Raw genomic sequence first — 57671 nt, 5'->3', positions numbered from 1 at the left:
TCGAGATTCGACCGGTCAAGGTGACTCATCCGTTTGATCCAGAGCCAACAGCGCCTTCGCGTCATGTCTGGTTCAGGGCCAACGGGCAGCTGCCGGAAAACCCTGCGCTACATCGATACCTGCTGGCCTATGCCTCGGACTTCAACCTGCTCCCGACGTCCTTGTTGCCTCATGGCATCAGCTATTGGAATAAGGAGATGCAGGTCGCCAGCCTTGATCACGCGATCTGGTTCCATCAGCCGCTACGGGTGGACGAGTGGCTGCTGTATTCCATGGACAGCCCATGGGCCGGGGGGGCGCGTGGATTGTGCCGTGGCAGCATATACAACCGAGCGGGTCAGCTTGTCGCCTCGGTTGCCCAGGAAGGGTTGATCCGCAAGCGCGTCTAAAAACAGTCGATATCTTGAAAAGGGCGGACGGGTTCCGCCCTTTTTTATGACACATCAATGAAATTTCCTGTACGACCAGTCTTTTGGCGTCAGAAAAGGTTGTCATTTTGCGCTCCGCTGACTACTGTATAAATAAACAGTAAATAAGAGGAGGGCGTACCGATGTCTCCAGCAGACGATCTTTCCCAATCCCTGGCTATGGCAGACTCAGGCACACTGATGCAGCGCTACCGAGCGCTGGAGCTTGAGCACCGCTATCACCTGAGTGTCATCAAGGATTTGCGCTACCACATCACAGCGTTACAGAGGGAAAACGATCGGCTGAGGCGTCAGCTGAACCAGGTCGACGTGCGATGACAAGGCTGCCCTTGGCAACTAGCGATGCTTCAGCAAGTCTGGTTAAGGCATGTCCGGTCGTACTGCGTCATAAAAGCGAACTGCAGATACTGGCGTTCGAGCATCCTCTGGCAGGGCTTCAGTTGATCAAAGGGTCTCTCGAGCCGGATGAACTACCTGCTGAGGCTGCGTTGCGGGAGCTATGGAAAGAATCAGGTATCCAAGTGCCCGAATGGCCTGTGGATCTAGGAACATGGGTCTCTGGCTATCAGGAGCAGGTATGGTCGATGCACCTGTGCGAAAGCGCGTACGAGTTACCTGAGGGCTGGGTCCATCGCACCACCGACGGAGGCGGATTGGAGTTTCGCTTTTTTTGGTACCCGCTTGGTCGAGCCGCATCGTCCCAGTGGCACTGGGTATTTCGGGAAGCCCTGAAGGTCATTCACGACCGTGTTAGACGGATGGGTTGAGAAGAGGGTCCACTCCCTGGATAAGGGAGTGGACAGCAAGGCAGGGTTACAGAATGAAGCGGGAGACGCGTTCGTTCAAATCACTGGCGTGGCTTTGCAGTGAGCGGGATTGATGCTCCGCCTGCACTGAGCTTTCAGCCAGGGTATCACCCAAGGATTTAATGGTTACGACGTTACGGGTAATTTCTTCCGTCACGGAGGTCTGCTCTTCAGCCGCCGCTGCAATCTGCATCGACATGTCCGAGATCAGCGAGGCCGACTGGGTGATCTGCTCCAGCGCCACGTACGCCTGATCGGCATCCGCCACGCTGCGTTCAGCCAGATGACGACTGTTGTCCATCCGGCTGACCGCATCCTGTGTTACACGCAACAGATTGCTGATTGTCGTCTGGATTTCCTGGGTAGACGCCTGGGTGCGTTGCGACAGAGTCCGCACTTCGTCAGCCACCACCGCAAAGCCGCGACCCTGCTCGCCCGCCCGCGCCGCTTCGATCGCTGCGTTCAGAGCCAGAAGGTTGGTCTGCTCAGCGATACTCTGGATGCTGGTCAAGACATTGGAAATGGACTGGGAGTGCTGGCTGAGCTCAGTGATGACCTGAGTCGCTTCCGCCACTTCCTGGGCCAGATCGGTAATGGAGGTCTGGGTCTTGCGAACCAGCTCCAGGCCTTGCTGACTGCTTTCGGTAGAATGCTGCGCCGATTGCGCCGTACGTTCGGCATTGCCCGCAATTTCCTGGGTAGCCGAAGCCATTTCGGTGACCGCCGTCGCGACCAGTGTCAGCTCCTGCTGGAGACGCCCCAGATCAGCGACCGACAATGTGCTGTTGTTTAGCACCGTCGTGGACTCCTGGCCGATTTCCACCGCCTGATGGCGAATATGCGTAACCAGTTCATGCAGACTGGCCACAAACTGGTTGAAGTGCAGGGCCAGATGGCCCACCTCGTCCTGGCTCTGTTGAGGGATGCGCTTGGTCAGGTCGCCATTGCCATGGGCGATTACCTGAAGTCCCTGGGAGACCACACCCAGCGGGCGTAGCAGCCAGGCGCACAGCATGTTGATGGTGATCAGCGACAGAACCAGGATGGCGCCGAATGCGCCTAGGCTCGCCCACAGCTGCTGATAGAGCGGGGCGGTCAGAACAGCGTCGTCCAGCGTCATGATGAGAATCTCTCCATCATGATCGATCGGGACAGCGTACAAACGCTCACCGTTATGGTCCAGCAAGTGCTGCGTACCCTTGCTGGCAGCCAGTGACGCCAGGGTGGCAGGGGTGAGCTCCGTCATCAGGTCGCTGACCTTCTTGTCGAGCAGGTCCGTGTCCGTGTGGCCCAGAATGGTGCCGTCCTTGTCTACAAAGAAGGCCGAGCCATTGCCAGGAAGCTTGATCTGTTTCAGCTGCTCAAGAATCTCGGCCATGCTGACGTCAGCGCCCACCACCCCAAGCGTATTTCCGCTCTGCTGCAGAGCGCGGCCCAGGGACAGCACGTGGCTTCCAGTGGCCGCTGCAATAGTCGGTGTCGAGATGTAGATGTTGTTTGGCGCGACCAGCGCCTGCTGGTACCACTTCCATTTGCGAGGGTCATTATTGTCTGGCGGCAGGGTTACACCGTTGGCGTTCACCTGGCTGCCATCGGCCCGAGCAAAAAAGACGTTGTCGAAACCGCCGGAAATTTTGGCCTGATCAAGAATTGACAACATGTCAGCCGGGTCGTCAGTGGCCTTCACAGCCTGGAGCACTACCTCCTTGCTTTGCAGCCAGTAACGCACGTTGGCGCTGAACGTCCTGCTGGCATTACTAACCTGTTCCGCAATGTGGGTCTCCAGGCTTTTCTGACTGTTCCAGAAGTTCATACCGGTCAGGCTGGCACCCACCAGCAGTACCGCAGTACTGGTGGATAGAGCAATCTTTTTACGCAAAGACCATTTCATAAAGACATCAAACCGACAGAGACAAATACGACACGGCAACCAATTGCCGCGGACTGATAGGAGGCTATCGGCCCGGTTCGATAAATCTGGAGCGCTATGCTCGTCCAGGTAGTAGTGGCCGATGATCGGTTGTACAGAGAGGCGCGTACATGACAGGGCACCACCAACGGTGCGGGCTGGATATGGCGACTCGCTCGTCTTCTTGGTTTACGAGAACGCTGCGTCTGCTTGAGGATTTGACGTTGCCAGATGTCTGCATCGCAGGCGAAGCCGACAGCCTATCTGTCAGGTTCAGCCTGCTTGAAGCAGCCAGCTATGCTTTAAGTAGTACATTGCCCTGATGGAGTAACAGTATGGCTTTAGAAACCGACAGCGATCCGTTTGATCAACGCCAGCAATTGACTCTGGCGGCCGAAGCCCTAGGTTGGAAGGTAATCGATTGGGCGCAGGACATACCCATCGTCAGGGATGAAAACGGCGAGAGCTTCCAGTGGCTGCCCCATATCGACGATGGTGAGTCACGTCGACTTCAGATACGCCTGGGGATTCACCTGTCCTACAACCCCCACGAGAAAACCATGTGCGTCAGTTGTCCCTTGTGGGACGTAGAGGACCTTACCTTGGATTGCGAGGAGGCGGACGCTTTGGAAATGGCGCGCTACATGGTAGTGCTCTTCGCGGCGCTGTCCACCGGTGTGGAGATAAGCAGTCTGGATGCTGCGCAGGGGCTGTTGGGCTATTGACCTGAACACGTCTGGAAATAGATGTCTCATTGAGAGAAGGGGGGCAAAGGAGCATGCGCCGCTTGCATACCCTCCTGTTTCGGTCCTGCCTGCCAGGGCCGGCTCTTTCAAAACCCTCGCTTCATGCAAAAACTTGCAAACATCTCTCGCTCTCTCTGCTCTGAAAAGTTTGATATATCTATGCGCCGTGCAAGGAGACAGGCGTCCTGAACCGTGGCGCTTGCTTGTAGAGCCATCCTTGTTTGAACGCTATGGCTCGCCGTTTGGCTTCATCTACCCGTGAAGTCGTTGACGGGCAACTCTATTATTCAGTTTGAGAGACATGAACTCAGAATCTGCATATCCAGCTGTTTCAAAAACAAACCGCGGATATCCTCGTAAAAGACCCAGCTCTACGGCTTGGTTTGCCACACTTTCCACCTTGTTCGGTATCTTGTTGGTTGTCACGATCGCAATGCCCAACTAATGCCAGGCCGTCCTGCCGTTATTGAGTCTGATGCGTCGCATCCATAGCCTATAAAGAGGGATGGAAAACACGTATCAGACCTGTTTATTACGAAACCTCAATAAATAAGCCCGTGCCAGAAGGGCGGTAGAAACCGTCCTTCTGGCACGGCTGCGTCAATTATTGGTAGGTTTATTTTGACGGAATACCAATACCAGCCCTATAAGGATGGCCACCATTCCCATACCACCTTGTACGTCGACCCGGTGACCAAGAATCAGGTAATCCAACAGCGTTGTCACAAGTGGCACCAGATAAAACAGACTGGTTACGTTTACCAGATTGCCGGTTTGTACGAGTCGATAAAACAGGAGTTGTGCAAGAACGGAGATGACGACGGCCATCCAGAGAACGGATGTCACAAGCTCCGAGGACAGCTCAAACCTGATGGGCTGGAAGGGGACGAAAAGCAGGCAGAGTACCAGGCTGATACCGACCTGCAACGGCAAGACGTCCGCTGGGGGCTGACTCAGGCCTTTCTGCAGAATGGCACCAATCGACATGCATAAGAGCGCTGCCAGCGCATACAGAATTCCACTCAAGGACAGATGTGTCATCGCCAGGCTGCGGTAGACGAGCAGAGACAGTCCACCCAAGGCCAACAGCAGGCCCGCCAGCCGACGGGGTGATAATCGTCTTTCAACCAGCACCAGGGTGAGAATGGGTTGTACACCCAGAAGGGTAGCCAGGACTCCCGGCGTAACGCCTTTATCCAGAGCCAACAGATAACAAATGCTATAGCCGCCGATAAGCAGCGCTCCGGTGAGGGCTACCCGGCTGCGAGAGCCCGGCGATGGCAACCAGCGCCGCCGCCAGAGCCCCATTAGCAAGAGCACTGTAAACGCAATGAGGAAGCGTAACAGCAGGAACGCGAATGCAGGAGCGTGGGTAACACCCACGTGAGCGAATAACGCGCCGCTGCTCCAGAGCAGCACGAACAACCCTGTGGCGCTATTGGCCACAAGCAGGGTTCTTAATGAACCTAACATTGTCATTTCACCTGTCAGTACGAAAAGCAGGCTCCAGCCAACGGCCTGTGGTAGGCAGTTCCAATCAAGACTGGAGAAAGAAAACGGCTGTAATCAGCCGAGCGTCATCAGGCAGCGACTACTGCCACGACAACCGGAAGGGATACGACAGGTGGTGCGAGGGAGAAACGCGCATGCAGGCACGCCACGTCCGGTGCGGACGAGGAGGAGAACTGGCCTGTATGCAGATGATTCATGGTAGCGTCAGCCAACAGCTGGCAAATGATTAAGAAACATTAGCGCCTCCGCTGGCAGAGCGCAAGCCATAATCAATCTTCCAGAATAATTTCCTTGATCCGGCTGGCCAGTAACTCCATTGGGAATGGTTTGGTCATGACGTGCATGCCTGCCTCAAGGTTGCCATTTCCCACGGCTGCATTTTCTGCATAGCCGGTGATGAATAGTATCTTGAGATCAGGGCGCGCCTGGCGGGCCGCATCGGCCATCTGCCGCCCATTCATGCCGCCGGGCAGGCCTACGTCCGAAATCAGCAGGTCAAGGTGCATATCGGAGAGCAGTATCTTCAGCCCCGAGGCGCCATCGGCCGCTTCGATGGCGGCATAGCCCAACTCTTCGAGCACTTCGGTGATAAGCAAGCGCACCATCGGCTCATCGTCAACAACCAGAACGGTCTCGCCGGTGCTTGCACGTGGGGCGCGCATCAGTTCAGTCTGCTGAGGCTCTGGTTTGCTCTCTTCCAGATGGCGCGGCAGATAGATCCAGACCGTGGTGCCTTTGCCAGCTTCGGAATAGATGCGTGCTTGCCCGCCGGACTGCTTGGCAAATCCGTAAATCATGGACAGGCCCAAGCCGGTCCCCATGCCGATGGGCTTGGTTGTAAAGAACGGGTCGAATGCCCGCGCTACGATGTCTGGAGTCATGCCAATGCCAGTGTCCATGACTGCTATGGCAACGTATTGCCCAGAGAGCATGTCCTGTTCATGGGCATCACGCTCATCGACCCAGATATTGGCGGTACGGATTGTCAGCTGGCCGCCGTCGGGCATGGCATCCCGTGCATTGATACATAGATTGAGCAGGGCACTTTCCAGTTGGTTCGGATCGCACAGCGTTGACCAGAGATCAGAGGAAAGGCTAGTGGTTACCGTAATCTCCGGGCCTACCGTCCTGTCGATCAAGTCCTGCATGCTTTCGATCAGTGTGTTGGCCTGGGTCGGTTTGGGATCGAGCGTCTGGCGACGGGAGAAGGCCAGCAGCCGGTGGGTCAGGGAGGCCGCGCGGTTGGCGGCCGTCTGGGCGGCGGTAATATACCGATCGATATCCGTAGCACGACCCTGTGCTACACGCATCTGGATCATCTCGAGGCTACCGGAGATGCCTGTCAGCAGATTATTGAAGTCATGAGCGATACCGCCAGTAAGCTGACCTACGGCTTCCATTTTCTGGCTGTGTCGCAATAATTCTTCGGCGCGGTTGAGTGCTTCGCTTTGCTCTTTTTCGGATGAAATATCGCGCACGGTGGCATAAATCTGATCCCCTCGGGCCACGGCATTCCAGGACAACCAGTGATAGGTGCCATTCTTGTGTCGGTAGCGGTTCTCAAAGCGAAAGACCGTGTCGCCCCGTTGCAGCATGTGCAGTGCCTGGGCGGTGCGCTCTACATCGTCCGGGTGGACAAATTCACTGAAGGGCTTGGAATGCATCTCCTGGTCGGACCAGCCAAGCGTTTTGGTCCAGGCCGGGTTAAGGCTTACAAAATAGCCTGCAGCGTTAGTTGTACACACCAGGTCAGGGGTTGTTTGCCAGATCTGGTCGCGCTCACGGGTACGTTCCTCTACGCGACGCTCTAATGTGTCCATCAGATCGTTCAGTCGAATCAGGTTCTTTCTGAGTGCAGCGCACACCGCCACGATGCCAAAGTTAACCAGAATGAACAGGGCGTTGGCTGCCCACTGAAGCAGATCGAGATCGAACGTGAAGGGGGTAGAGACAAACAGGTAGGCCGCTGCAAGGGCAGCAACAACGGTGGCGAACAGACCAGGCCCCAGGCCCAGCGTGAAGCCGATAATCATCAGAAGCGGAATGAACAGCAGGTACGGCAGGCCCAGGACAGGCAGGGCCAGACGAATGCCCGCACTGACAATGACAGCCGCCCCTGCAACAGCATAGCGTAGGGGGGTAGGCCATTCATGGCGTAACACCCACTGTTGCAGGCGATCGAAGAGGGTTTCTTTCTTTTGCTGCAAGGTTCCGGTACCTGATAACGGCTTCAAGCTCAAGTCTATGGCTCGGGCTTACCACGCTAAGGATATAGAACGGATGTTACGGCGTGTGAGGGCACGCTCGTAAATGATCCGCAGTCACTCGTGTTGGACACACCGATTGCGATAAGGTCCCGACTCGTTCAGGTGCATACCTTAGCTTATTTCTGGCAAGTGACAGAACGCCCTATCCAAACTGCAAAACGGTAGGGCATTGGCATATAGCGATTGGTGCCTCATTTTCTTGGGGTCGCGCTCAGGATAGTTCCTTTGGACGCAACCTTTCACCGCTTCTTGAGGATAGTGTCCAGACGGGTTGCCAGCAACTCCATGGAAAAAGGCTTGGTCATGAGATGCATCCCGTCCTCCAGGTTGCCATTGCCTACTACCGCATTTTCCGCATAGCCGGTAATAAACAGAACCTTCAGATCCGTGCGTTGATGGCGGGCGGCATCGGCCATCTGGCGGCCGTTCATGCCCCCTGGCAATCCTACGTCTGAAATCAGCAGATCGATATGTGCAGCGGAGGAAAGGATGGCAAGCCCTGACGCGCCATCAGCCGCTTCGATTGCCCTGTAGCCCAGCTCTTCGAGTACCTCTTTGATGAGCATGCGTACAGTGGGCTCATCATCGACGATGAGTACGGTTTCACCCTTTCTCGTGCGTGGTGCATCCCCTGATCTAACCTGCTCCGCACCGGCCTCGACCGAGCCTGCATAGCGGGGCAGGTAGATTTTCATGGTGGTGCCCTTGCCCGGCTCCGACAAGACACGTACCTGACCGCCGGACTGCTTGGCAAATCCATAGATCATGGACAGACCCAGCCCGGTACCCCTGCCGATAGGCTTGGTTGTAAAGAACGGGTCGAAGATGCGCTCTATGATTTCCGGCGACATGCCTGTGCCCGTGTCGGATACTTCCGTCACGATGTACTGACCCGGATTCATGTCGCGCTCATGGGCGCTGGTCTCATCCAGGTAGCGATTTTCGGTTCGAATGAGTAATCGACCACCATCCGGCATGGCATCTCGTGCATTGATACACAGGTTCAGCAGGGCATTTTCGAGCTGATGGGGATCACAGAGCGTGGGCCAGAGTGCTTCGCTGAGATCGGTCGTGATACACACGGCTGGTCCTACGGTACGTGTGATCAGTTCACGCATGCCTTCGATCAACTGGTTGGCCTGGGTCGGTTTGGGGTCGAGCGTTTGGCGACGGGAAAAGGCCAGCAATCGGTGGGTCAGGGCCGCGGCTCGATTGGCAGAGTCCTGGGCGGCGGTGATGTATTTATTCAGATCGTTCAAGCGTCCCTGGATCAGGCGCGTCTTGAGCAGGTCCAGGCTACCGGAAATCCCGGTGAGCAGGTTGTTGAAGTCATGGGCCAGCCCGCCGGTGAGCTGGCCCACAGCTTCCATTTTCTGGCTATGGCGCAACCGTTCTTCCGTCTGATGCAGGACTTCGGCCTGCGCCTTTATCGTGGTGATATCGCGTGCAATGCTGTGGAACAGCCCATCACGACGCTGGGAGTTCCAGGATAACCAGCGATAGCTGCCATCTTTGTGCCGGTAGCGGTTCTCGAAATTTGACAAGACCTGGCCGTTCGTGAGTAGCCGCTTGGTTTGCACGGTATGTTCCAGGTCGTCTGGGTGGAGAAAATCCTTGTAGGGGCGTGCCTTCAGTTCCTGCTCCGACCAGCCCAGGGTTTCGCTCCAGGCAGGGTTGAGGTTGAGAAAGTAGCCTTCCGGGCTGGCGGTGCAGACCAGATCTGGCGTGGTGCGCCAGATTTGATCGCGCTCGCGGGTACGTTCCTCGACACGTTGCTCAAGCGTTTCGTTCAGCTCCCTCAACTGGCTTTCGCTGGCCTTGAGCCGGTCTTCGGCTGCCTTGCGAGCCGAGAAATCAATGGTCACGGCAATGATAGAGCGGGGATTGCCTTCATCATCGTTCAGACAGGTCAGATTGCTATTGGCCCAGACGATAGTGCCATCGGGGCGGAGGTAGCGCTTGTCGAGGCGAGTCGGCTGTCGGGTGGCCAGGACATGTTGAAGCGCCTCGAACGTCTTGGGCTGGTCTTCAGCCAGGGTAACGGTCTTTGCGGTTGTGCTTAACATCTCTGTGCGAGAGCGACCCAACAGGCGGCAGAGCTCGTCATTGACCCGTAGAAAGCGGCCGTCGAGGCTGATCTCGGACAGGCCTACCGAGGCTTCGTCGAAAATGGAAGCCAGGCGGGTTTCGCTTTCCTTCAGCGCCAGCTCAGCACGGGTGCGCTCGGTAATGTCGCGGCCAATGGAGAGCAGTTTTTCAGGCGTGCCGTCTGCGCCTGGTATGCAGGAAATAGCAATATCCCACCACTTGGGTTTTCCTGTGTGGGTAGGGCAGTAGCCCTGGAAACGTCCTGTCCCTCCGGCACGAGCACTTGCGATGGCGTTGCGTGCCGCCTCCAGATCCGCGTCTTTCCATACCCGGATCCACGGCTTGCCCAGTACGGAAGAGAGATCCGTAATCTCCATGGACTCTATACCGCCGGGGCTCACGAACTGAGTATGTCCTTCGAGATCCATGATCACGATGCAATCCTGACTCGAATTGAGAATCAGGCTGTTCATCTGGCGAGAAATGCGCAGCGCATTCTCGATAGAGTGATTCGCAGTAATGTCCCGCGAAATGGAGAGCAGCTTTTCAGGCCTCCCATGAGAGCCGAGGATAGGCGTGACCTGTACATCCCACCACTTAGGGGTTCCTGCCAGGGTATTGGCCTGCCCGATGAACCGGCCAACCTGACCCGCGCGGGCCAGCGTCATGGCCTCTTTCGCTTCCTGGCTCCCCTTGTCTTGCCAGAAGGTCGGCCAGGGGCAACCCGCAATGGCATTGAAGTCGCTGACTTCCATAGCGTCCTGGCCGTTTGGGCTCATGTAAAGCAGTTTGCCGTCAAGGTCGAGCACCTTGATGCAGTCGTCAGAGGAGGCCAACACGCTGCGCAGGAACTCGGCGTCGGCCTGCTGAGCTTCAATCACTTTTTGCTGCCGGGTCTGATCGCGCAGGATTTTCAGAAAACCCAGGTGGGTTCCATCGGCTGATCGGAGCGGCATCATCTCGCCATTGGCCCAGAACAGGGCGCCGTCCTTCTTCTGGTGCCAACGCTCATCACTGGCGCGACCTTTTTCCAGGGCGCGTTGCATCTCGCATTCGGCGCGCTGCTGGAGTTGGTCCTCTACGGTGAAGAGGCGATTGATAGAGGTCCCTAGTATACTTTCGGCTGTCCAGCCAAAGACCTGCTCTGCACCAGAGTTCCAGTGAGTAATGCGACCGCACTGGTCGGTTGTGATGATCGCAAAATCGACAGCACTGTTCAGAATATCCCGATGGCGCTGGTTCTGTTGGTGAGTCGTTTCGGCAACGGCCTTGAACGCCGTATTTTCGGCTTCGAGTTCGGCGATACGCAGACGCAGATGTTCGTTTTCGATGGTAGTCATGCCGGTATAAAAAGAAGGGCGCGGTACATAAGGTACCTGGCGGTAGGGGCCAATGCATTGCCATGAGTCCGGCAGCGCACAGGCACAGCTTCGCTCACGATCAGGTCACGAATGAACGACGTTGGAAAGGTAGGGATTGGCGAGCGGTCCAGTCTATCCAGCACTCGAGAGACTGTCTATCACGCCGGCTGCCCAACCGTCGGCCTGTCTGGGTAACAGGTATGTAGGCGGGATGATATCGATGGGCTATCGGTGTGTCAGGTGCTAAAAGCCGGACTGTCATTTGTAAGGGTCGACCGGTTGGTTCTACCGCTTGATGACCGTCAGGCTGATCAGGCGAGCCACTACCAGAGTGATGTACATGACGCCTGCAAACTCCTCGAGCATTACCAGACCGCGGGCAAGCGGTGAAATAGGCAGAACATCACCCAGCCCTACGCCGGAAAGCGTGGTAAAGCTCAGGAACAGCAGTTCCATCCAGGTCCGTGGTGCCTCAGGGTTCTGCATGGCGGTAAAGCTGCCTGGCAGAAGCAACTGGCAAACGGTAAAGGCATAGGCAAACCCCCAGGCCAGCAGAGTAAAGGTTGCGCCTACGGCAAACAGCTCATCGGTCGATGCGCGCTGATCTTCCATCATGTAGGCAATCAGGCTGGCGGCTGCGTAAAAGTAAAAGGCGCCTTCCAGCAGGGCGGAGGCAACCGTAACGGCCTGGTTGGGCCAGATCTCGCTGACGATAGCCAAGCACAGAATGAGCGCGGCCAGAATGAAGGCAATCGAGTGGAGCATTGGACTGCGACGGACCATTCGCAGGGCAGCAACCAGCACGATGACGCCAAACGCGCCAAAGACGGCTCGCCCACCCGGCATGTTCTCCATGAAGGGATAGAGCACGATGCCCAATAGCTGGATAAGTAACAGGCTTGCAGACGGGTAGCGAACCAGATACGTAACGAGGGTGACTTTCATTCAGGGCACGGGCAGGATGGAAACGCCGTACAGCGTAACCCGGCAGCGCAAGGCTCACCAGAGCCTTGCGGATAAAGAGCTCGACAAGGCCTATGACTTCTTCTTGAAGGCGTAGAATAGATTGGGCTCGCTGATCACATACAGGTTGCCCTGATCATCCATTGTCATGCCCTCAGCCTGGGGAACATCCTTGGCAAGCCCCTGATTACCACCCCTCAAGCTGAAGGAGCTGACCGGCTTACCGTTGGCGTCCATTTCCACGATCATCTTGGATTCATCAGACAAGGCCAGCAGATGGCCTGTACTCGTATCATAGTGAAGGCTGGACAGGTCGGTCACAAACAAATCCCGGTCGCGCTGTGCGTTGACATGCACGTCGATGTCGATCGGCTGGTCGGGCGAGGCGGTCAAAAAGCCGTTGATCTCGAAGATGCGGACCGGGTCCTTTTCCTTGGCAACAAAAAGGCGCTGCTCCTTGGGGTCGTAGGCCAGGCCCTCGAAGCCTTTGTTGCTGTTATCCGCTGCGCTGAGCGAAAACTGTTTGGCATTAGCTGGGTCGGCAATATCGATCACCTGGGTCTGATCATTGACATGCACTTCGATCAGACGATGGTTACGTTCCTCTGTAATCAGGAGGACGCCGGGACGAATGTATTCGATCGCTTCCGGATCACCGAAACCCCGCAGCGGAATACGACGCAGCACATCACCGGAGAGCGAAAGCTCGATAAGGTGCGAGTCTTTGTTGGTTACTGTAAAAAGCGTCTGGCGGCTGGCGTCGAAGGTCAGCGCTGACATGTCTTCGTCATTACCCAGTGGCTTGGCATCGATTGTGACATGGTAGTCAGGCAACCACAGGGCTTGCCCTTGGGCCTCCTCGGAGCTGAAGCGCTGTTCCAGACGGAACCAGACCTGCTCAAACAGGCGCTGCTGGGCACCTGCGGTTATCGCGGCTGCCACTAGCAAGCAGGCCAAGGCCGTTGCCATCGTTTTGGAGGAGAGAGCGTTCTGCATGTTAGGTCAGGTTCAAAATTCTGGGCGTATAGCCTACGGGGGTTGGGCTTAACTGAAGCTGAATAAGGCAGGTGCGAGTGTTTCCGATTCTTTCACCCATGGTTCGATAGGTGCGCTCTACGGACGATAGATCCTGAGCGCTTTGGGTTTGATAGAAAAGAGAGCGGGTGTGTAGGTGGTCAGCTCTCCATCAGTATTGATAGGCATGGGTTTGCGGGTGTTCAGCCGGATAGCGGTTGTCTGAAACGCCCTGACCTTATCTGCCTTGCCATGGGTGCCCTTGCGCAGGCTGGGCAGCAATGCGATCAGTTCCCACCAATGCTTCACCTCAAGGCTATAGAAATCCAGGCGTCCATCGTCGGCGGTTGCGGATTCTTCCACCGTCATGCCACCACCATAGTGACGGCCATTGCCCACGGATGCCTGGACCGTTCGGACCTTTTCCACCTGTCCGTCATGTTCGATATACAGGGTGAAACGGCGAAAGCGGCGCAGTAGCCGAAAGGCGGTCAGGCCATAGCCGAGACTGCCCCATTTCTTCTTGATATCCGCGGTCAGCTGATCAGCCAGATCGGCACTGAAGCCAATGCTGGCGACGTTGAGAAAGACATGATCGTTGACGACACCTACATCGATGGCTCGCAGCTGCCCCCGCACAATGATGTCGACGGCCTCGAGCGGGTCCTGAGGAATATTCAGTGTCTTGGCCAGGTCGTTGGCAGTGCCGAGCGGCAGGAGGCCGACGGGCAGGCCGGCCTCAATCAGGGCGGGAGCTGCGGCGTTCAACGTGCCGTCGCCGCCGCCGACGATGATCAGGTCGCATCCCTTGGCCTGTCTGATCTTCTCGCTGATGGAAAGGTTTTCCCCTCCGGTAGGTTCGACTACGGTTATTCCGCCCTGGCTGAGCTTTTCAACGATAGGCGTGTAGGATTCACTCCCACGGCGGGCGCGTTTATTGATCAGCAGAAGGGCGCGGCGGGTTTCGGTAGCGGTCATTGCGTCTGAGATCCCCTATGACTTGTTTATCTCTGACACTTCACGTGTAGGTCTGTCCGAGGGATGGAATGCGAGAGTGCCCCGTTCTGACAACTGCCTGCGAGGCGGAGTTGTTTCAAAAGATCAATGAAGCCTTACGTTGCGTGATCATCCGCTCAGACTGACGTTAAAAGCATAACTAGCAGGTAGGACCCGACGGTTTCAGGCGCGAGGGCTGACACGGGCGCTTTTGAGCAGCCGGTAGTCCTGCCACAGGATCACGGCCGCTGCGGCGGCGTACGCAAGGCAGGGTGCCCAATAAGCAGGATTAGCCAGCGCTTCGCTCAGGCACATGACCGCACTGATAGAAGTAAATAGCCACGACGGCACTCGCAGGACACACGCCATTGCGCTGGCCCAGAAGCGATCCCTCAGAAAGCCCAGGGGAACGCAGGCGGCAATCTGCATGACTACCAATACGAAGGTCGCAACAGCAACGGTCAGCACCACCTGATTGTCGGGCGTTTGTGCGTCACGAATAGGGATGAGCAGCGTGCCCAGGCGGGTATGGCTCAAGGCGGTATAAGCCAGGAGCAGCAGGGCGCTGGAGAAAATGATGCGGGCTGGTATCGAGTTCATTGAGCGTCGCGTTACAGGAAAAGGCGCCTATATTACCTGAGCCCGGCGCCTGTTCATGAATACTGTCCAGACAGGTTCAACCCGACGGTGTCTGTTCGGCCAAGGTATGAGTAGCGTCGAGTACTGCCTGCGGTGCCAGATGATGCAGCATATGCCCGGCGCCCTCGATGACACGGAAATCCATCTCCGGCAACTCGGTATGCAGCCTGCCCGAGTGCACATGGGTATGAACCAGCCGATCCTCGCGTCCCGCCATGATGATGGAAGGTACTGTCAGCGTCTTGTAACGCTCCTTGAGTTGTAGCGTTGCGGGAATGATCAGGGCTATTTCGGCTGCGCTGGCATGAAGCTGCACAGGACGAAAGGCCATCCAGGCCGGAAATCGCTTGAAGCGGGCGGGCACTTTGGCGGGCGCAAACATTCGCTTCATCATGAGTGGCCATATGCTGCGATACAGCAGCGGTGAAACGGAGTGGCACATGAGGTCACCCACACCGGGGATGGCCGGCAAAGCCGCCATGGGAATATCAGGGCGAACGGTCGGGTAATAATAGCCGGACAGCAGCACAAGGCCTCGGACAGACTGTGGGAAGTCGAGCCCCAGCGCCATGGCCACCAATGCGCCCCAGGAATGGCCGAGAACGATAGGGCGGTCGATACCCATTGCGGCAAAGGCCCGATTGAACAAATGGGCCTGTTCGAGCGGACCCCAGACGATAGACGACGGGCGCTCGCTGTAGCCATACCCAGGGCGGTCAAAGATGATGACCCGATAGGTACGAGCTGCGCGCTCGACAAGCCCGCTCAACTCGAAGTCAGTACCCATGGTCGTGTTGCCATGCAGAAGCACAAGGGGCTGTCCCTCGCCGTATTCGACGTAATGGATTCGGATACCATCCACCTCGATAAAGGTGCCTGCCGGTGGGTGCTGCTTTTCCGCTTGACAGCTGTAATGGCGGACCAGCATGGCTGATGCCGCGACGGCCAGGGAGCCCCACACAAGCGGGCCGGGGCGGAAGGGTAAAGGCGTGGTTTTACTAGGCGTAACGTGTGCGCTGTCGGTATGCCGGAGATTTTTCATGCCAGGGCTCCCGCTAAAGACAATTTAGAGTAGTCCACGGGAAAGCCGTTCGCGGTAGGGACGAATGGCACGTTTGGCTTTTACCTGAAACCAGCCATCCGCCTGCAGGGGGCGGATGGCTGTAGGTCAATCAGGCTGCGCCCAAGCGCTTGGTCAGCTCGGCCAGTCCCTGGGACAGGTTTTGCAAGTGCACCGCAGCGTCTTGCGTCTTTTCAACCTGGGCCTGGTTGGCGCTGGCAATGGCCGTAATTTCAGTCAGGTTACGAGCAATGTCTTCACTGACTGATGTCTGTTCCTCCGCTGCTGCCGCAATCTGGATGTTCTTGGCGCGCATCGAGTCGACCGAGACCGAGATGGTGTCCAGAATCGCGCCAGCTTCCTTCACCTGTGTGACGCTGCGCTCACTGATGCTCTGACCGTTCTGAATGGCCTTGGCCGCGTTGGCAGTGCCGGTCTGAACGTTGGCAATGATCTGGTTGATCTCGTTGGTCGAGTCGGCTGTGCGACGCGCCAGGTTACGGACCTCATCGGCCACAACCGCAAATCCGCGACCGGCCTCACCCGCGCGGGCGGCTTCGATGGCCGCGTTAAGCGCCAGAAGGTTGGTCTGTTCAGCAATGCCGTGGATGACTTCCATTACCTTGCCGATACGCACGCTGTCTTCTTCGAGCTGATTGATGACAGAGGCCGTACCGGCAATCTCGTCGCTCATGTCGACAATGGTCTTGATGGTGCCCTGCATGACGACGCTACCGCGCTGAACAGCCTGATCGGTTTCGGTAGCAGCAAGGGAGGCTTCGCTTGCGTGACGTGCGACTTCCTGGGCAGTAGCCGACATTTCATGCATGGCCGTTGCCACCTGATCGGTACGGGAGAACTGCTCGTTGCTGCCCTGAGCCATCTGGCTGGCAATGGCGTTCAGGTCGCGGTTGGCAGAGTCCAGGTCCTGGGTGCTCTGCTTGAGGCGCGTGAATGTATCGGACAGGAAGTTACGCAGAATACTGGCGGCTCCCGCCAGTCGACCGAGTTCATCCTGGCGGCTGGATTGGATATTTACGCTGAAGTTGCCATGACTGAGCTGGTTGATATGGCCGATGAGCTCACTGATCGGTACGACCAGGCGGCGATTGACCAGCCACAGGCTGATAACAAGGATGGCGATACCGCCCCCAATCAAGGCAATCAGGCCTGCCAGGAAGGTGGTGTCGGCCTGTGCACTGATTTGGGTGGATAGCTCGTTACTGTGCTTGTGCAGTTTGGTGACAAGATCGGCCATCTGGGCGGTGGCGCTACGGTCGATACCTTCAACAGCCTTGTCGCCTGCCTCCGGGTCAAAGCCGGCAGCCCTGAAGCGCTCGAAACCTGTGCGATAGGCTGTACCCAGCGTCTTGTGCTCGGTCTGCAGGCTTTGAATGGCTTGTGCGATAGAGCTATCTGACCACGGCTGCTTGCTCAGGTCAGACAGCAGTACCTGAACCTTTTGCTCTTCTGCCTGGAAGGCATTCCAATGTTTTTCGCGCTTGGCGTCATCCTTGCCGCGCAAGAGGGCGTTTTTCCATTCCTGAACTTGGGTTTTAAAATTCAGGTTGGCTTCGTCGATCAGCAAAACACTACGTATCTCATTGGCCAGAAGACCTTGATAGCGTTGAACGCTCCCGGAAAGAAATTTGAAGGAAACGATTGAAATAGCCATGAGCAGCAAGAGACTGCCGCAGAGCAGGGCAAGAACTTGAGCACGCAGGGAACGGTTAAGCATCACAGTGTCTCGAGAGAGGGAGGTACTCGTCACTGTGTCGTTGAAATAGCAAAAAACTTAATGCGATAAATATTCTATCGGCTTGATAAATTAATGAATTTTTTGTGACAGGCGTCTGGTTCGAACATTTGCCGTGAACGGCTATCCAACAGAGTAACATTTATTAAAAGATAAGAACGCGAGGTGCATCATGAGTGATGAACTGCTGGCGCCCATTCACGCGATGGATCCAAGCCCGATCAACCCAGGCGGTGGCCAGGAGTCGCCCTGGCCCGATGAGCCAGTAGGGCCTGATGGGATCATTGATCACCCGGATGACGTGACCGATAACCCTGACGTGATTGACCCGGATACTCCGCTTGTCCCCAGTTGACCCATGAAAAGGCTGGGCAGAGAGCCGCTGTCCAGCCTTTCCTTCACCGACTTTCCTACCCGCGACCGTAAACGACCGCTACCATCTTGCGTTGAGCCTGCATGGTCGCCTGGGCCTTGGTGTTCAGGGCCTGGAGACGGGTGTTCAGTTCTTTCTGGATAGCGGGGTCGGATACTTCGATCATGGCACCGTTGACCTTGATCACGTCCTGATGGGCATTGATGTAATCAAGCGCTTCGAGCGTTGCCGTCAGGGTCTCGCTGGCAACCGGCATCATGTTCTTCATGGCTTCGGCCGGCTGGGTGACAACTCGATCATAGGCCTTGTCATAGGCAGCCTTCAGATCTTCCGGCTGCTTGAAGGATTTACGCGCTTCATCCGCCTTCGCCTGTTCTTCGCTGATCAGCGCCGGCAGCTCGTTCAGCGTTTTTTGGGCAGATTGAATATCCTCGCGGCGCTGAATAGCCTGTCCCATCGAGCTGATGTTCATCTGCTTCATCGCCGTGGTCAGCGAGTCTTCGGTTCGCTTGTTGAGGGACTCGTGAAAGTGCTGCATCGCCGCATACTGGGCGCTGTATTCGCCAAAGAGGTTCTTGTCTTCGTCCCGAAGAACCGGAACGTGTACGCCGGGCTTATCGATGATGCGGGTTTGCAGGAATTCAATGAGTGCCTTGCGCTGCGCCTCTTCGTTGGAGCAGGCGGACAGCAGGCAGGCGCATATCAGGGTGAAAAACAGGGCAACCGCGGGGTTACGCTTGAGCATGAGATCTCCCTATGAGCTCAAATGGAGTAGAGCCGACCTGCAATCAGAGGTCAGCCGGCGCACCGTATATAGGGGATTGGAAAGCGTGGCGAGCGGGATCAGCCGAATTGGTGAACGGGTTCTGCTTATGAGACGGGCTTGACGTGTTAGGCGGTGTTAGCCCATCGGATCGAAATGGCTTTTGGCCGAGCAGTACCGTTCTTCCATCCATTTGCTTTTGTTCTGCTCATCCTTATCGTGGCGGACGCGCCAGTCCTGGCACTTTTGTCTGAAGTATTCCTTGGCGCCCTTGCGGCATTCGCTATAGCCGACCGAATCCTTGCGGTAGTTGCCGCATACGCTGGTGTCGTCGATGCGGTTGTTAACAATCTCCCAGGCCGCCAGATAGCTTTCACTGCTGCCCCATGCCTCAACCCAGTGCTGCTCGCTTTCCCGTACCGGGTCGGCCGGATAGATGAGCGCCCGTGGCAGGTGATCATGGTGGGCGCGGTAGGCTCTGGGGACCGCTCCTCGATGAGGGTATGGCGGCTTTCCCAGATGGCAGCGAATGATCGAGTCATCGGTCTCGCCGTCGCTTCGCATACAGGTCAGGTCAGCAGAAGAAGCGACTTCGGTCTGATCCAGCGAAAGATCGACAGGCCCCTGGGCCGAAGGGGGAGTATCGATACCGTCAGCGGGCTCAAGCAGCATGACAGGGGCTTGCAGCTGTTCAATGTCCTCCAGCGCATTCCAGGCCAGCAGGCTGGCAAACAGCAGCAACGCCAGCCACAGAAGTTGAGCCAGGGTTAATGTACGGCGGCGCTTGAGTGGTCGGGTGACAGGATTTGGTTCATGCACAAGCATGGGCTTGTGCCCATCGTCTTGCTGTTGACCGCGGTCGTGTGTGCCCATGATGCTTCCTTGCAGGACTCGAAACGACGGTACTGACGTTGAAGATGCGTGATGAATTTCACGTTACATAAGGGTATCCAGACCAGGCGGATAAATCCAGCTGGTGAACCGGCCTTGAGCCATTCAACCGATTGAGCAGAGATAAAAGGCAGTAAGGAGGCGATGAAGCGGACCAGGCGTACCTGGCCCGCTCGGTGGTCAGGCGCTGCGCTGCTGCGAGGCGCCGTACCAGATCACCAGGGCAAAGCAAAGCATGGGCAGCGAGTACGCATATGCAGTGCTGCTCATATCGGCAATGAGGCCCATGAAGTAGGGCATGATCGCGCCACCCACGATAGCCATGATCATGAAGGAGCTGGCGCGCTTGGTGTGTGGGCCGAGGTTCTTCACACCCAGCGCAAAGATGGTGGGAAACATGATCGACATGAAGAAGAACACAGCGATTAAACCTACTACGGCAATGCCGTCGAATCCGGCCACTACCAGACCGCAGAGGAAAAAGTTGATCACGCCATAGATCATCATCAGACGAGCCGGCGCGATGAATCCCATCAGCCAGGTGCTGAAGAAACGGCCCAGCATGAAGCACAGCATGGCAATGGACAGCATGAACGACGCGGACTGGCTGGAGGTGTCGGACCAGTGTTCAGTCACGTAGTTGATAAAGAAGGCACCCACACCTACCTGCGCCGCCACGTAGAAAAATTGGGTGATGACGCCGCCGACGAAATGCTTGTGCTGCCAGAGTGTGCGGCTGTCCTGCCGGGCAACGGCTTCTTCCTGATTGCGAAGGTCGGGCAGGGAGGTCTTGGCAAAGAGCACGGCAATCATCAGAACCAGCGCTGCGATACCCACATAGATCATGCTGACCGAGCCCAGGCTGTCGGAGGAGGCGGTACCTGCACTGTTGGTGGCCGAAAAGAACAGGGTGCCGCCCAGGATTGGGCCGGTGAACTGACCGAGGCCGTTGAAAGACTGGGCGAAATTGAGGCGGCGCTCGGCTCCGTTCGGATCGCCCAGAACCGTGGCATAGGGATTGGCTGCCGTTTCCAGGCAGCCCAGACCGCAGGCGATTACGAACAAGGCAAAAAGAAACATGGCAAAGCTGGCTGAAGACGCTGCCGGAACGAACAGCAAGGCACCCAGGGCATACAGGCACAACCCGACCAGGATGCCGGCCTTGTAGCCGCGCTTGCCCATGAAGATCCCGGCGGGCAGGGCAACGATAAAATAGGCGCCGAAGTACGCCGCCTGAAGCAGGCCGGACTGCGCCTTGGTGACGTGCAGCGTTTCCTGGAAGTGTTTGTTGAGTACGTCCAGCAGGCCATACGACAGGCCCCACATGAAGAACAGGCTGGTGACAAGGATGAATGCCCATTGATAGCCCGAGCGTTCCTGGCTGGCAACGGGTGTGGCCGTTCTGGTTTGGTTGACTAACATGACAGCTCTCCGTGGTTCTTATCGTTGTGCAGCGTTGAGGTCATTTGGTGGGTACAGCAAAACCGGCGTCCTGGCGTTGAATAGCCGTTCCCCCTAGGGCCAGCAGGCCTGCGCCAAGCAGGGCGACAGTTGCCAGGGTGTACATGCCGGCGTGGGGATTGGCGAACGTCTGTTCCATATAGGTTTTAAGGGTGGGCGCAAGAAAGCCGCCCAGGTTGCCCAGCGCACCGATCAGGGCAATTGCGCTGGCTGCTGCGACACCGCCCAGGTAGCGGGTGGGAAGCGTCCAGAAGAGCGGCTGAACAGTGATAAAGCCGGCAGCCGCGAGGCAGAAGGCAAACAGCACGGGCACGATGCTTTCGATAACCGTCGATCCTGCTATGCCCACTGCGGCGAGCAGCAGCATGGCCACTGCCAGTTGGCGATGCTTGCCGGTGCGGTCTGCATAGCGAGTCACCATGAACAGTGCACCCAGGGTGAATAGCCAGGGAATGGCCGTCAGCATGCCAACCTCAAAGCCGATCTTGGTGCCGAGCAGCTGAGCGATGCGCGCCGGAAGATAAAACAGGACGCCATAAACGCTTACCTGGATAGTGAAATAGATCAGTACGAAGTACATGACCTTTGGGTTGACGAGGGCTGCCTTCCAGGAGGAAGGGCTATGTTCCTTCTTGTCTGTCTCTTCCTGTTCGATAGCCTTGTGCAGTGCCGTTTTCTCGTCCCGGGTCAGCCACCGTGCATCCCGCGGGCGGTTCGGTAGGTAGAAAAACGCAATCACGCCAATGACCGAGGCAAGCAGTCCTTCCACCACGAACATCCATTGCCAGTTGCGCAGGCCGAATACACCATGCATTTCCAGCAGCCAGCCGGATACGGGGCCGCCCAGTAGCAGCGAAGCCGGTACGCCAAAGTAGTACAGCCCATACGCGGCACCGCGGTGGCGATGAGGGAACCAGTAAGTGAGATACAGCACGACACCTGGCGAGAGGCCTGCCTCGGCCACGCCCAGCAGAAAGCGGAGGATATAGAAGGACATTTCGCTCTGAGCGAACATCATGGCAGCCGAAACGAGGCCCCAGGTCACCATGATTCGGCTCAACCAGATCCGTGCACCGATACGGTGGAGGATAAGGTTGCTGGGAACTTCGAAAAGCGCGTAGCCGATAAAGAAGATTCCCGCGCCGAGAGCAAAGGCTGCATCGCCGATCCCTGTGTCGGCCTGCAATGCGAGCTTGGCATACCCAACGTTAGAACGGTCGATAATGGCCATGGCAAACATCAGGGCCACGAATGGAATAATTCGGCGACGGCTCTTGGTCAGGGCACTGTCGAGCGGGGCGGTAAGCGTAGACATGAATGACTCCAGTTATTGTTGTTTTCCAGAGTGCTCATACATCAGGCATGCACTGTCTACGCTGGGGCAGGTTGCTCGGCCAGTGCAAAGATCTTCTGCAGAGGAATCCATTTGCTGCCCTGCGGCGTCCAGGGTGTCGGTGTCTGGTATCGCCACATCAGCGCTTCCCATTCCTGCACCTTGGGATTGGCCGCGGCGGCGGCTTCGAAGGCATCTACACTGAAGTCGGCACCGACATCCATGATCATGAACAGGCGCGTGCCGAGGCGGTAGATCTGCATGTCCTGCACACCGGCGTTGCGCAGATGGGTGGTGATCTCGGGCCAGATACGCGCGTGCAGCTGCTCGTATTCGGCAATGAGCGCAGGGTCATCCTTGAGGTCCAGCGCCATGCAGTAGCGAGTGCTCATGTGAGTGCCCTGTCCAGATGCATATAGCCGCCATCGACCGTGAGCCATTGCCCGGTGGTATGGGCAGCGCGAGGTGATAGAAGGAAGACGACCGTGTCGGCAATCTCCTCGGGAGTGGTCATGCGCTTGCCCAGCGGAATCTTGCTGACGATTTTGTCCAGTTTGTCTTTAGGATCGTCAAAGGTGTTCAGCCAGTTCTCGTACAAAGGCGTCATCACCTCGGACGGGATGACTGCATTCACGCGGATGCCATCAGCCAGCAGCGAGGCGGCCCATTCTCGGGTAAGGGACAGCTGTGCGCCTTTGGCGGCGGTGTAACCACTGGTGTTGCCCTGGCCGGTGAGTGCGGTCTTGGAGCTGATATTGACGATGCTGCCCTGGCTGTCCCGAAGGGCGTCGAGGCAGAGATGGGTCATCACATAGTAATGAATGAGGTTCTTTTCCAGCGACTGGATAAACGCCTCGCGTCCAGCCTCAAGGCTGACCCCGTCGTTGACCCCGGCGTTGTTGACCAGTCCGTCCAGGCGGCCAAATCGGGTCAAGGTTTGCTCGACGGCTGCGCGGCAAGAGATTTCATCGCACAGTTCAGTCTGGATAAAGAGTGTCTGTGGCTGAAGCGCGTCCAGCTTGGCTGCGAAGTCATCTTCCAACGGTGTGCGGCTGACAATCACTGGGATAGCGCCTTCGTCAGCCAGACCGAGGGAAATGGCGCCGCCGATCCCTGAGCCGCCGCCGGTTACGATAAAAACTTTTCCATCCAGATGCAGGTTCATGCGGCGTGCTCCTGTGCATTGACCGTAAGGCCATACAGGCGAATTGCATTGCCGCCCATGATGGCGGACTGCTCGGCGGATGAGAGGGGCGCGATGGCCAGCTGAGCCAGGGCATGGACATGGTCGTACTCGCCCGCCAGCCGGCACACCGGCCAGTCCGATCCGAACAGCACGCGCTCCGGGCCGAACAGCTCCAGCGCCTGGCTCATATAGGCGACCAGATAGTCCGGTCGCCAGGTTGTCCAGCCAGCCTCCGTAATCAGTCCGGACAACTTGCAGTGCACATGGGGGAGGGCAGCCAACGGCGCCAGCTGCTCAGCCCAGGTCTGCAGATTGCCATGTGTGATATCAGGTTTGCCCAAGTGATCAAGCACCAGGGGCTGCCGGTCATGCCTTCGGGCAAAGGCGTACGCGGCCTTGAGCGAGGGGGACTTGATAAGGATTTCATAGAGGTAGCCGCGGGCCTGAATAATGGCCACACCCTTGTTGAATGCGGTGTCGGCGAGAAAGGCATCCGGGTCCGCTTCGTCCTGGATCTGGTGGCGAAAGCCACGCAGGCGCGGCTGGCCTTGCCAGCGATCGAGCGACTCAAGCAGGTTGGGCGCTTGTAGATCTACCCAACCAATAACGCCGGCAATCCACGGATGTTTCGCAGCCAGCGCCAGCAGTGCGTCAGTCTCCTCCTCGCATTGCCGGGCCTGAACGGCAATGCATCCCGTCATCTGGTGTTCTTTAAGAAGCGGCTCGAGATCCGAGGGCAGATAGTCGCGCTTTAACACCGACATGCTGTTGTCGATCCAGCGGTACTGATCCGGCTCGTAATGCCAGAAGTGTTGATGTGCGTCGATTCTGGGTATTTCAGGGCGTGTCATTGTTATTGTCTCCTGAAAGCAGTGGGCGGCGGGATCGGTGAGGCTGGTCCCTCCGATATGCTCGTTGAGTAAAAGGGTAGGCCCTCTACTCAACCTGCCGCTAAGTGTTACGGGGAAACCGATACTGCTGGCGCGAGGCCGGTTTCATGGTGATCGAAAATCCTGGTGCCTGGGGCGGCAGGTAGGCGGGGCCCTTCATGACGCAGGGGTCTTCGAAATGCTCATGAAGATGATCGACATACTCCACAACGCGCCCTTCATGCGTGCCCGCCACGCACAGGTAATCGATCATCGAGATATGTTGCACGTATTCGCACAGTCCAACGCCGCCGGCATGGGGGCAGACAGGTAGCTCGTACTTGGCGGCCATGAGCAGCACAGCAAGCACTTCGTTCAAACCACCCAGGCGGCAGGCATCGAGCTGTACCACGTCGATGGCGCCACGCATGATGAATTGCTTGAACAGAATACGGTTCTGGCACATCTCGCCGGTAGCCACCTTGACCGGGGTAATACCCTCTTTGATCGCGCGATGACCTTCTACGTCGTCCGGGCTGGTGGGTTCCTCGATGAACCAGGGCTTGGCAAACGACAGCTTGTTTACCCAATCGATGGCCTCGTTGACTTCCCAAACCTGGTTGGCATCGATCATCAAGTGTCGGTTAGGGCCTATCACTTCACGGGCAATGGTGACGCGGCGGATATCGTCCTCAAGGTCACGGCCGACCTTGAGCTTTACATGAGAGAAGCCTGCATCAATGGCCTCCTGACAGAGGCGGCGGAGTTTGTCATCCGGATAGCCAAGCCAGCCGGCAGAGGTGGTGTAGCAGGGGTAGCCATGGGCCTTGAGCAGGCCGATGCGTTCTTCCTTGCCTTTGGCGCGCTCCGTGAGCAGTTGTATCGCTTCTTGCGGTGTGATGCAGTCGGTGATGTAGCGAAAGTCGACGCACCGTACGAATTCTTCCGGCGACATGTCGGCGACCAGCTGCCAGACCGGCTTGCCAACCTGCTTGGCCCACAGGTCCCAGGCCGCATTCACGACGGCACCGGTCGCCAAGTGGATGGCGCCCTTGTCCGGACCGATCCAGCGCAGTTGGCTGTCGCTGGTCATGTGGCGCCAGAAGCGGCCCATGTCTGCCGTGATCCATTCCAGATCAAGCCCTTTGATCTGACCTTCCAGTGCCTGAATGGCCGCACAGCAGATCTCGTTGCCCCGGCCAATGGTAAAGGTCATGCCGTGGCCTTCGAGCCCAGGCTGGTCGGTTTCAAGAATCACATAGGCGGCAGAGTAATCGGGATCGGGGTTCATGGCGTCCGACCCGTCCAATGCCTGGGACGTAGGAAAACGAATGTCCTCTACGCGAAGACCGGTGATTGTTATTGTCATATCGGTTCTCCGGAAGCCCTTGATGCCGGGCTTGTCAACGCTGTGTTGGAGGCCCGCTCAAAAGCTCTTCATATGAGAGCGCATGTTGAGCGGGCGCTTCTCCGGGCGTGCGACGCGGTTAAACGTCCCAATCACCCGAAGGGTATGGTTTCAGTCAGCCTGAACCGTGCGCTGCTTCTGCTCGCCCAGGCCCGCGATGCCCAGGCGCATTTCCTGGCCGGGCTTCAAGTAGACTGGTTCGGGCTTGATGCCCAGACCTACTCCAGGCGGGGTACCCGTGGAAATGACATCCCCCGGTTGCAGGCTCATGCAGCGGCTCAGGTAGGCGATCAGCTCCGGCACCTTGAACACCATGGTGCGGGTATTACCGTTCTGGTAACGCTTGCCATCCACTTCCAGCCAGAGGTCGAGCGCGTGCGGATCGGCTATTTCATCTTTGGTGACCAGCCAGGGGCCGAGCGGGCCGAAGGTATCGAACCCCTTGCCCTTATCCCAGGTGCCGCCACGCTCGATCTGCCACTCACGCTCGGATACATCATTGATTACGCAATAGCCCGCTACATAATCCATGGCATTGGCTTCGTCGATGTAGCGCCCGGCCTTGCCAATCACCACGCCCAGCTCAACTTCCCAATCGGTCTTGGTGGAGCCACGCGGGATCTCTACGTCGTCGTTCGGGCCGCAGATGGCACTGGTCCACTTGTTGAACACGACAGGTTCTTTCGGCACTTCCAATCCGGACTCGGCTGCATGGTCGGCATAGTTAAGACCGATACAGATGAACTTGCCGACACGGCCCACGCAGGGGCCAAGGCGAGGGGAACCGTTCACAACGGGCAGACTGCTCTGATCAATATTCCTGAGCGTGTCGAGTCCTTCAGCAGTGATGGCCTGGCCCGCGATGTCATCAATATGGCCAGAGAGGTCACGAATCTGACCTTGAGCATCCAGCAAGCCCGGTTTTTCCTGACCCTTTTCCCCGTAACGCAGCAATTTCATGAGCGGTTTCCTTGTGCAATAAGAGGGTGTGCGGTGGCCTTAAGCGACCCATCCGCCATCGATAACGTTGATGGTGCCCGTTGTGAAGCCTGAAGCCTCTGAGCCAAGGTAGAGCGCCAATGCGGCGATCTCCTCCGGCTTGCCGATTCGGCCCATGGGTTGGCGGGACACAAACGCAGCATAGACCTCGTCTTCGGCTCGGCCTTCCTGCTGGGCTTGCGCCGCAATACGCTGGCGCAGGGAAGGCGAGTCGACCGTGCCGGGGCAGATCGCATTGCAGCGAATACCCTTGGCGACGAAATCAGCCGCTACGGATTTAGTCAGGCCGAGAACAGCGGCCTTGCTGGCGCAGTAAGCAAAGCGATTCGGGACGCCTTTTACGCTGGACGCCACCGAGGACATGTTGATGATCGAGCCGCCGCCGTTTTCGATCATGGCCGGTAGAAAGGCACGAATCATCCGGTACATGGCGGTAACGTTCAGATCGAAGGAGAACTTCCAGGCATCCTCATCACAGTCGAGAATGGTGCCGCTGTGCACGTAACCGGCGCAGTTGAAGAGCACATCAACAGCGCCTAACTCACTGGCAAGTGTCTGGATAGCATCGGGCTGAGTGACATCAAGAACATGGGTACGAACATTGGGAAGCTCGGCGAGGGCGGTAGCGTTGATATCGACCGCAATGACGTCAGCGCCCGCTTCGGCAAAGGCCAGAACGCTGGCCCGGCCAATTCCTTGAGCAGCGGCGGTGACGAGGACACGTTTTCCAGCAACGGACATGAGAGCCTCCTGTTTTTATTATTCGTATGCATGACCCGCTTGCGTTAACCGCTGCTATGCTGGGGGCATATCGAGCGGCTAATGGTCAGGCCATTGGTCCTCTGGTTTAGCAGTGAGTCAGCGGCTGCGCAAGTTTTTTCTGTAGCGCAAGCGACGCGATGTATACCAGTGGGATACGTGATGCCAATACAAACAATTGAAAATCCAAGGCTTTATCGTCAGATCGCCGATCAGCTGCGCAGCCTGATTGACAGTGGCGAATTTCCTCCTGGGAGTCGCCTGCCGGCCGAGCGAGAGCTGGCCAAGCTAATGGGTGTCAGTCGGGCTTCGGTACGTGAAGCGCTCATTGCACTCGAAGTCATTGGCCTTGTGGATGTGCGGGTTGGTAACGGCGTACTGGTTTGTGCTGGCGACCAGCGTCCGGCAGACGATGCGCCGGTGATGGAGTTGGCGGCGCGCGGCCAGTGGGTAGGGCCTGATCCCGAGCTGGATGTGCAGGTGGATTTCAATGCTGAGATCCCGCCGTTCTCGCTGCTTCAGGCGCGGCAGCTGATCGAGCCGGAAGCGGCGGCCCTGGCTGCAATCAATGCCAGCGAGGAAGAGTTGGCCGGTATTCACGCGGCCTATGAGCGCAATGTGCAGGACAACCGCGAGGGCTCGACGACCCATCCCGGCGATCGCCTGTTTCATATCCGCATCGCCCAGGCCAGCGGTAATCCGGCCTATGCCCTGATGATCCAGCACCTGCTAGGGCACCGCTATGGCTCGATGTTTCAGCGCTTGCAGGCACACTATACCCCTGAGGACATGCCCCATCGCTCTGAGGACGAGCATCTGCGTGTACTGAAGGCATTGCAGGCCCGCAATGCGCAAGAGGCACGCTCCGCCATGCGGGCGCACCTGGATGAGGTGATTCGGATCTTTTCTCGCGGTCAGGAAGCGGGGTAATCGCCTTTATTCCATGGCTGTCGGCCTGAGTAGGATCTCGTTGATATCGACCGCTGCCGGTTGACCGATGGCAAAGGCAATGGACTGGGCAACCGACAGGGCAGGGATAGCCATCTCATGAATGTGCCGCACGCTTTTGGCAACGTCTTCGTCCGTCACACTATTGGGCAGCTCCGTATCGACCGGGCCGGGTGAAATGATCGTGCTGCGGATGTTGTAGGGCGTCATCTCCATGCGCAGCCCTTCGGCAATCGCGCGTACGCCGAATTTGGTTGCCGAATACACGGCACTGGTCGGGCGCACCCGATGGCCGGACAGGGACGAGACATTGATGATGTGTCCGCTCTTCTGCTGCTGCATGATCGGCAGGACCGCCGCAATCCCGTAAAGGGTGCCCTTGAGATTGATATCGATCATGCGCTCCCAATCTTCGACCTTACGCTGATCGAGTCGCGAGTTGGGCATGATGCCCGCATTATTGATCATCACATCGACCCGCCCAAAGGCCGTAATGGCTGCCTGGATAAGCAACTCGACGTCATCCCGCTTGGCCACATCCATCTGCACCACCTCAACGCGACCGCCAACGGTTCGCAGCCCCTCGGCAATGGCGTTCAGTTTATCCAGCCGACGTGCGCCCAGGACGACCGTCGCGCCCTCTGAGCTCAATAGCCGTGCGGTGGCCTCGCCAATGCCACTGCTGGCACCGGTAATGACAATGACCTTGCCTTTTATGTTGCTCATGGCTGTTACCTGAATCGACTGGTTTACGAGGGAGTGCCTGAACGCAGGGAGGTTCCAGGCATTAGTCAGCAGAGCGGCTTTTGCCACTCGGCAGCACTTGAAATTTATCGGCTGATCCTTACATTTTTCCGCGGCATTTTTGCCAGCGAACATTCGCACCTTTCTGGCCTTGTTCATCCTTTTTTCAAGGAGATTAATTGATGAAGATCGCGCAGATTGCCCCCTTGTACGAGGCCGTTCCGCCAAGTCTCTACGGCGGAACGGAAAGAGTGGTGGCTCACCTGACCGATGCGCTGGTCGAGTTGGGTCATGAAGTCACTCTGTTTGCATCCGCTGACTCCCGCACATCAGCCCAACTTGTGCCCGGTTGCGAGCGGGCGCTACGACTGGACCCTGCACCGCTCAAGTCTGATATTGCCAGTCACTTGAGTATGCTGCACACGTTGCAGGAGCGGGCCGATGAGTTTGATGTCCTGCATTTTCATGTGGATCTGCTCCATTTCCCGTTGTTCGAGCCCTTGGCTGAGCGGACACTGACCACTCTCCACGGGCGGCTCGACCTCAAGGGATTGCCGGAAGCCTACCGGCGTTGGCACCGGTTCCCGCTGGTGTCCATTTCTCACCATCAACGCACGCCACTGGCTTTTGCCAACTGGCACGGCACGGTGCACCACGGTCTGAATGCGTCCACGTACCGGTTCCATGAGCAGATGGGCGAAGGGTACTTGGCATTTCTGGGCCGCATTTCTCCAGAGAAACGGCCTGATCGGGCGATTGCCATTGCACGGCAGGCAGGTGTTCCCATCAAGTTGGCGGCCAAGGTGGACAACGCCGATCGCAAGTACTTCGAACAGGAGATCAAGCCGCTTCTGGATGATCCGCTGGTGGAGTTCATTGGCGAAATTGGTGATAGTGAAAAATCTGAATTTCTGGGTAACGCGCGGGCGCTGCTCTTTCCCATCGACTGGCCTGAGCCGTTCGGGCTGGTGATGATCGAGGCTATGGCCTGCGGGACGCCGGTGATTGCCTGGCACTGTGGCTCAGTGCCAGAAGTCGTGGAACCGGGCGTGACCGGGTATATCGTAACGAGTGAGGAGCAGGCCGTGGAGGCGGCGCGGCAGGTCCTGACTCTGGATCGGCGTCGGGTTCGGGAGGTGTTCGAGCAGCGCTTCTCCGCCACGGCCATGGCCAGACACTATCTGGAACTGTACCGGCAGCTGCCGGGCAATCGGAACACTGAAGTCAACTTCAAGCAAACGGCGTAACGACCATGGGTGAAATCCTTATGTCTGATCAGTCAGCACAGCAAGGAAGCGAGGTCGAACAGGCGCGTCATCCCGAACGCCTGTTCGTGCTCATGGAGGGTGATACTTTTGTCGTGGCAGATGCCTATGGCGACATGGGTGGGCGGGACGATGGCTTGTTCCATAACGATACCCGCATCGTGTCCCGTTACCGATTGACCGTGGCGGGGAGGCGACCCTCGCTGCTGTCAGCGTCGGTCAGTCAGGATAATGTCTACTTTACCTCCCATCAGACCAACCAGCCGTTGCCGCGGCTGGGTGAGAGCACGACGCCCGAAGGCGTGATTCACATCGAACGCAAGCGCTTTGTATGGAAGGGGTATGTGCATGAGCGCATCCTGCTGGCCAACTACAGTGACTTGTCTACTGAGGTGCCGCTGGAGCTTGAGTTTGGCGCGGACTTCCGAGACATGTTTGAAGTGCGTGGACAACAGCGTAGCCATCGGGGCGAGCAGGAGCATACCCAGATGGCCGAGCGCAGTGTCACGCTACGGTATCTTGGGCTCGATGAGCAGCCGCGCCGTGCTGCCATCAGTTTTTCCGAACAGCCTGTTGAGTTAAGCGAGCAGGGCGCGCAGTTCAGGGTGGCTCTGGAAGGACGTGGAAGCTGGGAGCTGTATATCGACATTGGACCAGAACCGGCTCAGCCTTCGCGGGCACGTTATCGGCAGGCCGCTGCACAAGCGCGGCGCAGTATGCGCAGGCGACAGCGGCGGGGTGCTCAGGTCAAGGCATCTGGCCGTCTGTTCCAGGCGTGGCTGGAGAAGTCCCGTGCGGATCTGGCGCTGCTCACAGCGGAGCTGCCTAGCGGGCCGTATCCCTACGCCGGTGTACCCTGGTATTCAACACCGTTCGGCCGTGATGCGATCATCACGGCGCATCAGGTGCTCTGGTTGAATCCTGAGCTGGCCCGTGGGGTGCTGTCTTACCTTGCGCAACATCAGGCTCATGAAACGTCGAGCTTCCGGGATGCCGAGCCTGGCAAGATCATGCATGAGACGCGCAAGGGCGAAATGTCGGCGCTGAACGAGCTGCCGTTCGGTCGCTATTACGGCGGGGTGGATACCACACCGCTGTTCGTCATGCTGGCTGGAGCCTATGCTCGGCGTACGGGCGACCGGGCATTCATCCAGGAAATCTGGCCCGCACTGCAAGAGGCTATTCGCTGGGTTGAGGGTAATGCCGAGCGTAACGCACAGGGGTTCATCAGTTATGCCCGTGCAGAAGAGAGTGGTCTGGCCAACCAGGGATGGAAGGACAGTCATGACTCGATTTTCCATGCCGATGGCCGTACACCGGATGGTCCGATCTCACTGATTGAAGTGCAAGGGTATGCTTATAAGGCGTATCTGAGCATGGCTGAACTGTCGGAATGGCTCGGTGAGCAGGACAAGGCCGCGCACTGGCGCACACGGGCCGAGCATCTGCGGGCAGCGGTGGAAAAGCATTTTTGGCTGGAGGGTCGGCAGTTCTATGCCCTGGCCCTGGATGGCCATGGCGAGGCATGTGCGGTTCGAGCCTCCAATGCAGGCCACCTCTTGTTTACGGGGCTGCCTCAACTGGCGCGTGGTCAGGCCGTGTCGCAACAGCTCTTGTCCCGCGCCTTCAATTCCGGATGGGGCGTACGGACCCTGGTGCCAGACGCTGTACGGTTCAACCCCATGTCCTATCACAATGGCTCGGTCTGGCCACATGATGTGGCCCTGTGCGCCGCCGGTATGGCGCGCTACGGTGAGCGGGAAGGGGTAGTACGTCTGCTCGGAAACATGTTTGAAGCCGCGGCCCATTTCGGGATGCGTTTGCCAGAGCTCTTCTGCGGTTTCGAACGTGCGCCGGGCGAAGCGCCGATTGCCTATCCGGTGGCCTGTCTACCCCAGGCGTGGGCCGCCGGCTCGGTATTTATGCTGCTACAAGCTTGCCTGGGCGTGGAGATCGATGGGCACACCGCAAGCGTCACGATCACTCAACCCCGCTTGCCGTTTGGCATCGACCGTATTCAGCTGAAACGGCTACGCCTGGGCCAGCAGGAGATAGACCTGACCTTCCAGCGGCTCGGCGAGCGTGTGGTCGCGTTTGTAGACGGCCAATACGGACCTCAGCCGGTCCGGGTTGATATACGTCTTTGAGTCGATGGCAGGGCTGGCCCGGCTGGCCCGGCTGGCCCTGCCTGCTCAACAGACGAGCGGTAAGACGCCCGTCTGCCGTGGTATTGCTGAGGTCAAGAAAGCGCTATTCAGCACGAAAACCTTACCGATGACTTTGAACAGGTCTGGCTCTTGAGCCGTGATCTCCGTACGCTTCGCCTTTTTTGCAGTTCCAGATCTACCCAGAGGCTTATTCATGCAGGACGCGGCTCATCTGACGCCCGGTTTTATGGTCGTTCACGGCAATCGTCTGGAGGACCTGCGCAATCTGACTGTTGCCTGGATGCGCCATCATCCCCTCGCGCCTTTGGAAAACGAGCAGGTGCTCGTGCAGAGTAACGGCATCGCCCAATGGCTCAAGCTGGCCCTGGCCGAAGACCCGACGGAGGACGGCGAAGGCGGCTGCGGCATTGCGGCGGCTATTGATGTGCAGCTGCCGTCGGCTTTCTTATGGCGGGTGTACCGACAGGTCTTGGGTCGCGATACCGTTCCAGCATCTTCCCCGCTGGATCGTACGCCGCTGACCTGGCGTCTGGTGCGGCTGCTGCCCAGCCTGCTTGAACGTCCAAGCTTTGCCTCACTGCGCCGCTTCCTCGATGAAGACAGCGACATGCGCAAGCGCTACCAATTGGCAGAGCGTCTAGCCGATCTCTATGATCAGTATCAGGTGTACCGCGCCGACTGGCTGGAGGACTGGGTCAACGGCAAGGATCAACTGAATAAGCTGCGTGATGGCGCCGTACCGCTGCCGCCGATATGCCAATGGCAGGCAGAGCTGTGGCGTGCCTTGCTGGCGGATGTGGGCGATGACGGCATGGCGGAAAGCCGGGCGGGGGTGCATCAACGCTTCATCAGCACCATGAAGGCGCTGGAACAAGCCCCTTCGCACCTGCCGCGGCGGGTCGTTGTATTCGGCATCTCATCGGTTCCCGCCCAGCTCCTGGAAGCCCTGGCCGCCTTGGCGCGCTTCAGTCAGGTGTTGCTGTGTGTTCACAACCCGTGCCGCCACCACTGGGGTGACATCGTGGCGGACAAAGATTTGCTGCGCCATGAATACAAGCGGCAGCTGCGCAAGCCGGGTATGCCTATGCAGATTGATCTTGATGAACTACACCAGCATGGTCATCCCTTGCTCGCCAGCTGGGGTAAGCAAGGCCGCGATTACATCAACTTATTAGATCGCTTTGATGAACCGGATAGCTACAAGCATCAATTTAAAGATCTGAGTGATGGCCGAATTGATTACTTCCATGATGTTGCAACTAAGTCGAATCCTAAGCACATGCTCGCCCAATTGCAGGACGATATTCTCGATCTGCGCCCCTTGAGTGAAACCCGCGAGCGTTGGCCGGCCGTCAATCCCACTAAAGATCAGTCCATTCGTTTCCACATTGCTCACAGCCCGCAGCGCGAGGTGGAAATTCTCCACGATCAGCTCTTGGCGCGCTTCTCGGAAGACCCTACGTTGCGTCCGCGGGACGTCATCGTCATGGTGCCGGATATCGACAGCTATGCGCCCCACATTCGCGCCGTGTTCGGGCAGCTGGACAGCCATGATCCGCGCTTCATTCCGTTCACGTTAGCGGATCAGGGGCAGCGTGGTCGTGATCCGCTCCTGATTGCACTGGAACATCTCCTGCGTTTGCCGGAAAGCCGCTTTTCGGTGAGCGAGATCCTTGACCTGCTGGACGTCCCGGCCCTGCGCAAGCGCTTCGGCTTAAATGACACCGACCTGACGACCCTGCATCGCTGGATCGAGGGTGCCGGTATCCGCTGGGGTTTGGATGCTCGGCAGCGGGCACGGCTGGATCTTCCGGATGATCTCACCCAAAACACATGGCGTTTCGGTCTGCGGCGCATGTTGCTGGGGTATGCCGTGGGGCAGGGCGTGGCACGGGATGAAATCGAGCCGTTCGACGAGATTGGTGGCTTGGATGCTGCCCTGGTCGGCCCGCTGGTTACCTTGATGGATGCGCTGGACAAGGCCCATGACGAGCTGGCCGAGCCTGCCACTCCTGCAGTATGGGGCGAGCGTCTGCAAATGGTGCTGCGCACGTTCTTCGTGTCTTCCAGCGAACGTGACGAGTACTTGCTTGGCCAGCTGGAGCAGCTGCGTGAAGACTGGCTGGACACCTGCGAGGCGGTCCAGTTGGACGAAACGTTGCCGCTTACGGTGGTGCGTGAGGCATGGCTCGCCGGGTTGGATGAGGGCAAGCTGTCCCAGCGTTTTCTGGCAGGCGCAGTGAATTTCTGTACCCTTATGCCCATGCGTGCCATTCCATTCCGGGTGGTGTGCCTCCTGGGTATGAACGATGGCGATTATCCACGCGCCCAGCCGCCGTTTGACTTTGACCTGATGGGCAAGGACTATCGCCCCGGCGATCGCTCCCGCCGTGAAGACGACCGCTACCTGCTATTGGAAGCACTGCTGTCTGCCCGTGATCAGCTCTATATCAGCTGGATTGGCCGTAGCATTCGCGACAACAGTGAGCGACCGGCCTCCGTTCTGCTAGGCCAGTTGCGTGATCATTTGGCCGCAGGTTGGACGTTGATAGATGAGGGTCCTGATAAGGAAAAGGGTAAGGAGGGCGAGCGCTTGCTTGAGGCGTTGACTCAGGAGCATCCGCTACAGCCCTTTAACATCCGCTATTTTCAGGGCGAGCCGGGCTTTTTTAGCTATGCCCGCGAGTGGCTTGCCGTGCACGACAAGCAGCCGCCGCGAGGTCAGGAACCTATACTTCCGCCCCATGAGCAGGACGAGCCACTGAGCCTGAATCAGCTACAGGATTTTCTGCGCCATCCGGTGCGACATTTCTTCTCCCAGCGGCTCAAGGTGCATTTCGAAGAAATTGCCATTCCGACCCAGGACAAGGAACCCTTTGTACTCGACGGCCTGACCCGGTATGCCTTGAGCGAAAGCCTGCTTGATGCCGCCTTGAAGGCACCGGAACGCGCCGAAGAGGCGCTGCGTGCCCAGGGGCAGCGGTTGCAGCGCAGCGGTCTCTTGCCACTGGCAGGCTTTGGTGAGCTGATGCAGCAGGAGCTGATCCAGCCACTGCCTGACTTGCTTGAACGCCATACCGGCCTGCTGGTGGCGTGGCCGGAAGAGGTGGCCGGTGCACAGCCGCTCAGCTTCGAGCACAAGGGTCTACGCCTGGAGGGTTGGCTTGAGCGGTTACGTCGCCGCTCGGATGGCAGCCTGATTGCAATTACACCTGTTCCGAATGAAATCGGTTCGGCCAAGACACGTAAATGGTATCGCCTGATCCGACCGTGGATCGTGCACCTGACGGCCTCTGCCTGTGGCGTGCCGCTTACGACGGCCTTGGTGGCCACCGATGAGACCCTGATGCTTGCTCCGCTGGAAACCGCTCAGGCCGCCGCTGCGTTGCGCGATCTTTTGTTGGCATGGCAGAACGGCATGCGCTATCCGCTGCCGGTTGCGGTGAAAACCGCCTTCGCCTGGCTCAATGCTGAGCAGGACCCCGTCAAGGCGCAAATGGCGGCTCGTAAAGCCTATGAAGGTGATGGCGTAAACAGCCTGGGCGAGCGAGCTGAAAGCCCAGCCTTGATGCGTCAATACCCGGACTTCGCTAGGCTGACCGCCAGTGAGGAATTCCAAGGTTGGTGCAATGCCTTGTATCGTCCGATGTTCGAGGCAGGTTGGTGTGAGCAGCCAGCACAAGGAGCCGCCGCATGACTACACCACAAGACCGGCCGCTTGCGTTGCGCTTTCCCTTGCGCGGTAGCCAACTGATCGAGGCGAGCGCAGGCACCGGCAAGACCTTTACCATTTCCGCCTTGTACGTACGCCTGATTCTTGGGCATGGCGGCGAAGAAACCGGCTTTGGCCGCGAGCTGCTGCCACCGCAAATTCTGGTCGTGACCTTTACCGACGCCGCCACGCGTGAGCTGCGTGACCGAATCCGGGCTCGTCTGTTCGAGGCCGCCCGCTATTTTCGTGGCGAGATCGATAAGACCGATGCGTTGATCAAGGCGCTACGGGCTGATTTTTCTGAAGAGCAGTGGCCTGGCTGCGCACGCAAGCTGGAGATGGCCGCGCAATGGATGGACGAATCCGCCGTTTCCACCATTCACAGCTGGTGCCAGCGCATGCTGCGCGAGCATGCGTTCGACAGCGGCAGCCTGTTCAATCAGACCCTGGAGACAGACCACAGCGAGCTATTGGCTGAGGTCGTTCGGGATTATTGGCGGCGGTTCTGCTACACCTTAAGCGGCGAGTCGCTGGCTTGGATACGCGAGCATTGGGTCAGCCCTGACCAATTGGCAGAATCCGTACGCGAGCTGATCGTGGGCGAGACGCAAGGTATTGCCGACCAGGAGCCGGGCACGCTGATCGATGAGTGCCTGACGCGCAAGCGAGGACTGCTCAAGGCGCTAAAGGCACCCTGGGCAGCCTGGGCTGAAGAGCTGCGCCTGTTGTGTGACGACGCCTGTGCCCGCAAGGTGGTGGATGGGCGCAAGCTCAAGGCGCAGTGGTATGTCCCCTGGTGCGAAAAGATCACCGCCTGGGCGCAGGATGAATCCGCCGAGCTGCTTGATATCGGCAAAGGCTTCGAGCGTTTCACACCCGAGGGCTTTGCTGAGGTCTGGACCAAGGCTTCTGCGCCCGATCATCCGGCGCTGGCAGAAATGAGCCGGCTCAAGGCCGCCTTGGACAGCCTACCCAAACCGGACGTTGAACTCCTGCAACACGCCGCGCACTGGATCAAGCAGCGCTTCATTCTGGAAAAGCGCCGCCGTGCGGAAATGGGCTTCGATGACCTCCTGGCCCGTCTGGACGTTGCCCTGCAAAGTGACGGGGCAGGAGAGCGTCTGGCCGAACTGATCCGCGAACAGTTCCCGGTGGCCTTGATCGACGAATTCCAGGACACCGATCCGGTGCAGTACCGCATCTTCGAGACAATTTATCGTATTGGGGAGAACCGCCAGGATATCGGTCTGTTCCTGATTGGCGATCCAAAACAGGCCATTTATGCGTTCCGTGGTGCGGACATCTACACCTACCTGAAGGCACGCTATTCCACCGAAGGACGCCTGCATACACTGGATACCAACTATCGCTCCAGCGAGGCCATGGTGGCTGCCGTCAACCAAGTATTCGAGCAGGCCGAGCAGCATGAGGAAGGGCGCGGTGCCTTCCTGTTCCGCAAGGACGATGAAAATCCATTGCCGTTCCATCCCGTCAGGGCACAGGGTCGCAAGGAGCGCCTGGTGGCCGAGGGGCAGGGTATCCCGGCGCTAACCCTCTGGCATCCCAACGAGGCCGAGCCGATTTCCAAAACCGCTTACCTCGGACAGCTGGCACAAGTGGCCGCCAGTGAAATCGTGCGCCTGCTCAATCTGGGGCAACAGGACAAGGCCGGTTTCGAGCATCCGGAAAAAGGCTTGCGTGGATTACGCCCGGCGGATATCGCCGTGCTGGTGCGGGACGGCATCGAGGCCCAGGCTATTCGCAGTCAGCTGGCGGCCCGTGGGGTACGTAGCGTTTATTTGTCGGACAAAGACTCGGTCTTCAACTCTCAGGAGGCACACTGCCTACTCTCCTGGCTGCGTGCGTGCGCCGAGCCGGATGTCGATCGGGTGCTCCGTGCCGGGCTGGCCAGTATCACATTGGACCTGCCGCTGGCCGAGCTGGACAGGCTTAACCACGACGAGCGCGCCTGGGAATCGCGGGTCATGCAGTTCCGCCACTACCGGTCCCTCTGGCGTACCCAGGGCGTGCTACCCATGTTGCGCCGTTTTCTGCATGACTTTCAGTTGCCGCAAACACTGATGGCACGGGTTGACGGTGAGCGTGTACTGACCAACCTCCTGCATCTGGCGGAGCTTCTGCAACAAGTGGCGACCGAGCTGGATGGTGAGCAGGCCCTGATTCGCTATCTGGCGGAGCACCTTACCGAAGGCCATACTGCCGAGGAGCAGATCCTGCGCCTTGAAAGTGATGAGGCACTGGTCAAGGTTGTCACTATTCACAAGTCCAAAGGCTTGGAGTATCCACTGGTCTTCCTGCCCTTTATCTGCTCGTTCCGTCCAGTGGACGGCAGCCGTATTCCGGTGCGTTATCACGACCTCGACGGCACACCCAAGATGACCCTGACGCCGGATGCCGAGGTGATCATAGCCGCAGATGAAGAGCGTCTGGCCGAGGATCTGCGCCTGCTGTACGTTGCCTTGACGCGTGCACAACACGCCTGCTGGATGGGCGTGGCTGACCTTAAGCGCGGGCAGAGCAAGGAGTCGGCTTTCCACCGCTGCGCCCTGGGATATCTCACGACCGGAGGAGAGGTGCTGTCGTCCTCGGGTGTGTTGGCGGGCATGTTGGAAGAGATGACAGGTAAACTGCCGGCTATCTCGGTGGGGCCGCTGCCGGAAATCACCACTGCACGCTTCGCGCCTCGCGAAGAGGTGCGGCCTGAACTCAAGGCCTGCCAGCCACGGCGCGTAGTCGCGGAACACTGGTGGATTGCCTCTTATAGTGCGTTGCGCATCGGCGAGCTGGCTGACGAGGCAGAGACCGCCGTTCTGCATACCGACCTGTCACCCGAAAGCCCGGAAGCACAAAAACTGTTCGACGATGACCGCCTGGACGATGACGCCCAGCCCGCCACAGCCAGCAGCGGAGTCGACCTGCATCGGTTCCCCCGCGGTCCGGGTCCGGGAACGTTTTTGCACGGTCTGCTGGAGTGGGCGGGTAATGAGGGTTTTGCGAACATAGCCGAACAGCCCGAGCTGATCGAAGACACTGTGGCACGCCGTTGCAACCGGCGCGGCTGGGAAGGCTGGATTGCTACCCTAAGCGATTGGCTGAAAGAGCTGCTGACAAGGCGTCTACCGCTCGGTTCAACGGGCTCGTCTGTGACGCTGGCCCAGCTCACGCACTACCAGATCGAAATGGAGTTCTGGTTCTCTACCCATCGGCTAGAGGCGGAGGCCCTCGATCAGCGGGTCCGTCGCTATGTCATGCCAGGCAAGCCACGGCCCTCGGTTGAGCGAAGCCTGCTTAACGGCATGTTTAAAGGGTTCGTTGACCTGACGTTCGAGCATGAGGGTCGCTATTACGTAGCGGACTATAAGTCCAACTGGTTGGGCGCCGATGATACCGCTTATACCCAGGAGGCCATGGTGGGCGCTGTGCTAGAGCATCGCTATGACCTTCAGTACGTCATTTATTTGCTGGCGCTGCATCGCCAGCTTAAGGCGCGTCTTCCAAACTACGATTACGACCGTCACATGGGAGGTGCTCTTTATCTTTTCCTGCGGGGCAGTCGTGCTGCCAGCAAGGGCGTGTTCTTTACTCGGCCACCACGTGAGCTGATCGAAGAGCTCGACCTGTGCTTTCAGGGAAGTTCTCAACTGACCGGGGAATACGCATGACTCAAGAACAGCTTTCCTTATTCGATATGGCTTTTGCCGACGAGCCTGCGTCAGCCGATGCTGCAGCCGCTGCGCCGGCCAGGATAGCCACTGCACCGACGGCCCATACACCTGACTTCCGGCCGCTTGAACGCATGGCGGATCTGTTTTTGCTGCTGGACCGCTGGGTTGAGCGAGGGTGGCTTAGGCCGCTGGACCGCGCCTTTGTATCCTTTCTTTATGAGCTCGACGGGCAGAGCCACCCGAGCGTGATGCTGGCAGCGGCATTGACCAGCCATCAGCTGGGCCATGGGCATGTGTGTCTGGACCTCGCCGAAACCTTGGGCAACCCGGACATGGCATTATCGCTGCCACCGGAGGGCGATGAAGACAGGCAACCGGTGCTGCTGCCTTCCGAGGTACTGACAGCTCTCAACGTAGCGCACTGGCTGAGTGCGCTGGAGAAAAGCCCGATCGTGGCCATCGGTCAGATGGATGACTGCCCGCTGGTGCTCGATGGCCAGCGGTTGTACCTGCGCCGTTACTGGAGTTATGAGCGCCGTGTCAGCGAATGCCTGCGGCTGCGTCTCTCCGGCCTGGGGTCTGTGCCGGATGACCTTTGCACACGCTTGGCTGCGCTGTTTCCCGAGCGTCCATTGATCGATGGCAAGAACGTGACCGACTGGCAGAAGCTGGCCTGTGCCCTGGCGGCGCGAGGCGCGTTCAGCATCATCACCGGCGGTCCGGGTACCGGTAAGACCACTACAGTTGTCCGGCTTCTTGCGCTGCTTCAGGCTCCGGCTGTCGAGAAGGGAACGCCCATGCGTATCCGCCTGGCGGCGCCAACAGGCAAGGCTGCCGCCCGGCTGACCGAATCCATTGGGCGACAGGTGCAGTCATTGGGTGTAAGCGAGGCCGTGCGTCCGTATATTCCTGTGGACGTTACTACGGTGCACCGGCTGCTTGGTAGCCGCCCGGATACCCGTCATTTCCGCCATCATGTCAGCAACCCGCTGCCGCTGGATGTGCTGGTCGTGGATGAGGCGTCCATGATCGATCTGGAGATGATGGCCTGCCTGCTCGACGCACTTCCGCAGCACGCGCGGCTGATCTTGCTGGGCGATAAGGATCAGCTGGCCTCGGTCGAGGCCGGCGCCGTTCTGGGCGATCTGTGCCGTGATGCCGAGCTGGGCTATTACACGCCGGAAACTCGCGCGTGGCTGGAGGAAATCTGCGGGGAATGCCTGAGCGACGAATCGCTGGAAGACGGTCACGAGGAGCATCATGCCCTGGCACAGCAGGTCGTCATGCTACGTCATTCTCGCCGGTTCAATTCCAGCAGCGGTATCGGCCAGCTGGCACGCCGGGTAAATCTTCAGGAAGCCAGCAGTGCACGTGAGCTGCTGGTCAAAAAGACCTACGATGACCTGTTCTGCCTGCGGCTGCGTGATGCCGAAGACAAGGCACTGGAAAAGCTGGTGCTGGAAGGTCATTCACCCAGAGGACCTCATGGCTACCGGCATTACCTGCGCGTGATGCAGGCGCTTCGCCCCAGTTACGACCTGCCTATGGATGATCCTGTCTGGGAAGTCTGGGCCAAGGCTGTGCTGGATGCCTTTGATGAGTTCCAGCTGCTTTGTGCGGTCCGTAAGGGACCGTGGGGTGTAGAGGGGCTTAACCAGCGGATCGCCAAGGCATTGCTCAGTGCCGGGCTTATCAGCCAGGACCAGGGCTGGTACGAGGGCCGCCCGGTACTCGTGACCAAGAATGACTACAGCCTGAACCTCATGAACGGGGATATTGGCATTGCTCTGTGTATGCCTGAACCGGCCAATCGCTCCGGCAAGACAATTCGTGTGGCCTTTCCGCGTAACGACGGCACCGGTGGCCTGCGCTTTATCCTGCCGAGCCGACTGTCCGCTGTTGAAACCGTGTTTGCCATGACGGTGCACAAATCCCAGGGCTCCGAGTTTGCTCACACGGCGCTGATCCTGCCGGATACGATCAGCCCAGTGCTGACCAAGGAGCTGATCTACACCGGCATTACCCGGGCCCGGGACTGGTTCAGCTTGATCGAATCCAAAACAGGCGTTTTTGAAGAGGCCGTGTCCCGGCGCGTCAGACGCCTGAGCGGGTTAATGCTGATGTAAGTCTGTTCGCCTATAAAACGTCTTAGCCTCGGCGTAGAGCGCCTTATCCAGCCTGCATGCCTTGCAGGTTGGGTGGAGCAGGCTGATGAGTCATCGCTGACGTGGCGGCTGGTGTCGCAAACGCTACCAAGCTGTTCTACAAATAATCCTTTCGCGCTAAAACCAGGCCGTAGGCACTGGACGGGCTCATCCGGCCCACATAAGGTGCGAGCTTTGATGTATCCGTTGTGAGGCTGGCTATGAATTCGCTGAACCTGATCTCCCTGGTGTTGCCGCTGGCGGCTCTGCTGGGGTGGGGCGTCACGGCAGCGTTGCTGGTCAGACAGCAGCAAGGTTTGCAGGCGCGCCTTCAGGAAACCCAGGAGCTGATTGAAGCGGAACGCAGCGAGGCCCAGCGGTTGGAAGTGGCCAACAGTCGGCAGGCGGTTGAGCTGAATGCCGAGCGTGACCGCATAAAGCAGCTGAAAGAGCAGATCGAAATGCTTCGGCAAAGCGAGACGGAGCTGCGAGCTCAGACGCGTCAGGCGCAGCTGGAAATGTCAGATCACCGTGCCGCGGCTGAAGCGGCGCGCGCGCAGCTGGACGGCCTGCAGCAACAGCTTGCCGAGCAGCGCACCCAGCAGGGCCGTGAGCAGCAGATGCTCCGGGAGATGCAGACACGGCACGCCCAACTGGTGGAAGACCATGCCACCTTGCGGACCACGCTTGAGCAAAAGGAACAGCATTTCCTTGAGCAGACCCAGCTTCTGAAGGAAAGCCGCGAGCAACTCAAGGCGGAGTTCGAGCAGCTGGCCAGCCAGATCTTCGAGGCAAAGGGGCAGACCTTTTCCCAACACAGCCAGCAGTCGCTGGATGCGTTGCTCAAGCCGTTTCGCGAGCAGATCGAAGCGTTCCGTCACAAGGTTGAAGATATCCACCACAAGGACACCCAGCAGCAGGCCGCTCTGGCACAGCAGCTGTTCGATCTGAAAGAGCTTAATCGGCAGATCACGCAGGAGGCCCATGAGCTGGCGACCGCCCTGAAAGGCCAGAAGAAAGCTCAGGGCAACTGGGGTGAGCTGATTCTTGAAAACGTGCTGGAGCGCTCCGGTTTGCGTCAGGGCACCGATTTCATGCGTGAAGTCAGCTTTACCACCGAGACAGGCCGTCGTCGGCCGGACGTCCTGGTGTATCTGCCCCAGAACAAGCACCTCATCATTGATGCCAAGGTCTCGCTCAACGCCTATACCCGCTACATCAATTGTGAAGATGAGGCCGAGCGCCGGATCGCTCTGGCAGAACACGTGCGCGCGGTAGGAGAGCGCATCCGCGAGCTATCGGATCGTGAATATTTCAAGCTGCCGGGACTCAACGCGCCCGAGATGGTTTTCATGTTCGTACCCATCGAGTCGGCGTTTGTCGAAGCCCTCAAGGCAGACGAGACCTTGTTCCAGCGGGCCATCGAACAGAATGTGCTGGTCGCAACCCCGACCACCCTGCTGACCAGCCTCAATATTGTCCGGCAGCTCTGGCGCTTCGAAGACCAGAGCCGGCACACCGCCGAACTGGCCGACCGCGCCAGCCGGGTATACGACAAGCTACGGACCTTTCTGGGAAGCATGGACGGTATTGGCAAGAGCCTGGAAAAAGCCCAGGAGGCTTATCACAAGGCCTGCGGGCAGCTGGTCAGCGGGCAGGGCAACCTGGTCAAACAGGTCAACGATTTCCGCGCGTTGGGCGTGTCCGTCAAAGCCGAGATCGATGAGCAGTGGGCAGAGCGGGCGGACCTTGAACTGAACCTGATCTCCCTTGAGGGAGAGTCGGTGTTTCAGGAACGAGAGGTATAAAAAAGCGCGGCATAGGCCGCGCTTTTTTATTCAGGAGCAGGCTCAGCTCTTGACTGGTTCGGCGCCAGTGAGTGCCTGGTTCGCATTAACCGGCTGCGTGTCGGTCAGGTGAGAGCGGTCGGTTGCCACGTTCCAGACGATCAACGCCGCCACGATGTCGAAAATGGCCAGCACGATAAACAGTGGGCTGTAGCCTACCTTGGTCACCAGCACGCCGAAGACAAACGTGAACGCCGCGGCGCCCAGGTAACCGAACATGCCGCCCATGCCGGTCGCAGTAGCCACTTCATTCTTGCCGAATGCGTCAGCGGTCACCGAGTACAGCGCCCCTGAAAGCGTCTGATGGGCAAAGCCACCGATGCAGAGCAGGGCAATCGCGGTATACGGGCTCGCCACAAGGCCGGTACAGGCTGGTGCGATCATGCAGAAGGCACCCAGCATCAGTACGATCTTGCGCGAGGTGAACAGCGAGACCTTGAGGTGCTTGTGGAAGAAGGGGCTCATGTAACCGCCCAGCACGCAACCGATGTCTGCCGCCAGGAAGGGAAGCCAGGCAAACAGAGCCACTTCCTTAATGTTCATGTGACGTTCGGTCATCATGTACAGCGGAATCCAGGCGTTGAAGGTCTGCCAGGCCGGCTCGGACAGAACGCGCGCCGCTCCAATGGCGAAGAAGTTACGGCTGGTCAGAATCTTTTTCCAATTGGCCTTGGCAGGCGTTTCATCCTTGTGTTGGGCTTCCTGGCCCGAAAGAATGTAGTCCCGCTCGGTGTCGGACAGCAGTTGCTGCTGACGCGGATGTTTGTAGAACACCAGCCAGAGGGCGCTCCATACAATGCCGAGCACGCCCACGATCAGGAACGCCAGCTCCCAGCCGCTCTGCAGGATGGCCCAGACCACCAGCGGCGGTGCCAGCAGAGCGCCTACCGATGAGCCGATGTTGAACCAGCCAATGGCGACCGAACGTTCCTTGGCAGGGAACCACTCGGAGGTAGCCTTCACACCTGCAGGGATACCGGCCGCTTCTGTCAGCCCCAGTAGGCCCCGGAAAAACGCAAGCCCTTGCCAGCCGTTGGCCATGGCTGCTGCTGCGCACGCCACCGACCAGGCAATGGCGAAAATCGCAAAGCCCAACTTGGTACCGATGGCATCCAGCAAGTAGCCTGCAATGGGCTGCATGAAGGCATAGCAGAGCTGCCAGGCGATTACGATGTGAGAGTATTCCTCGGCGCCAAAATCGAGCTCTTTCATCATGGTGGGCGCTGCCACCGACAGGGTATTACGGGCCAGGTAGTTGACGATCAGACCGCCCGTGACAAGGGCGACCATCCACCAGCGGATTCCTTTTATTTTCATGACACACCTTTAATTGTTCTTAATGGTTGAGCTGTACTGCAGGGCAGGGCTAAAGCGTTGAAACGCCGCAATGCGTAATCAAATGCTGCGTTCGAAACAGGACACACAAGGCGAGCAACGGGCTCGAAGCGTTCGGCGTGATATCGCCATAAAGGGGCTTAAACCCGGCCAACGAATAACGAAATGATGCGGATCGGAGGAAGCGCGCATGCGGCACGATGGATTCAAGAGGCGGATGTATGACGTCTTTGATTTGACGCCGGACCTGCAGGTGATGCCAAGCAAGCGTGACAGATGTAGGCCTGTCAACAGGCTTACAACCGCGCTAGCAGGCGGGTTTACCTCTGCGCGATAAGTAGTCGGTGCCACACGGTTTCGAATAGGTGTAATCGCTGCGAGGGCCATAGCGCTACATATCCATTTGTTATGATTGTTGTGTCATACGTCGTCATACAACTGGAAATATTATGTAACGTTCCTTTGTTACTTTGTCAATTCAGACTATCGGCGAAAGGCAGACGGTTTTGCTTTCTACGGTAAGAAATTGCAGATTTTTCCCAATAAAAAAGCCCGCGGTGTTCACCACGGGCTTTTGGGATCAGCGAGAGCTGCGGCGGAAATTAGTCCAGCGTCCAACCGCTCATGGCTGCATTCTGGGCACGCTCGGGATCGGCCTTGATGGCGCGATTGAGTGCCTTGACTGCCTCGCTACCGCCATGGGCAGCCAGAGCCTGCATGACATCCTCGCCCGGGATCGTCTCGTGCTCGAGCAGACCTTGGGTAATGCTGTCCAGGGCCGGACGCAGGCGCTGCAACAGGGCCATGCATTGATCGTTCAGGCGATGCAGGAGCTCATCTGCGGCCTCGATGGACGTATTTGCATCGTATTCAATGCCGGCATCACGCAGTGCCTGAATGCTGATCAGCGAACCTTTCGGTCCCATACCCAATGAACCCACCATCGACAGGGCCAGCTTGGAGGCTTCCTGCAGGTCCTGGGCCGCGCCCGAAGATACTTCATGGAAGTAGATCTGTTCGGCACAGCGGCCGGCGAGCAGCATCTGGATACGAGCCTTGAGTTCAGACTCCAGATGCAGACGCTTGTCTTCCACCGGTGTTACCAGTGTCACACCCAAGGCCTGACCACGGGGCAGGATGGTCACCTTCTCGACACGCCCAGTGTTGAGCGCCGCTGCTACCAGGGCATGGCCGGCTTCGTGTACGGCAATACGGGTCCGCTCGGTATCGCTCAGCGGCGTGACAGCAGTAGGCTGCTCACCGATACGGCAGGTCTCGATCGCATCCACAAAGTGGCTCATGCTGACCTGAGTGCAGTTCTCACGTGCTGCCAGCAGCGCCGCATGGTTGGCAATGTAGGCAATGGCTGCAGGTGTCAGGCCAACGGTGTTACGGGAAAGGGCCTCGAAGTCCAGATCGCCCTGCACCTGAATTTTCTTGGCGTACAGGCGGAACAGCTCGATACGGTCCTCCAGGGTTGGCAGGCCGACCGCAATGGTCCGGTCGAAGCGGCCTTCACGCACCAGTGCCGGGTCCAGCGAGTTGGCAAAGTTGGTCGCACCCAGGACAAGCACGCCGCTGGAACCATCGAAGCCGTCCATCTCGGTCAGGAACTGGTTGATGATGCGGTTGGCTTCCGCGTCGCTTGAGCGGGACTGCTCGGCACGCTTGCCAATACCGTCGATCTCGTCGATGAAGATGATGCACGGTGCCTTCTTGCGCGCTGTACGGAACAGGGCCTTCACTTTCTGAATGCCCACTCCAAAGAACATCGAGGAGAAATCACTGCCCGTCACCTGGATGAAATGCGCGTTGCATTCCGTAGCCAGTGCCTTGGCCAGCTGGGTTTTTCCTGTGCCCGGCTCACCAGTCAGCAAGACACCCTTTGGCGGGCGTGCGCCCAGTGTCGAGAAGGCGGCAGGGTTACGCAGGCAGGTAGTGATGTCCTCCAGTGCACGCTTGGCTTCGTGGGCCCCAACGACATCCTCGAAGGAAACATTCGTGCCCTTGCGCTGGATCTTGAACGGGCTCATAGCGCGGAACGCCAGCGGTACGGCCAGCAGAAGCAGCAGCAGATAGGTGGGCAGGTTGGCCAGCAGGCTTTCCATGACCGGACTGCGCTCAGCCGATTCGGCAAAGGTCGCAACCGGGAACAGAGTCTCGCCACGGTTCGAGTAGTCACGCAAAACCAGATCGCCAACCCGGCCAGAAGGATCGGCTACCGTGTAGTGAGCATTGGCCGTGGTAGTGATATACACCGCTTTTTCGCCAATCACAGCACCTGCAATGGCGTTGCTGCGCATGTCGTTGACCAGAACGGATAAGTCCTGCGGATGGTCTGTCCACGGTTGTGGTGCCGTGCGGACCGTATCAAGCATCGCTTGAACCGAGCCGGGGGCTGCTGTGCTGACTGTTGCCTGACCAGACGTCAGGCTCCAATAACCGATACTGCCAGCAAGTACTGCAGCCAAGGCCAGCGCGGGAATAACAGTGAAACGATGCTTGCTAAAAAAGGATTTCTTCATGGCGATTCCGGTGAGGCGAAACGTCAGCAAGAGAAAAATACTCTCGCTCGAAGGGAACTTCCGGATTATCGGCATGTAGCGCAGCGAGTGAACCCGCTCTTGTCGAAATACGATGAGTGGCGGCACCGTCGGTCGAGTTTGAAAACGATAAGGTATCTGTTGGTAAAAGAAAAATGAGAACTTTGAGCAATTGTGTAGCGTATTTACACAAGTGCTCTGGCATGCACTTCCCATTAAAAAGGTAGCGCCTGCCGCAAAAACTGGTTACGTTTCAACTGGCAAATTCATATTAATTGGCTACAACTGGATAAGCATTTCATATTCAGACAAGAACGTTTTATTCACCAATAGGACTCTTGGTGAAAAAAGACCGGAAAGGCCTCTTTATAAAAGCAGGATCGGCCCACTCATGGAAAGATTGGAACAGATGTTATGAGTCAAACCCCATCCTCTACGTCCCTGGCGATAGATGAAGCGCTGAAACACTGTATTCGCGATGCACAGCACGTGGTGTTCTTTACCGGTGCAGGCGTATCGGCCGAAAGCGGCATTCCCACCTTTCGAGATGCACAGACCGGACTCTGGGCAACGTTCAATGCCACCGAACTGGCAACCCCCGAAGCCTTTAGGGCGGATCCGGCCCTCGTCTGGGGATGGTACGAATGGCGTCGTATGAAGGTGCTGAAGGCTCAGCCCAATCCGGCCCATCTTGCTATTGCCCGTCTGGCCCAGCACTTTCCACGCGCTACCGTCGTTACCCAGAACGTCGATGATCTGCACGAGCGTGCTGGGAGTGCCGATGTACTGCACCTGCATGGCAGCCTGCATCAGCCGCGCTGTTTTGCCTGCGGCACCGGCTATTCGTTCGAGCGTGAAATACCGGTTGAACCAGATCAAGGTCGTCGTGTCGAACCGCCACGCTGTTCCAGGTGTAATGGTTTTATAAGGCCAGGCGTCGTCTGGTTTGGCGAGTCGTTACCGGTACAGGCCTTGCAACAGGCATTTGATGCGGCAGCCCAATGTGATGTCCTGTTTTCCATTGGTACATCCGGTGTGGTCTACCCGGCCGCTCAGATGCCTCATATTGCGCGTGATGCCAATGCCGCGGTCGTTCATATCAATCCGCAGCCGGTTTCAGGAGTACATTCCGATGACTGGACGTTGATTGGTGCAGCAGGTGATCTATTACCTAAGTTGGAAAGAGAAGTCTTTTCCTGATGTATCTCGTTACGTGAATACAGTCCTGTTTCATAAAGTGTTCACGTTGGTTCTTGAGAATTCTGTTGTTTCAATCCAGCCTGCTGAATATTCAACCGTCATCAGGGAGTGATGCCAAAAGAATCTCAATGTATCGCTGTGTTTAATTTCTCATTTGTTTGAGGCGAAATGGTTTCAGGGGCTTTTTTGTTTGTGATCGCAAGATCGTTGGATAGCCTACCGACATTAAGAATAACCGAGGCTTAAAGTTGAGTTCAGCAGACGCCATTATGGCAACAGGCCGCCCGCCACTTACCGTCAAACTACTGACCAAGAATCAGTTGTTGGGGCAGTTGTTCCAGCACTTTCTCAATCAGCAGACGGAATTCGAGTTATGCGTGGGTGACTTCAATGGATTGGAAAAGGCCAGGGCATCTCTGTGGCTGCTTGATGTCGGTAGTGTCGCATTCGAGCAATGCTCGGCTGTGCTGGATCAGTTGATTGGTCAGGCGCCGGTTGCGCTGGTCAATACCTCGGATGAGCAGGCGCAGCAGCTCATCGAAAAACATCCCGAGATCAAGGGAATCTTCTACACCCATACCTCCCGAGAGCTTTTGCTCAATGGCATACAGGCCCTGCTGATGGGACGGGACTGGTTGCCACGTGATGTCATGGAGCGTCTGATCGAGCGTTATCGGCGGATGCAGACACTGGAAGAGGAGGCGGTGGACCTGACCGGGCGCGAGCGTGAGATCCTGAGCCTGGTTGGCAAGGGTTATTCAAACGCGGAAATTGCCCATCAGCTTTGCCTAAGTACACACACCATCAAGAGTCATATTCATAACCTGCTTCGCAAGATTGGCGCCTCCAATCGTGCAGAGGCCGCGCTGAAGTTCTACGAAAAGAGTAAAGGACATTAACGCAATGAAGCGTTGGGGAGTCGGACTGCTGGGGATGATGATGCTAATGTCGGCACAGGCTGCCGATGATGAGGAGAATATCCAGGGCTTTATCGTCGACAACACGATCTCCCGCTTCGGTCACGACTTTTATCGCTATTTCAGCGATCGGTTGGTCGATACCAGCCAACTGGATTTCAACTTGGTAGTACGCGAGAGGCCTTCTGCGCGTTGGGGAAGTTTGGTCTGGGTGGAGCATGACCAGCGAGTGGTTTACCGACAGTTCATCCAACCCAATGTCGCGGAGCTCAAAGGCACAGCCTACGCAGCGGCGGACATGGTCAAGGACACAGTCGCTAAACAAAAACTGGAAAATCTTTTATATGACACCTTCGACATGGACAGAGACGAGCTATGAAGAATAAGAACGTACATTCAGCAACGATGCTAGGGCTGCTATTGCTAGGTTCCGTCTCGTCGCTTCAGGCCACTGAACTGGTCTATACCCCCAAGAACCCCGCCTTTGGTGGTAGTCCGTTAAACGGTTCGTACCTGCTTGGTAACGCGCAGGCCCAGAATGACTACGACGATCCGGATGCCAAGTCTTCCAGCAGTATGTCGGCCATCGAGCGCTTTACCAGTCAGTTGCAGTCGAGCCTGCTTTCGCAGGTATTGACCAATGCCCGTAACGGCAAGGCAGGCAGCGTTACTACCGACGATTTCATCGTCAATATTCTCAATGACGAAACAGGGCAGCTGGTCATCCATATTACGGATCGGGTGACAGGCGAGGTCTCTGAGATTGCCGTAAACGGATTGGCCGGAACGACTTACTAAGCAGCACGCTAAACCAGGAATAGCCATTATGAAACGACTCATGATGTCGTCAGCGTTGCTGTGCGCGATGCTGATGCAGGGATGTTCTGTGCGTGACCCCATGCCCGCCGAACAAAATGCCCAACCTACACTGACCCCACGGGCTTCTACCTATTACGATCTGCTGAATCTGCCAGCACCGCGAGGCAAGCTTGTTGCGGCCGTCTATGGGTTCCGTGACCAGACCGGCCAGTACAAGCCCAGCCCGGCCAGCTCGTTCTCTACCGCCGTCACCCAGGGTGGCGCCAGCATGTTGGTCGATGCACTCCAGGCCAGCGGCTGGTTCGTGGTGCTGGAACGTGAGGGTCTGCAGAACATTCTGACCGAGCGCAAGATTATCCGGGCGACCCAGAGCAAGCCCAACACGCCACAAAACATTCAGCAGCCGCTCCCTTCACTGCAGGCAGCCAATATCCTGCTGGAGGGTGGCATCGTTGCCTACGACACCAATATTCGCAGCGGCGGCGAAGGCGCTCGCTACCTGGGAATCGGTGCGTCCCAGGAATACCGGGTCGATCAGGTGACGGTCAATCTGCGCGCCATCGATGTACGTGGCGGACAGGTATTAGCGAACGTGATGACATCCAAGACCATCTTCTCGATTGGTCGCTCGGCGGATGTCTACAAGTTCGTCGAGTTCAAGAAGCTACTAGAGGCAGAGTCTGGCTATACCACCAACGAGCCGGCTCAGCTTTGTGTGCTGTCGGCTATCGAGGCGGCTGTCGCGCATCTGATTGCCCAGGGGATCGAGCGTAAATTGTGGGTCGCCTCCGACGTTCATGCGCTGGATGACAATGAAGTCCTGAGCAAGTACGTGACCTCAAAAACGATGCCCAAGTAAGCCAATGGGGCCTCAAGCAGGCCCCATTTCCATAGGCCCGATTAATTCGGGCCTATTTGTATGCACTGACTAGGTGTGCTCAGGTATTTCTTGAGCGTCGGCCATTGCGGGCGTTCCTGTCCATTCACGGGCTCAACCGCCAGGTTGTAGTTACCCCAGCCAGGACCTGCCGCCCAATAGGTTGCCGGGATACAGTTCTGTCTGAGATAGGCCAACATGTTGTCCATCAGTACCAGCCAGCGAGGATCATTGTCCGGGACGCCAAACTCGCCGATATAACCCTTCTTGCCATGCTTTTTCAGCCACTCTACGAAAGGCTTCACACGCGCCACACCATACATGGGGTCCAATGTGCTGACGTCCACGGTCTCGTAGGTGCCGCCGGAGTTGTTATCGAAATAGGTGTGCGCCGAGAAAATCAGATTGTCGGACGGGTCTTTCAGATTGAGCAGCGAATCGTTCCATTGCGCCCAGCGGGTTGCCTCCGCCCAACCATTGCCTTCGACAATGATGGGCTTGACCTTGTCCACCGTACGCACGCCATTGATGCCGTGCTGTGCTGCGGTCGGCCAGTAATCGAGCGCACCGTTGGGTTCATTCATGATGTCGTAGGCGTAGAGGGCAGGGTGCTTGGCCCAACGAAAGGCGATGCGGTACATCACGTCGTGGTAGGCCGCATACGGCACGTTCTTTGTACCAATCAGCTCACCGCGATAACGCGCATAGTTATGCAGGTCCAGAATGACGCGCACATTGTATTTCTGTGCATAGTTCATGGTCTGCTGGATCAGCCCTACATAGTCCGGGTCAAGCATGCTGTAGAGCTTGGGCTGTAGGCGCTCCCAGATGATAGGAAAGCGAATCAGGCGAACGCCTCTCTCGCTCCAATCCTTGAAATGGGTTTCCGTAGGAAAAATGTAGTTGCGGTTGTTGAGGCCGGGTAGAACGTGGGCCGCAAACCCTGCGCCCGACATGTTCAAGCCAACCAGACCGACGCTTAAATCATCCGCTTGGGCTGTAGCTGATAGCGTAGCCATAGAAGCAGAGAGCAGCAGCCCCTGTACTGCACCACGGAAGAGGCGTCTGAGTCGTGCAATGGATTCAAAGCGGTTCATGAAAGTTTCCCCAATATTGAATAAATCAATTACCAGCTGCTGTGTTGCGCTGGATAAGCCGTGACAGTTGCTTAAGCGCCGAGATGATTTCTGCGACGCATGCTGTCGTTGTGCTTGGCGTATCGACGGCTTAGCGTTTGGCTTGAGGAACGAAATGGCAGTGAAAAGGCCGTCATAAAGCGGCGATTGGTCGCAATAGTGGCTATTTGGAATGATTAATTCAGGTCTGTCAAAAATATGGCGAAGGCGCTTATAAAAATAATTGGCGCGGCTAAGTGACGATGAGTCAACGATTAACCGGAGCTATGAATGATGTTCGGGACAGATATTTTCGTGGACGAAAAACGCACAGGAAGCGAGAGGCGGACCAGCGAAGAGGATTTGAAGCGTTAACAGCTAAAGTTCTAAAGTGTGAGCTTGATCAATATATCGGTGGCCTCTGCCGCTGCTGCAGAAGCCACCGATTCCAAGGGCATTCCAGACGTTAATGCACGGATTGGGCGCCCACCTTGCTGAGCACTGCAAGGGTCTGCTTGAGCGCGGCGAAGGCAGTGTTAGTATTCTCATCCGTACTCAACAGGCCGTCGAACAGGCTGGCAATCAGCACGTTATCCCGCTGCGTAAAGGTTTCGATAATGGCCGTTGCGTTTACCTTGGCAGCCGTACCGGTTGCCTGGATATGCTCGACCAGCAGCGAGGCAAGCAGGGCAACATAGCGGGCTGCCAGAGGGTAGGCCTTGAGAAACACACTGTAGGGCGCGTCAAGCAGGCTTGGAGAGAACCCTTTGGCGAGACCACGTTGAGCCGTAGCGGCTGCCAGGTGAATGGCTGCCTCACGGTCCTGGGTAACGGCAGGATTATCCTGCAGCGCCTTGCTCATATGGGTAATAAGTGTGTTGAGAAATACCTTGCGGTTGGCTAGATATTCGTCTTCGATATCCAGCAGGTTCTTGTGGATGTATGCCAATTGCCGGGCTTCTTCTTCGCCTTCGGCGGCAATCGTCGCGTTAAAGGCTCGCGTCAACGGTGCGGCGAGGATGCTGGGTTTGCGTCCTTCTAGCTCGGCCTGAAGAATTGGCCCGCTGGAATCTGAAAAGAAGATGCGATCCTTGTACTGCTTGAACAATCCGTTGCGGGCCGTTACCCATTGCTCGGGTTGAAAGAGCTGTACGGCCGTGCTGTCGGAAATGATGACACGGTTCTTGGGACGTGCAGACAGGTAGGCTTCCAGCTGTGGGCTGGTGAAGGCGCTGCTATCGATGACAAGGTAGCGATGGCTCACAAAGGTTCCTTGATAAAGCCTGCGGGCCAGCGAACCGACCTGCAGTGAACAACAGGAGGCATATGATTAAAGCGCCAGGCGCATGGAAAGATCCAGTGCCTTGACGTCTTTGGTCAGCGTGCCTATTGAAATATAGTCGACACCGGTTTCGGCGATTGGGCGAATGGTCGTGTCATTGATGCCGCCCGACGCCTCCAGCTTGGTGCGGCCCGCATTGATTCTTACGGCCTCGCGCATATCCTCAAGCGAGAAATTGTCGAGCATGACGATTTCAGCGCCTGTGGCCAGGACCTGCTCCAACTCAGCGAGGTTCTCGACCTCTACTTCAACCGGCTTGCCGGGGGCGATACGACGCGCCGTCTCGACCGCCTGGGCAATACCGCCGCAGGCCGCAATATGGTTTTCCTTGATAAGAAAGGCATCGTACAGACCAATGCGGTGATTATGACAGCCACCACAGGTAACGGCATACTTTTGTGCCAGCCGCAGGCCGGGTAGGGTCTTGCGCGTATCCAGCAGGCGGACCTGAGTACCGCTGACCAAGTCTGCGTAGTAACTGCAGCGAGTCGCTGTGCCTGACAGCAGTTGCAGGAAGTTGAGCGCTGTCCGCTCGCCCGTCAGCAGGGAGCGGGCGGGGCCTGACAGAGTAAAAAGAATCTTGTCGGCCATGACCCGTTCCCCGTCCCGAACCTGCCATTCAACCTTTACGGTGGAATCGATCTGGCGGAACACCTCATCGACCCAGGCGGTGCCGCAGAGGGTGGCGTCTTCGCGGGTAATGACAGTAGCCCTGGCGGTGCGGTCGGCAGGGATGAGCTGGGCGGTAATGTCGCCGGTTCCTACATCTTCAGCCAGCGCAGTGCGGACGTTGGCCTGAATTTCCTGAGGTAATTGTTCTAGGTAGGTGCTGGGCATGGACAGTCCTGGCGTGCAGCGTAAAACGCAGCCGAGTGGATGCGCTTTACGGGGCGTGGGTCAAGACGGCCAGATTACCAGAGCTTGGCTGCCGTCGCCTTATTCGATGGGTTCATAAGGAAGACCGACATAGTTTTCGGCAATGGTTTTTCTACCGGCCTCAGAACCCAGGAAATAATCCAGCTCGGTCTGCTGGATGCGGCGGCCAAAGTCATCCGTATCAGGAAAGCGATGGAGCAGGGAAGTCATCCACCAGGAAAAACGCTCGGCTTTCCAGACGCGGCGCAAACAGACCTCCGAATAGCGTTGTAGGAGATCCGTACGGCCGTCGTGATAGACCTTGGTCAAAATCCGATACAGGGTGCAGACATCGCTGGCCGCCAGGTTCAGCCCCTTGGCCCCTGTGGGTGGAACGATATGCGCCGCATCGCCGACAAGGAAGAGATGACCATACTGCATGGGCTCGACCACAAAGCTGCGCAGAGGCGCGATGCTTTTCTCGATAGAGGGGCCGGTAACAAGTCTGGCAGCGGTTTCGGCCGGCAGGCGCTGTTTGAGTTCATCCCAAAAGCGTTCGTCGGACCAGTCCTCGACCTTCTCGTCAGCGGAAACCTGCACGTAATAGCGGGTACGCGTCTTGGAGCGCATGCTGCATAGGGCAAAGCCGCGCTCATGGTTGGCATAGATCAGCTCTTCGTTCACCGGTGGGGTGTCGGCCAGGACGCCCAGCCAGCCGAAGGGATATACCCGTTCGAACGTCTTGAGCGCGTCTGCCGGAATCGACTGGCGCGAGATGCCATGATAGCCATCGCACCCGGCGATATGGTCACAGTCCAGGCGGACGGTTTCGCCATTCTTTTCAAAGGTCACATAGGGCTTTTCGCCTTTCAGCTCGTGAAGCTGTACGTTGCTGGCTTCGTAGACACTAAGCGCACCACTGGCCTTACGTGCCTCCATCAGATCTCGGGTGACTTCGGTCTGGCCGTAGATCATAACCGTCTTGCCACCGGAGAGCGTCTTGAGGTCGATGCGCTCTTGGCGACCTTCGAACGCCAGCTCGAATCCATCGTGGACCAAGCCTTCCCGATCCATACGCTCGCTGACGCCAGCCTCGCGCAAGAGGTCGACCATACCCTGTTCAAGGACGCCAGCACGAATGCGGCCCAGCACGTAATCAGGACTCTGACGTTCGAGGATAACGGTGTCGATGCCAGCATTGTGCAGCAGCTGACCCAGGAGAAGGCCGGATGGACCGGCGCCGATGATGGCGACTTGTGTCTTCATTGTTATGGTCTCTCGCTTATTGTGTCGTCACGTCCGGCGAAGGGGTGGCCAGCGTGCGTTCTTATCTGCGTCGCCTGTATTTTTGGTTGATCATTGCCGGGCGAGAAGGCACTTTACGTAGGAAGTTCTGGACTTTTATAAACACCCTTGCATAAGAATGAGGTCCACCATGAAACCGCCCGTGCCGAATATTCCAGTGTTCATGCTCTATGGCGACCCATTGGAATGGCCTACACCGGACCTGCTGCACTGCGAGTCCATTCCCAAGCGCAGCAGCCTGCACGATTGGGAGATTCAGTTGCACCGGCATGCCGATCTGGTGCAACTGCTCTATGTGCGAAAGGGATGGGCCGAGCTTAATGTGGATGGGCAGCTGACCCGCATTGATGATGCCGCCATCCAGGTGGTGCCAGCCTTTTGCATCCACGGATTTCGGTTCTCGGAGGACATCGACGGTTTTATTCTTACCCTGGCAATGCCCTTGGTTTCCCGGCTGCAGGAACATCTGGGCGGGCAGACCCAGACCTTCAGCCAGCCTGCGCTTTATCAGGTCGGACGAGAGCGGCGTTACATCCACACGCTGTTTGCCGCGATCAATAATGAGTACAGCTCCTCGGCACCGGCGCGGGACCTGCTCCTGCAATCGCTGGTTGGGGTGTTGGCGGTATGGTTGGGGCGGCAGGTGATGGTGCGCGACGCCCAGGAGCGGCCCGAGCGGGGTCAGTCCTACCTGACTGCGTTTTCCCAGCTGGTAGAAGCGAATTACAGCAATCACTGGCCTATCGAGGCCTATGCCAAGGCGTTGGGTATCACACCGGCCTATCTCAATGGACTTTGCAGGCGGCTGCGCGGACAGACCTCACTGGGCGTCATCCATCAACGGCTGTTGCTTGAGGCCAAGCGAAACCTGATCTACACGGGCCTTACGGTCAACCAGATTGCGGATCTGCTGGGCTTTTCCGAACCGGCGTATTTCACGCGGTTCTTCAAGCGGCTGGCCGGGGTGTCGCCCTCGGTGTTCCGCCAGGAGTCCTCCTCGCGCGAAGCAGAACTGCATACAGCCTGAGTTCATGGCTACACTGACGGCTCGCTTATCGATAATCGGATACCCATGGATCTTGAACTGGCCCGTACCTTTCTTGAAATTGCCCGGACTGGAAGCTTTCTAGCTGCGGCGGAACGGCTGCATGTGACGCAAACCGCGGTCACGGCGCGGGTACAGAATCTGGAAGCGCAGCTTCAGTGCCGGCTGTTCGTGCGTAACCGGGCGGGTGCCAGGCTGACGGCAGATGGTCAGGTGT

47 protein-coding genes (2 of these 47 only partly in view) are annotated in these 57671 nt (G+C 57.7%); 19 read left to right on the top strand and 28 right to left on the bottom strand.

Features of this window, described 5'->3' with window-relative positions; all coding sequences use genetic code 11:
- The 3 genes from tesB to QWJ10_RS00790 form a co-directional block, all read left to right on the top strand.
- Positions 1 to 389, top strand: the 3' portion of a protein-coding gene (tesB, locus tag QWJ10_RS00800; RefSeq protein WP_289923572.1) for an acyl-CoA thioesterase II. 472 nt of this gene lie to the left of the window's left edge; only the last 389 of its 861 coding nucleotides appear in the window; its start codon lies beyond the left edge, outside the window; its stop codon occupies positions 387 to 389.
- A gap of 162 nt (positions 390 to 551) precedes the next feature.
- The gene (locus QWJ10_RS00795; protein ID WP_010797482.1) at positions 552 to 746 is read left to right on the top strand and encodes a hypothetical protein; all 195 of its coding nucleotides are present in this window, start codon (positions 552 to 554) and stop codon (positions 744 to 746) included.
- Positions 743 to 1195 (top strand): NUDIX domain-containing protein, encoded by a 453-nt coding sequence (locus tag QWJ10_RS00790; RefSeq protein WP_289923570.1) that lies wholly within the window; start codon positions 743 to 745, stop codon positions 1193 to 1195. Before QWJ10_RS00795 ends, QWJ10_RS00790 begins: the two co-directional genes overlap by 4 nt.
- A gap of 46 nt (positions 1196 to 1241) precedes the next feature.
- Here QWJ10_RS00790 and QWJ10_RS00785 read toward each other — a convergent pair whose 3' ends face one another.
- Positions 1242 to 3125, bottom strand: a complete 1884-nt coding sequence (locus QWJ10_RS00785) for a methyl-accepting chemotaxis protein (protein ID WP_289923568.1) — start codon at positions 3123 to 3125, stop codon at positions 1242 to 1244.
- Positions 3126 to 3478: 353 nt separating this feature from the next.
- On the opposite strand from QWJ10_RS00785, the gene QWJ10_RS00780 reads away from it, so the two are divergent.
- The gene (locus tag QWJ10_RS00780; protein WP_074827758.1) at positions 3479 to 3868 is read left to right on the top strand and encodes a hypothetical protein; all 390 of its coding nucleotides are present in this window, start codon (positions 3479 to 3481) and stop codon (positions 3866 to 3868) included.
- 621 nt (positions 3869 to 4489) lie between these two features.
- Here QWJ10_RS00780 and QWJ10_RS00775 read toward each other — a convergent pair.
- The 10 genes from QWJ10_RS00775 to QWJ10_RS00730 form a co-directional block, all read right to left on the bottom strand.
- Complete coding sequence (locus QWJ10_RS00775) at positions 4490 to 5362, bottom strand: DMT family transporter (RefSeq protein WP_019366655.1); 873 nt, start codon at positions 5360 to 5362, stop codon at positions 4490 to 4492.
- A 107-nt stretch (positions 5363 to 5469) separates the two neighbouring features.
- Positions 5470 to 5598 (bottom strand): hypothetical protein, encoded by a 129-nt coding sequence (locus QWJ10_RS00770; protein WP_260466399.1) that lies wholly within the window; start codon positions 5596 to 5598, stop codon positions 5470 to 5472.
- A 72-nt stretch (positions 5599 to 5670) separates the two neighbouring features.
- Entirely contained in the window at positions 5671 to 7635 is a 1965-nt protein-coding gene (locus QWJ10_RS00765) for an ATP-binding protein (protein WP_289923559.1), read from the bottom strand.
- A gap of 272 nt (positions 7636 to 7907) precedes the next feature.
- A complete protein-coding gene (locus QWJ10_RS00760; protein WP_289923557.1) occupies positions 7908 to 11096 on the bottom strand; it encodes a PAS domain S-box protein in 3189 nt (1062 codons plus the stop codon).
- Between the two features lie 306 nt (positions 11097 to 11402).
- Positions 11403 to 12062: an ion channel gene (locus QWJ10_RS00755; protein WP_019366652.1), complete on the bottom strand. Its 660-nt coding sequence runs from the start codon at positions 12060 to 12062 to the stop codon at positions 11403 to 11405.
- A 90-nt stretch (positions 12063 to 12152) separates the two neighbouring features.
- Positions 12153 to 13076, bottom strand: coding sequence for an SdiA-regulated domain-containing protein (locus QWJ10_RS00750; protein ID WP_244322513.1), 924 nt, complete (start codon positions 13074 to 13076; stop codon positions 12153 to 12155).
- A 117-nt stretch (positions 13077 to 13193) separates the two neighbouring features.
- Positions 13194 to 14072, bottom strand: coding sequence for a lipid kinase (locus tag QWJ10_RS00745; RefSeq protein WP_289923549.1), 879 nt, complete (start codon positions 14070 to 14072; stop codon positions 13194 to 13196).
- A 201-nt stretch (positions 14073 to 14273) separates the two neighbouring features.
- A complete protein-coding gene (locus QWJ10_RS00740) occupies positions 14274 to 14690 on the bottom strand; it encodes a hypothetical protein (RefSeq protein ID WP_019366649.1) in 417 nt (138 codons plus the stop codon).
- 76 nt (positions 14691 to 14766) lie between these two features.
- A complete protein-coding gene (locus QWJ10_RS00735; protein WP_289923546.1) occupies positions 14767 to 15771 on the bottom strand; it encodes an alpha/beta hydrolase in 1005 nt (334 codons plus the stop codon).
- Between the two features lie 130 nt (positions 15772 to 15901).
- The gene (locus QWJ10_RS00730) at positions 15902 to 17527 is read right to left on the bottom strand and encodes a methyl-accepting chemotaxis protein (protein ID WP_019366647.1); all 1626 of its coding nucleotides are present in this window, start codon (positions 17525 to 17527) and stop codon (positions 15902 to 15904) included.
- Positions 17528 to 17717: 190 nt separating this feature from the next.
- On the opposite strand from QWJ10_RS00730, the gene QWJ10_RS00725 reads away from it, so the two are divergent.
- A complete protein-coding gene (locus QWJ10_RS00725; protein WP_019366646.1) occupies positions 17718 to 17900 on the top strand; it encodes a hypothetical protein in 183 nt (60 codons plus the stop codon).
- Between the two features lie 55 nt (positions 17901 to 17955).
- Here QWJ10_RS00725 and QWJ10_RS00720 read toward each other — a convergent pair whose 3' ends face one another.
- From QWJ10_RS00720 to QWJ10_RS00675, 10 genes are all read right to left on the bottom strand, one after another.
- The gene (locus QWJ10_RS00720) at positions 17956 to 18663 is read right to left on the bottom strand and encodes a DUF3053 family protein (RefSeq protein WP_289923543.1); all 708 of its coding nucleotides are present in this window, start codon (positions 18661 to 18663) and stop codon (positions 17956 to 17958) included.
- Positions 18664 to 18819: 156 nt separating this feature from the next.
- Positions 18820 to 19554: a hypothetical protein gene (locus QWJ10_RS00715; RefSeq protein ID WP_289923542.1), complete on the bottom strand. Its 735-nt coding sequence runs from the start codon at positions 19552 to 19554 to the stop codon at positions 18820 to 18822.
- A gap of 198 nt (positions 19555 to 19752) precedes the next feature.
- Positions 19753 to 20994 carry an L-fucose:H+ symporter permease gene (gene fucP / locus QWJ10_RS00710; RefSeq protein ID WP_019366643.1) on the bottom strand — a complete coding sequence of 414 codons (1242 nt, stop codon included), beginning with the start codon at positions 20992 to 20994 and terminating at the stop codon, positions 19753 to 19755.
- Between the two features lie 40 nt (positions 20995 to 21034).
- Positions 21035 to 22348, bottom strand: coding sequence for an MFS transporter (locus QWJ10_RS00705; RefSeq protein ID WP_289923540.1), 1314 nt, complete (start codon positions 22346 to 22348; stop codon positions 21035 to 21037).
- Positions 22349 to 22404: 56 nt separating this feature from the next.
- Positions 22405 to 22758: an L-rhamnose mutarotase gene (locus QWJ10_RS00700; protein WP_289923539.1), complete on the bottom strand. Its 354-nt coding sequence runs from the start codon at positions 22756 to 22758 to the stop codon at positions 22405 to 22407.
- On the bottom strand, positions 22755 to 23531 hold the full coding sequence (locus QWJ10_RS00695; protein WP_289923538.1) for an SDR family oxidoreductase: 777 nt from the start codon (positions 23529 to 23531) through the stop codon (positions 22755 to 22757). The genes QWJ10_RS00700 and QWJ10_RS00695 overlap by 4 nt, the downstream gene beginning before the upstream one ends.
- Entirely contained in the window at positions 23528 to 24403 is an 876-nt protein-coding gene (locus tag QWJ10_RS00690; RefSeq protein ID WP_289923536.1) for an amidohydrolase family protein, read from the bottom strand. The genes QWJ10_RS00695 and QWJ10_RS00690 overlap by 4 nt, the downstream gene beginning before the upstream one ends.
- Before the next feature lie 100 nt (positions 24404 to 24503).
- Complete coding sequence (locus QWJ10_RS00685) at positions 24504 to 25790, bottom strand: L-fuconate dehydratase (RefSeq protein WP_010797504.1); 1287 nt, start codon at positions 25788 to 25790, stop codon at positions 24504 to 24506.
- A gap of 150 nt (positions 25791 to 25940) precedes the next feature.
- Positions 25941 to 26789: an ureidoglycolate lyase gene (locus tag QWJ10_RS00680; RefSeq protein WP_289923534.1), complete on the bottom strand. Its 849-nt coding sequence runs from the start codon at positions 26787 to 26789 to the stop codon at positions 25941 to 25943.
- Between the two features lie 39 nt (positions 26790 to 26828).
- Positions 26829 to 27569 (bottom strand): SDR family oxidoreductase, encoded by a 741-nt coding sequence (locus tag QWJ10_RS00675; RefSeq protein WP_286787006.1) that lies wholly within the window; start codon positions 27567 to 27569, stop codon positions 26829 to 26831.
- 180 nt (positions 27570 to 27749) lie between these two features.
- Here QWJ10_RS00675 and QWJ10_RS00670 point away from each other — a divergent pair, with 180 nt between their 5' ends.
- The gene (locus QWJ10_RS00670; protein WP_289923528.1) at positions 27750 to 28517 is read left to right on the top strand and encodes a FadR/GntR family transcriptional regulator; all 768 of its coding nucleotides are present in this window, start codon (positions 27750 to 27752) and stop codon (positions 28515 to 28517) included.
- A gap of 6 nt (positions 28518 to 28523) precedes the next feature.
- Here the strand turns inward: QWJ10_RS00670 and QWJ10_RS00665 are convergent, their stop codons facing one another.
- Entirely contained in the window at positions 28524 to 29261 is a 738-nt protein-coding gene (locus QWJ10_RS00665; RefSeq protein WP_289923525.1) for an SDR family oxidoreductase, read from the bottom strand.
- A 200-nt stretch (positions 29262 to 29461) separates the two neighbouring features.
- Between QWJ10_RS00665 and QWJ10_RS00660 the strand changes: the two genes are divergently transcribed.
- The 6 genes from QWJ10_RS00660 (at position 29462) to rmuC (ending at position 44062) form a co-directional block, all read left to right on the top strand.
- On the top strand, positions 29462 to 30526 hold the full coding sequence (locus tag QWJ10_RS00660) for a glycosyltransferase family 4 protein (protein WP_019366635.1): 1065 nt from the start codon (positions 29462 to 29464) through the stop codon (positions 30524 to 30526).
- Positions 30527 to 30546: 20 nt separating this feature from the next.
- A complete protein-coding gene (locus QWJ10_RS00655; protein WP_289923522.1) occupies positions 30547 to 32691 on the top strand; it encodes an amylo-alpha-1,6-glucosidase in 2145 nt (714 codons plus the stop codon).
- Between the two features lie 214 nt (positions 32692 to 32905).
- Positions 32906 to 36409 (top strand): exodeoxyribonuclease V subunit gamma, encoded by a 3504-nt coding sequence (gene recC / locus QWJ10_RS00650; RefSeq protein WP_289923521.1) that lies wholly within the window; start codon positions 32906 to 32908, stop codon positions 36407 to 36409.
- Positions 36406 to 40107 carry an exodeoxyribonuclease V subunit beta gene (gene recB, locus QWJ10_RS00645; protein WP_289923519.1) on the top strand — a complete coding sequence of 1234 codons (3702 nt, stop codon included), beginning with the start codon at positions 36406 to 36408 and terminating at the stop codon, positions 40105 to 40107. The genes recC and recB overlap by 4 nt, the downstream gene beginning before the upstream one ends.
- A gap of 134 nt (positions 40108 to 40241) precedes the next feature.
- Complete coding sequence (gene recD, locus QWJ10_RS00640) at positions 40242 to 42236, top strand: exodeoxyribonuclease V subunit alpha (RefSeq protein ID WP_289924518.1); 1995 nt, start codon at positions 40242 to 40244, stop codon at positions 42234 to 42236.
- Positions 42237 to 42475: 239 nt separating this feature from the next.
- Entirely contained in the window at positions 42476 to 44062 is a 1587-nt protein-coding gene (rmuC, locus tag QWJ10_RS00635) for a DNA recombination protein RmuC (protein ID WP_289923516.1), read from the top strand.
- Positions 44063 to 44104: 42 nt separating this feature from the next.
- Here rmuC and QWJ10_RS00630 read toward each other — a convergent pair whose 3' ends face one another.
- Together QWJ10_RS00630 and QWJ10_RS00625 are read right to left on the bottom strand one after the other, a co-directional pair.
- A complete protein-coding gene (locus QWJ10_RS00630; protein WP_289923514.1) occupies positions 44105 to 45418 on the bottom strand; it encodes an MFS transporter in 1314 nt (437 codons plus the stop codon).
- A gap of 620 nt (positions 45419 to 46038) precedes the next feature.
- Complete coding sequence (locus QWJ10_RS00625) at positions 46039 to 47961, bottom strand: AAA family ATPase (RefSeq protein WP_289923513.1); 1923 nt, start codon at positions 47959 to 47961, stop codon at positions 46039 to 46041.
- A gap of 432 nt (positions 47962 to 48393) precedes the next feature.
- Between QWJ10_RS00625 and QWJ10_RS00620 the strand changes: the two genes are divergently transcribed.
- The 5 genes from QWJ10_RS00620 (at position 48394) to QWJ10_RS00600 (ending at position 51774) form a co-directional block, all read left to right on the top strand.
- A complete protein-coding gene (locus tag QWJ10_RS00620; RefSeq protein WP_289923511.1) occupies positions 48394 to 49179 on the top strand; it encodes an NAD-dependent deacylase in 786 nt (261 codons plus the stop codon).
- A gap of 269 nt (positions 49180 to 49448) precedes the next feature.
- Positions 49449 to 50078 (top strand): response regulator transcription factor, encoded by a 630-nt coding sequence (locus tag QWJ10_RS00615; RefSeq protein WP_019366625.1) that lies wholly within the window; start codon positions 49449 to 49451, stop codon positions 50076 to 50078.
- Positions 50079 to 50112: 34 nt separating this feature from the next.
- The gene (csgE, locus tag QWJ10_RS00610) at positions 50113 to 50475 is read left to right on the top strand and encodes a curli production assembly/transport protein CsgE (protein WP_232235595.1); all 363 of its coding nucleotides are present in this window, start codon (positions 50113 to 50115) and stop codon (positions 50473 to 50475) included.
- Positions 50472 to 50894, top strand: coding sequence for a curli assembly protein CsgF (locus QWJ10_RS00605; RefSeq protein WP_019366623.1), 423 nt, complete (start codon positions 50472 to 50474; stop codon positions 50892 to 50894). The genes csgE and QWJ10_RS00605 overlap by 4 nt, the downstream gene beginning before the upstream one ends.
- Before the next feature lie 28 nt (positions 50895 to 50922).
- Positions 50923 to 51774, top strand: a complete 852-nt coding sequence (locus QWJ10_RS00600) for a CsgG/HfaB family protein (RefSeq protein WP_010797523.1) — start codon at positions 50923 to 50925, stop codon at positions 51772 to 51774.
- A 41-nt stretch (positions 51775 to 51815) separates the two neighbouring features.
- Here QWJ10_RS00600 and QWJ10_RS00595 read toward each other — a convergent pair whose 3' ends face one another.
- From QWJ10_RS00595 to pobA, 4 genes are all read right to left on the bottom strand, one after another.
- Positions 51816 to 52889, bottom strand: a complete 1074-nt coding sequence (locus QWJ10_RS00595) for a glycoside hydrolase family 5 protein (protein ID WP_289923508.1) — start codon at positions 52887 to 52889, stop codon at positions 51816 to 51818.
- A gap of 484 nt (positions 52890 to 53373) precedes the next feature.
- Positions 53374 to 54171 (bottom strand): hypothetical protein, encoded by a 798-nt coding sequence (locus QWJ10_RS00590; protein ID WP_019366620.1) that lies wholly within the window; start codon positions 54169 to 54171, stop codon positions 53374 to 53376.
- Between the two features lie 66 nt (positions 54172 to 54237).
- Positions 54238 to 55086 (bottom strand): carboxylating nicotinate-nucleotide diphosphorylase, encoded by an 849-nt coding sequence (nadC, locus tag QWJ10_RS00585; protein WP_019366619.1) that lies wholly within the window; start codon positions 55084 to 55086, stop codon positions 54238 to 54240.
- A 99-nt stretch (positions 55087 to 55185) separates the two neighbouring features.
- Positions 55186 to 56370, bottom strand: coding sequence for a 4-hydroxybenzoate 3-monooxygenase (pobA, locus tag QWJ10_RS00580; protein WP_125888755.1), 1185 nt, complete (start codon positions 56368 to 56370; stop codon positions 55186 to 55188).
- 169 nt (positions 56371 to 56539) lie between these two features.
- Between pobA and QWJ10_RS00575 the strand changes: the two genes are divergently transcribed.
- Entirely contained in the window at positions 56540 to 57436 is an 897-nt protein-coding gene (locus QWJ10_RS00575) for a helix-turn-helix domain-containing protein (RefSeq protein WP_197872677.1), read from the top strand.
- A gap of 45 nt (positions 57437 to 57481) precedes the next feature.
- Positions 57482 to 57671: the beginning of a LysR family transcriptional regulator gene (locus QWJ10_RS00570; RefSeq protein ID WP_010797529.1), read on the top strand. Its footprint extends 668 nt past the window's final position; only the first 190 of its 858 coding nucleotides appear in the window; its start codon is at positions 57482 to 57484; the stop codon falls past the right edge of the window.

This window comes from Pseudomonas sp. WAC2 (genome assembly GCF_030403525.1).
GTDB classification, from domain to species: domain Bacteria; phylum Pseudomonadota; class Gammaproteobacteria; order Pseudomonadales; family Pseudomonadaceae; genus Chryseomonas; species Chryseomonas luteola.
Note: the sequence above shows the minus strand (reverse complement) of the source record. Positions and strands in the feature narration are given on the sequence as shown.

Coding starts and splice junctions, on each gene's coding strand:
- QWJ10_RS00795 (WP_010797482.1), top strand. CDS start 552: ATGTCTCCAGCAGACGATCTTTCCCAATCCCTGGCTATGGCAGACTCA.
- QWJ10_RS00790 (WP_289923570.1), top strand. CDS start 743: ATGACAAGGCTGCCCTTGGCAACTAGCGATGCTTCAGCAAGTCTGGTT.
- QWJ10_RS00785 (WP_289923568.1), bottom strand. CDS start 3,125: ATGAAATGGTCTTTGCGTAAAAAGATTGCTCTATCCACCAGTACTGCG.
- QWJ10_RS00780 (WP_074827758.1), top strand. CDS start 3,479: ATGGCTTTAGAAACCGACAGCGATCCGTTTGATCAACGCCAGCAATTG.
- QWJ10_RS00775 (WP_019366655.1), bottom strand. CDS start 5,362: ATGTTAGGTTCATTAAGAACCCTGCTTGTGGCCAATAGCGCCACAGGG.
- QWJ10_RS00770 (WP_260466399.1), bottom strand. CDS start 5,598: ATGAATCATCTGCATACAGGCCAGTTCTCCTCCTCGTCCGCACCGGAC.
- QWJ10_RS00760 (WP_289923557.1), bottom strand. CDS start 11,096: ATGACTACCATCGAAAACGAACATCTGCGTCTGCGTATCGCCGAACTC.
- QWJ10_RS00755 (WP_019366652.1), bottom strand. CDS start 12,062: ATGAAAGTCACCCTCGTTACGTATCTGGTTCGCTACCCGTCTGCAAGC.
- QWJ10_RS00750 (WP_244322513.1), bottom strand. CDS start 13,076: ATGCAGAACGCTCTCTCCTCCAAAACGATGGCAACGGCCTTGGCCTGC.
- QWJ10_RS00745 (WP_289923549.1), bottom strand. CDS start 14,072: ATGACCGCTACCGAAACCCGCCGCGCCCTTCTGCTGATCAATAAACGC.
- QWJ10_RS00740 (WP_019366649.1), bottom strand. CDS start 14,690: ATGAACTCGATACCAGCCCGCATCATTTTCTCCAGCGCCCTGCTGCTC.
- QWJ10_RS00735 (WP_289923546.1), bottom strand. CDS start 15,771: ATGAAAAATCTCCGGCATACCGACAGCGCACACGTTACGCCTAGTAAA.
- QWJ10_RS00730 (WP_019366647.1), bottom strand. CDS start 17,527: ATGCTTAACCGTTCCCTGCGTGCTCAAGTTCTTGCCCTGCTCTGCGGC.
- QWJ10_RS00725 (WP_019366646.1), top strand. CDS start 17,718: ATGAGTGATGAACTGCTGGCGCCCATTCACGCGATGGATCCAAGCCCG.
- QWJ10_RS00720 (WP_289923543.1), bottom strand. CDS start 18,663: ATGCTCAAGCGTAACCCCGCGGTTGCCCTGTTTTTCACCCTGATATGC.
- QWJ10_RS00715 (WP_289923542.1), bottom strand. CDS start 19,554: ATGGGCACACACGACCGCGGTCAACAGCAAGACGATGGGCACAAGCCC.
- fucP (WP_019366643.1), bottom strand. CDS start 20,994: ATGTTAGTCAACCAAACCAGAACGGCCACACCCGTTGCCAGCCAGGAA.
- QWJ10_RS00705 (WP_289923540.1), bottom strand. CDS start 22,348: ATGTCTACGCTTACCGCCCCGCTCGACAGTGCCCTGACCAAGAGCCGT.
- QWJ10_RS00700 (WP_289923539.1), bottom strand. CDS start 22,758: ATGAGCACTCGCTACTGCATGGCGCTGGACCTCAAGGATGACCCTGCG.
- QWJ10_RS00695 (WP_289923538.1), bottom strand. CDS start 23,531: ATGAACCTGCATCTGGATGGAAAAGTTTTTATCGTAACCGGCGGCGGC.
- QWJ10_RS00690 (WP_289923536.1), bottom strand. CDS start 24,403: ATGACACGCCCTGAAATACCCAGAATCGACGCACATCAACACTTCTGG.
- QWJ10_RS00685 (WP_010797504.1), bottom strand. CDS start 25,790: ATGACAATAACAATCACCGGTCTTCGCGTAGAGGACATTCGTTTTCCT.
- QWJ10_RS00680 (WP_289923534.1), bottom strand. CDS start 26,789: ATGAAATTGCTGCGTTACGGGGAAAAGGGTCAGGAAAAACCGGGCTTG.
- QWJ10_RS00675 (WP_286787006.1), bottom strand. CDS start 27,569: ATGTCCGTTGCTGGAAAACGTGTCCTCGTCACCGCCGCTGCTCAAGGA.
- QWJ10_RS00670 (WP_289923528.1), top strand. CDS start 27,750: ATGCCAATACAAACAATTGAAAATCCAAGGCTTTATCGTCAGATCGCC.
- QWJ10_RS00665 (WP_289923525.1), bottom strand. CDS start 29,261: ATGAGCAACATAAAAGGCAAGGTCATTGTCATTACCGGTGCCAGCAGT.
- QWJ10_RS00660 (WP_019366635.1), top strand. CDS start 29,462: ATGAAGATCGCGCAGATTGCCCCCTTGTACGAGGCCGTTCCGCCAAGT.
- QWJ10_RS00655 (WP_289923522.1), top strand. CDS start 30,547: ATGTCTGATCAGTCAGCACAGCAAGGAAGCGAGGTCGAACAGGCGCGT.
- recC (WP_289923521.1), top strand. CDS start 32,906: ATGCAGGACGCGGCTCATCTGACGCCCGGTTTTATGGTCGTTCACGGC.
- recB (WP_289923519.1), top strand. CDS start 36,406: ATGACTACACCACAAGACCGGCCGCTTGCGTTGCGCTTTCCCTTGCGC.
- recD (WP_289924518.1), top strand. CDS start 40,242: ATGGCGGATCTGTTTTTGCTGCTGGACCGCTGGGTTGAGCGAGGGTGG.
- rmuC (WP_289923516.1), top strand. CDS start 42,476: ATGAATTCGCTGAACCTGATCTCCCTGGTGTTGCCGCTGGCGGCTCTG.
- QWJ10_RS00630 (WP_289923514.1), bottom strand. CDS start 45,418: ATGAAAATAAAAGGAATCCGCTGGTGGATGGTCGCCCTTGTCACGGGC.
- QWJ10_RS00625 (WP_289923513.1), bottom strand. CDS start 47,961: ATGAAGAAATCCTTTTTTAGCAAGCATCGTTTCACTGTTATTCCCGCG.
- QWJ10_RS00620 (WP_289923511.1), top strand. CDS start 48,394: ATGAGTCAAACCCCATCCTCTACGTCCCTGGCGATAGATGAAGCGCTG.
- QWJ10_RS00615 (WP_019366625.1), top strand. CDS start 49,449: ATGGCAACAGGCCGCCCGCCACTTACCGTCAAACTACTGACCAAGAAT.
- csgE (WP_232235595.1), top strand. CDS start 50,113: ATGATGATGCTAATGTCGGCACAGGCTGCCGATGATGAGGAGAATATC.
- QWJ10_RS00605 (WP_019366623.1), top strand. CDS start 50,472: ATGAAGAATAAGAACGTACATTCAGCAACGATGCTAGGGCTGCTATTG.
- QWJ10_RS00600 (WP_010797523.1), top strand. CDS start 50,923: ATGAAACGACTCATGATGTCGTCAGCGTTGCTGTGCGCGATGCTGATG.
- QWJ10_RS00595 (WP_289923508.1), bottom strand. CDS start 52,889: ATGAACCGCTTTGAATCCATTGCACGACTCAGACGCCTCTTCCGTGGT.
- nadC (WP_019366619.1), bottom strand. CDS start 55,086: ATGCCCAGCACCTACCTAGAACAATTACCTCAGGAAATTCAGGCCAAC.
- pobA (WP_125888755.1), bottom strand. CDS start 56,370: ATGAAGACACAAGTCGCCATCATCGGCGCCGGTCCATCCGGCCTTCTC.
- QWJ10_RS00575 (WP_197872677.1), top strand. CDS start 56,540: ATGAAACCGCCCGTGCCGAATATTCCAGTGTTCATGCTCTATGGCGAC.